The sequence below is a fragment of the Rhodococcus parequi genome, assembly GCF_046042785.1.
Taxonomy (GTDB): Bacteria; Actinomycetota; Actinomycetes; order Mycobacteriales; family Mycobacteriaceae; genus Prescottella; species Prescottella parequi.
In genome coordinates, this window is sequence record NZ_JBDLNV010000003.1 from 1 (window position 1) to 57,002 (window position 57,002).

Below are 57,002 nucleotides of genomic sequence, written 5' to 3' on the forward strand. Positions count from 1 at the left end.
ACACCGCCCGCCACCGCACCCGGTACGGCCGGCCCTCGCCGTACACCACGGCGAACGCGCCGAGCGCCGCCGTCGCGGCCGCGAGGTCGTGGCCGAGCGCGATGCCGAGCAGTCCGGGCAGCACCACGGCGACCGCGGCCCGTGCTGTTCCCGGCCAGCGGCGCCCGTCCCGTGGCACCCGCACCAGCGCAGGCCACGGCCGCGCCGGCGTGGGAATCGGGGGAGGGGCTTCGATCGACACAGATCCTTACGTTACGAAACTGTCGGGGGTGCGAACGAATCAGGCAAACCGGGAATGCCGTCGAACCCGTGTGCGGGTCTCGCCGCCTTCTCGATTCCTCCCCTGGACAGACCGGATCGGAGTTAAATAGATTCGAACAGGCGCAAGGGATTTCGACAGGAGTCAGCACGGCCAGCCCAGTCCACCGCCCGCCCGCTCCGGTCCGTTGCCGCCCGCGGGAGGCAGATCGTTTCGGGGATGCGCGATGAACGAAGCAGCCTTGGGAGTCCACGCGAGCGGTAGCACACCCGCCGTGACTCGACCGGAGCCGTCCGAGCCGATCGACGACGACGCCGGCGGTGGCGGTGACGTGGGTGCCGGGGCCGTCGTCACACTGCCGGCGCTGCTCGCGGTCGTCCGCCTGACGCCGCCACAGGCCGCGCAGCTGGTCGCGGACCTGGTGGGCCAGGTCGAACTCGCGGGCACGCGCCGGGGCCGCCCGGTCTCGCTGCGGGACGACGCCGTCATGGTGTCCGAGGGTGGACGGCTCACGATCGACGGCGTCTCGTCCCGGATCGAGACGGACGACGCGCTCGTCGGCCTGATCCGGAGCGTCGCTGCCAATTGCCGGGGTTCGGGGTTCGGTGACCTCCTGTCCGAATCGGTCTCGGGCGCAACGGATCCGGAAGGACTGATTCGCCGGGTTCGCCGGGTGATCGATCCCGAGCTCGACCCCGTGGGGGAGGCACGGCGGCGGCGCCAGGTCGGCGAACTCGTCCGGGCGGCGACGGGACGGTCGCGGCCGGCGGGCCCGGCGGGCCCGCCGGCAGAGGGTCCGGAGGAACGGCCCGACGGACGGAGCGGTCCGTCCGTGCCGGCCGGGTCGCTGGTGACGAGCACCGGTTGGTATCCGCCGGTGGGCACTCCCTGGCACAGTCGGCGGCGGCGGCCGTCGCGGCGGCAGGGCATCTACGTCGTGCTGGCGATCGTCGTTCTGGCCGGGTCGGCCGCGGCCGCTCCCCGCGCCTGGGATCAGTTGAGCCGCGGCTGGGACGCCCTGGTCCATCCGGTGAACACCTCGTCGGCACAGAACCGCATCGAACCCGTCTCGCCCCCGCCGCCCGCACCGGCGGACCCGGCCGCGGACGGCGGTGTCGCGCCGGCGCCCGTCAGTACCGGTGCCCCGCCTGCTGCGGGTCAGATCACCGGGGTCACAGCAAGTTTCGCCGACGGATCGTGCAGCCCCGGCAAGCCGTGCGCGGTGCGGGTGGACGTGCGTCTCGATCCGTCGGCGGTCGGTGCGATCACCTGGAAGCTCAACGTCTACGACCGGTGCACCGGTGAGGTGCGTGAGGGCGGCGACGTCACCATCCCGGCCGAGCCGGGGCGCGACGGCGTGTACGGGCTGAGCCGGACCACGCTGCCGGACGCTTCCGCCCTGGGCATCGCGGCGGTCACGAGCGCGCCCGCGGTAGCCGCGTCGCAGCCGCTCTACGTGCCCGCCGAGAACGCGGTCTGCCGATGAGCGGGGACGGCGGCCGGGTGCGGGGGCACGATCGCGAGTCCGACCCCTGGATCGTTGCGGCGGCGGTCGTACTAGCGGTCCTCGGCCTGCTCAACCTGGTGTCGATCGGGTTCACGTCGCAGGCGATCCGCCATGCGTTCTTCACCGTGATCGGGCTGGGGCTGATGTGGGTCGTCTCGCGCATGCGGGTGAACAATCTGGCCCGGTTCGGCTGGGTGACCCTCGCGGCTTCGGTGGTGATGCTGGCGGCGGTGCCGCTCGTCGGTGTCGCGGTCAAGGGCGCACAGCGGTGGCTGGACTTCGGCCTGTTCACCGTTCAGCCGTCCGAGATCGCCAAGCTCGGCCTGGTCATGGTGTCGGCGACCATCCTGGCCGGCGGCTACACGCTCGGCCGGTTGACGGCGGCGTTGGCGATCGCGGGCGCCGTGGTCGCACTCGTCGCCCTGCAGCCCGACCTGTCGAGTGCCGTGGTGCTCGTCGCGATCGCGTTGTTGATGCTGGTGTTGGCGCGGGTGCCGGCGGCGCCGCTGATGCCGCTGTTCGCGCTGGGGATCGCCGCGCTGCCCATCGCCGTGCTCTTCCTGCGCCCGTACCAACTCGAACGGATACAGACGTTCATCTCGAGCGATGCCGATCCGAGCGGATCGGGCTGGGCGTCGATGCAGGCCGACATCGCGATAGGCAGCGGCGGTCTGTGGGGGCTGGCGCGAGACCCCGTCTACGACCTGAGAGCCGCCTACCTTCCCGAGGCGGAGCACGACCTCGCGTTCGCGAGCGTCGTGTACGGGTGGGGCCTGTTCGCCGGAATCGCCGTCATCGCGGCCAGCCTGGTGATCACGTGGCGGGCCGCGCTCGCCGCGCGCCGTGCCCGCACCCGGGAAGCCGCGCTCGTGGCTGCCGGCGTCGGTGGGCTGTTCGGGATCCACGCGGTGCTCTCCATCGGGGCGAGCCTGTCGGTGCTGCCCCAGACCGGAATGCCGCTCCCGATGTTCAGTTACGGCGGCACCGTCGCGGTCGTCGGATTCGTCGCCATCGGGCTCGTGCTCGCGGTGCGCCGCGACGGTGTCGGCCGGCCGCTGTGGGCGCAGCCGTCCACCCGGCGGCGACGGCCACGGGGCGTCACGGCCGGGTCGCTCGCCGTCACCGCGCTCCTCGTGGCGATGTCGGTGTTCGCGTGGCAGCTGCAGAGCGATCGCGGTCCGGAGCTGCGCGCGCTGAGCGACACCCAGATGACCCGGTGCATCCGACTACCCGCCGAACGAGGCGAGATCGTCGACCGGAACGGCGTGCCGCTCGCGACCAACGTGCCCGAGTACTCCATCTCGGTGGTCAGTCGAATGTTCGACGAGGACGATTCCGGGGAGCGCACCATGCTCGCCGGGCTGATGGGCGAGCCCGACGCCGAACTGACCAAGACCCTGGGGGACCGCGGCGACGGGGAGATGCAGGCCGTCGTCGGCCAAGTCCCCCCCGATCAGGCGCGTCGGATCATCGACGCGAAGCTCCCCGGCGTGCTGGTCGTGCCCTCCGGGAAGCGGCACTATCCGTACGGACCCTCGCTCGCCTCCGTCCTCGGCTACGTCGGTGTCGGTGATCCGCAGGACATGGAGCGCTGGCCCCAACTCGCCCTCGGATCGCGGGTGGGCAGGGCAGGCCTCGAGAAGCAGTACGACGCGCTGCTCCGCGGCACGGACGGCAGGCAGTGCGTCTACGTCGATCCCGCCGGGAATCTGATCGGGCCCGCCGAGCGGGTGGATCCGGTGCCCGGTCACGATCTGCGGTTGCACCTGGACATCGGTCTGCAGACCCTGGCGACGGATGCACTGGCGCAGGCGGTTCGCAGCAGCGGCGGCGACCTCGGCGCGGCGGTGGTGATGGACGCGCGCACCGGTGGGGTGCTCGCGCTCGCGAGCGTGCCCGGCTACGACAACAACGTCTACGGTCCCCCCGTCGACGCCGTCGCGCTGGCCGCCCAGACCGAGGGAGCCGGGCCCGGCAAGATGCTCAACCACGCCTACCAGACCGCGGCGCCGCCCGGCTCGACCTTCAAGATCGTCGTCGCGTCGGCGAACCAGGAGGATCAGGTCCTGGACCCGGAGCAGGTGATCGAGACCGGCGCCGCCTACAGCTACGGCGGGCACACGTTCGCGAACTGGCAGCCGATGGGACCCAACAAACTGCTGGGCGCGATCCAGTGGTCGGACAACGTGTACTTCTACAAGCTCGGCGAGCTTCTCGGTCCCGAGCGGATGGCGAAGACCGCCTCCGAACTCGGAGTGGGCAGCCGATCCGGGATCGACCTACCCGGCGAGTCCGCGGGTTTCCTGGGCACACCGGAGAACGTCGCCGACATCGGTGGCACCTGGTATCCCGGTTCGACGCTGCTGATGGGCATCGGGCAGGGCACCGTGATCGCGACCCCGATCCAGGTGGCGCGGTGGACGTCCGGCATCGCCACCGGGGCGATCGTCACCCCGCAGCTCGCCGCCGCCGACGCGACCGGAGACGGCGCGCCGATTCCGACGGGGGAGCCGCAGCGACTTCCGTTCGCCGACAAACTGGGGCCCGTCCGCGCCGGGATGCGGGCATCGGCATCGGCCGGCACCGCAGGCCAGCTCGCGACGCTGCCGGTGACCGCCGGTGCCAAGACCGGTACGGCGGAGGACCCGTCGGCGCCGGGCGGCCTCAACGCCTGGTTCTCCGCGGTGGTGCCGTTCGAGCAACCCGAAATCGTTGTGACAGCACTGGTTCGCGGCGGTGGATTCGGATCGGCGACGTCCGGTCCCGTTGTCAAAGCCATCCTCGAGCGCTACCTGGCGGGTCGACCGGCACCGGCACCGGCACCGGCACCCGAGCCGGGCCGGTGATCGACTGCACAGCCTGATCCCCCGCAGCACAGCCCGATCCCCCGCAGCGAACAGGACGCTGCGGGGGATCGGCGTACGAAGAGGTCAGCCGCTGTACGCGGCCACGACCTCGGGGTGATCCAGGCAGGCGGTGGCGCCCTCGGCGACACACGTGAGCGGGCGCTCGGCCGTCTTCACCGGCAGGCCGAACGATTCTTCGAACAGTTGGGACAGCCCCCGGAGCATCGCGCCGCCCCCGATCACCAGGACGCCCTCGGACATCACGTCGCTGATGGCTTGCGGGGGAAGGTCTTCCAGGCAGGCGGTGAGTGTCTGCACGATTCCGGTCGTGGTGGGCCGCAGTGCCTCCACGATCTCGTCGACGTCGAGGGAGATCAGTCGCGCGCGGCCCGTGACGGCGTCGAGCCCCTCCACGACGAGCGACTGCTCGTCGGTGGTGTCGGGTGCGCCCATCTTCGCGCGTTCCGCGGTGAGCTCACCGACGATGATCTGGTGCTCCTCGCGCAGGTAGTGATGCAGCGCCTCGGTGAGTTCCTCGCCCGCCAGTTGGCAACTGCGGTGCGAGATCACGCCGCCGAAGCAGATGGCGGTGACCTCCGATGTGCCGCCGCCGACGCTCACGATGAGATGGGCGCGGGCTTCGAGCGGGTTGACGCCGCACCCGAGGGCCCCCGCCACCGGCCCCGGGATCAGCCCGACCTTGCGAAGGCCGGCCTCGTGCCCCACTTCGAGCAGTGCCCGGCGTTCGAGCGGGGTGGCCCCGGCGGGCGCCGAGATGACCGCCGTCGGCCGTCGACCGTACCGCCGGGTCGGAGCGACCTGCTCGATGACGGCGGTAACGAACGCGCGGGCCGACTCCAGGTCGACGATCACGCCGTCGCGCATCGGGCGAACCTGCGTGATGCCCGCCGGCGTGCGGCCGACAAGATTGCGCGCGTCCTTGCCGATTGCGAGGGCGCGGTGGGGGTCCTTGTTCCGAACCAGCATGAAAGACGGTTCGTTCAGGACGATTCCGCCGTCGAGCGTGCCGACGACAGTGTTCGTAGTTCCGAGATCGATGCCAAGTCCACGCACGTCGGCCTCCCGAAGGGAATCGAACGAGATGGGTTAGATGCTACGCACACCGGGGAGGTTCATGGCCGGTTTCGAGGGCAGCGCTCGAGGCGGTCGGCGTCGTACACGACAGCGCCCGCGGGAGGGGCCTCCCGCGGGCGCTGCATCGATCCTGTGCGGTCGATCCTGTGCGCGTGTCTAGATGGTCCGCGCCAGGCGGTTTGCGAGCATTTTTGCGAAGTGTGCCGGATCTTCCAGCTCGCCGCCCTCGGCGAGAAGTGCGGTGCCGTACAGCAATTCGGCGGTCTCGGCGAGGGCGGGGTCGTCGCCGCGCTCGGCGTGCGCGGCGCGCAGGCCCTCGACCAGTGGGTGCGTGGGGTTGAGTTCGAGGATCCGCTTGAAGTGCGGAACCTCCTGGCCCGACGCCCGGTACATCCGTTCGAGCGACGGCGTCATGCCGAACTCGTCACCGACGATGCAGGCGGGGGAGTCGGTCAGGCGCGTGGACAGTCGCACCTGCTTCACCTGATCCTCGAGGGTGGACGTGAGCCAGCCGAGGACGTCGGCGAACTGCTTGTCCTGCTCCTCACGCTTGGCCTCGGCGTCCTTCTTCTCCTCGTCGGTGTCGAGGTCCACCTCGCCCTTCGCGATCGACTGCAGCGGCTTGCCGTCGAACTCCGGGACGGACGTCACCCACATCTCGTCCACCGGGTCGGTCAGGAGCAGCACCTCGAGGCCGCGGGCGCGGAACGCCTCCATGTGCGGCGACGCCTCGAGCTGCTGGCGGGACTCGCCGGTGAGGTAGTAGATCTGCTCCTGGCCGTCCTTCATCCGCTCGACGTACTGCGCGAGCGTGGTCTGCTCGTCCTCGCTGTGCGTCGACGGGAACGACGAGATCTCGAGCAGCGTGTCGCGGTTGTCGAAGTCCGAGAGCAGACCCTCCTTGAGGACTCGGCCGAACTGCGACCACACGGTCCGGTACTTGTCCCGGCTCGCCTCGTCCTCCGACGAGAGCATGTCCTTGATCGTGGTGAGGACCTTCTTGGTGAGCCGACGCCGGATCGCCCGGATCTGCCGGTCCTGCTGCAGGATCTCGCGAGAGACGTTGAGCGACAGATCCTGCGCGTCCACCACACCCTTGACGAAGCGCAGGTACTCGGGCATGAGTTCCTCGCAGTCGTCCTTGATGAACACCCGCTTGACGTACAGGTGGATGCCGGCGCGGTGCTCGCGGGAGAACAGGTCGAACGGCGCGTGCGACGGGATGAACAGCAGCGCCTGGTACTCGAAGGTGCCCTCGGCCTTCATCGGGATGACCTCGAGCGGGTCGTCCCACGAATGGCTGACGTGCTTGTAGAACTCGTTGTACTCGTCGTCGGTGACCTCGCTGCGCGGCCGGGCCCACAGCGCCTTCATCGAGTTGAGCGTCTCGGTTTCGACGACGGTCTTCGGCTCGGCGTCCTGGTCTTCGGCGGAGGTGTCGTCGGTCTCGGGGGCGGGCCGCTCGACCTGCATCCGGACCGGGTACGCGATGAAATCCGAGTAGCGCTTGACGATCTCGCGGAGCTTGCGCTCGGACGCGTAGTCGTACAGGTGGTCCTCGACGTCCTCGGGCTTGAGATGCAGCGTCACCGACGTGCCCTGCGGGGCGTCGTCGACGGTTTCGATCGTGTAGGTGGCGTCGCCGCTCGACTCCCAGCGCGTACCGTGCTTCTCGCCGGCCTTGCGGGTGAGCAGCGTGACCTTGTCTGCGACCATGAACGTCGAGTAGAAGCCGATGCCGAACTGACCGATCAACTCCTCCGACGCCACCGCGTCCTTCGCCTCGCGCAGCTTGCGGCGCAGCTCGGCGGTGCCCGACTTCGCGAGCGTGCCGATCAGGTCGATCACCTCGTCGCGGGACATGCCGATGCCGTTGTCCCGCACCGTCAGTGTGCGGGTGTCGGCGTCCACGTCGAGCTCGATGTGCAGGTCCGACGTGTCGGCTTCGAGGTCCTTGTCGCGGTACGCCTCCAGCTTGAGCTTGTCGAGCGCGTCGGAGGCATTCGAGACGAGCTCCCGGAGGAAGGTGTCCTTGTTGGAGTACACCGAGTGGATCATCAGATCCAGAATCTGGCGAGTCTCCGTCTGGAACTCGCGCTGTTCGATACCTGTGGTCATTCGTGGTCCCCTTCGACAGCAGAACGGTCGACGCAGATGGTAGCGGCTGGGCGGCTTGCGCACCCCCGCACGAACCGGCTGTTCGCGTGACGCGAACGTTACGCTCGCCCGCTGGTCGGAGTAGCTTTCCGATGGCACCGCGCGACGTATCTTGGAAACGTGCGCGGTGCGGTGCGGACCGACGCGGGGATCGGCAGGGCGAGTCTTCCCGAGGAGCTGGACAGCTTCGTGGGACGGCAGAACGAGGTGGCCGAGGTCCGGCGGCTGCTGTCCGAGTCGCGCCTGGTGACGCTCACCGGCCCCGGCGGGGTGGGCAAGACCCGGCTCGCGCTCCGGGTCGCCCGCGAGTCCCGCAAGGTGTTCACCGGTGGGACGTGGTTCGTCGAGCTCGGCGACCTGCGCGATCCCGACCTGCTGTGGCAGACGGTGACGGACGTCCTCGGTGTGCAGGACTGGTCGGCCCGTCCCGCGGAGACCGTGCTTCTCGAGCACCTGGGGGCCGGCCGGGTTCTGCTGATCCTCGACAACTGCGAGCACCTCGTCGACGCCGTCGCGAACTTCTCCGACACGTTGCTCCGCGCGTGCCCGGGCCTGTCGATGCTCGCGACCAGTCGCGAACCGCTCGGTATCGGCGGGGAGGCCGTCGTCCGGGTGCCGCCGCTGACGGTCGTCGCGGGGACCGGTCCGGGCGACCAGATGTCCGATGCGGTCCTGCTGTTCGAGGAACGGGCGCGTGCCGCAGTGCCCGATTTCCGCGTCACCGACGACAACCGGGCGGTGGTCGAGGAGATCTGTGCGCGGCTCGAGGGCCTGCCACTGCCGATCGAGCTGGCCGCCGCCAGGCTACGGGCGCTGTCGGTGGAGCAGATCCGCGACCGGCTGAGCGATCGTTTCCGGTTGCTGACGCTCGGTGGCCGCACCAGCCCGGGCCGGCAACAGACGCTGCGGATGAGCATCGACTGGAGCTACGACCTGTGCACCGACTCGGAACGGCGGCTGTGGGCTTGCCTGTCGGTGTTCGCGGGTGGCTTCGATCTCGATACGGCCGAGAGCGTGCTGCAGGACGACGCCGGACCGGTGGACGTGCTCGACGTCGTGACCGCGCTGGTGGACAAGTCGATACTGGTGCGCGACGAGGCGGACTCGACGGGGGTTCTCGCCCGATACCGGATGCTCGAGACGATCCGCGAGTACGGACAGGAGAAGCTGGAGGACTTCGGCTGGACGGACATCGTGCGCCGTCGGCACCTCGACTGGTTCGAGCGGTTCGTCCTGCGCGCCAAGAACGACTGGATCGGTCCCCGGCAGGTCCAGTGGGCCGCTGCCGTGGACGTCGAGCAGCCGAACATTCGTGAGGCGATCGAATTCGCACTGGCAGAGCATGATTGGGGCGCCGCGTTGCGGATCACGGCGGCGCTGTACCCGGCGTGGATCGTGCGGGGCCGGTTCAACGAGGGCCGCCTCTGGCTGAGACGGTCGTGGGAGGGGGACGGTGGACCGATCGACGATCGAATCGAGGCGTTGTGCGTGAACGGCATGCTCGCCGCGCTTCAACAGGACATCGTCGCGGCAACGGTGTTGGCGGACAAGGCCCGCCGGCTGGCCGACGAAGGTGGCGACGACGTTTCGGCTGCGCGGGCGACGGCAGCGGTGGCTTACGCCGCGGTCACCCGGGGCGATCTGGAGCCGGCGCAGGCCGATCTGGGGCGGGCGATCACGGTGTTCCGCACCCGGGACGATCTCTACGACCTCGTACCCGCGCTCTACTGGCAGGGGTACGTGATCGACATCCTGGGCGATCCCGCCGAGGCGTCCGCGCACTACGACGAGGCGCTCGCCCTCACCGAGGCCCACGGCGAGATCATGTGGCGCGCGATGATCATGTCCGACTACGGATCGTCGCTCTGGCGGCACGGGCAGCTCGAGCGGGGAATCGAGATGCTCGAGGGGGCGCTTCCGCTCCTGCGTGCGCTGGACAACCAGTACGGTGGGGCCTGGTGTTTCGAACAGCTGGCTTGGGGGGTCGGCGAGCAGGACCCGGAGCGGGCCGCGGTGCTCCTGGGGGCAGCCGACGTGCTGTTCACCGCGACGGGCAGCCCGATCGAGACGTTCCAGCCGCTCGTCGCCTACCACGAACAGTGCGTCCGTCGTGCCCGCGAGGCGCTCGGTGACGGTGCCTTCGACGCGGCGCGGCAGCGCGGTATGGACATGAACACGGAGGAGGCCATCGCGTACGCGCTCCGGGAGCAGCCACTCGATGTCCCGGAACAGGCCACCGACAGCGGGCACAGCCTGACCCGCCGCGAGATGCAGGTGGCGGAGCTCGTTGCCGAGGGCATGACCAACCGGGCGATCGCCGAGCGCCTCGTGATCGCCCCGCGGACCGTCGAGGGCCACGTCGACCACATCCTCGCCAAGCTCGGGTTCACCTCGCGCACGCAGGTCGCCGCGTGGATGGTCGCGCAGCGCGGGGGAGCCCGCTGACCCGCCGGATCAGGGGACGAGGAGCGGCTCGTCGATGCGGCAGAAGCTGTGGCACAGCGCGGTCACGACGCGTTGTCCGCGCTCCGAGTCGAACCAGCGGTCGATGTGCGCCCAGTGGTACGGATGCGTCATGTACGGGCCGGTCAGTCCGTCCAGGTCGGCGTACTCCTGCTCCCACACGTGCGTCCACCGCGCCGAGCCGGACGCATCGTGCACCCGGCTGAGCTGGGACGCGCCGATCGAGGCGATGTAGTCCGGCATTGCCGCGGTCTCGGATTCGAACTGCCGTACCAGCTTCGGATCCGTCGACGGATCGACCGCGACCAGCAGTGTCCGGTAGACGGTCGGCCGCGTGTCGTGCTTCGCAGGCCGCGGCGTCCCGGTGTGGGTGACCGAGTCCACGTGCTCCACCGCGGCCGTCCACAGCCGTCGCTCGACGTCGTTCTGTGCTGCGCGCCAATCGGATTCGGCATCGAAGCGGAACCGGGCGATGACGTCGCCGGCGGCGATCCCACCCGGCAGCGTGGGGCGGATCAGTACGCGGCGGGCGTGCGGTGTCACGTCGGCTGAGAGCTCCGACAGCACTGTCTTCCTGGCGGATGCGTCGACGTCCGCAGCGAACCGGATCAGCTTCGTGACCTCAAACACCGGTCACCGCCGCGAGATCCTCGACAGCGCAGGACGTGCTGCGGTTACGGCTGATCAGCCAGTCCTCGGCGTCCGCCCACCACTGCGCGACGCCCGGATCGCGTCCCGCGGCCCATCTCTGCTGCCACCACGCGTCCACTCCCGGAACGGTCCACGTGACCGTCACCGTGTTCGACTGGTCGTCGAGCCACACCGGCGGGCTGACGAGGGCACGTTCGAGTGTGAGGCCGCGTTCCTCCGCCCCCGGCGCGTACCGCTCGAGATAGGCGGAGAGGAACTCGCGCGCCCTGCCTGGCCGGACCACCATCTCGTCGACGATGTAGACGGTGGCTTCCTCCGTGTGCGTCATCGGGCTCCTCTCACCACACCAACTTCACGCCGACGCTAGGTGTGGTGTGTGTGACATCGCCACGGCCGATTCCATGCAGCGGGAGGTCCGGCACCAGGAAGGCGACCGCGACGCGGTAGCGTTTCGAGAACGGACATGGAGGTGACACCGATGACTCGGGTCTTTCTCGTCGACGATCACGAGATCGTGCGACGCGGGCTGGTGGATCTGCTCGGTAGCGCGCCCGACCTCACCGTGGTCGGCGAGGCCGCGTCGGTCGGCGAGGCGATGGCCCGAATCCCCTCCAGCGGTGCCGACGTCGCGGTTCTCGACGTCCGACTGCCCGACGGCAACGGTGTCGAACTGTGCCGTGACCTACGCAACGTGCTCCCCGACCTGCGGTGCCTCATGCTCACGTCGTTCGCCGACGACGAGGCCCTGTTCGACGCCGTCATGGCCGGCGCGTCGGGCTTCGTGCTCAAGCAGATCCTCGGAACCGACCTGATCTCGGCCGTGCGGACCGTCGGCGCCGGCGGATCGCTGCTCGACAGCCGCGCCACCGCCGCGCTGATGCAGCGCATGCGCTCCGAGCGCACCGCCGACCCGCTCGCCGAACTGTCCGATCAGGAGCGGGCCGTCTTCGACCTCATCGGTCAGGGCCTGACCAACCGCGAGATCGCCGAACGCCTGTTCCTCGCCGAGAAGACCATCAAGAACTACGTGTCCCGCCTGCTCGCCAAGCTCGGCATGCAGCGACGCACCCAGGCCGCGGTGCTGGCGACGGAGTTGCGGAACAAGCGATAGGCGCCTGCGGCGCCCGTGCGCCTTTTTGGTAGCCGGCCCCACCACAAGTGCGCACGGGCGCGGAGCGCCTAACGCAGCGGCACCCGCCACGTCAGTTCGGTGCCGCAGCTGACGCCCGGCAGCAGGGTGAAGGTGCCGCCGCACTGCTCGGCCCGTCGGGTCAGGTTGTCGAGGCCGCTGCGCCGTGTGGTCTCGGGTACTCCGACACCGTCGTCGCAGATCCGGATCGTGAGCCGGTCGGCCGCGTCGATCACGACGTCGATGGTCGTGGCGTCGGCGTGCCGCAGCGCGTTGCTCAGCCCCTCCCTCAGCACCGCCTCGGCGTGCGGGTGGATCCGCGGCGGAACCAGGGTGTCGATCGCGCCGGTGAACTGGACGTTGGGCACCAGCTCGGAGCGGGTCGTCAGGTCGCCGATGGCGTCGAGCAGGCGCCGGCGCAGGCTGGTGCTGGGCTGATCGCCCGTGGTCTGCAGGTCGAAGATCGTGGTGCGGATCTCGTGGATCATCCGGTCGAGCTGGGACACCGACTTCACGATGGTGCCGGACGCGGACTCCGGGAGCGGCGCCGTCGTGTCCAGCAGCAGACTCTGCAGACTCATCCCGGTCGCGAACAACTGCTGGATGACGTTGTCGTGGAGATCGCGCGCAATGCGGTCGCGGTCGGCGAGGACGTCGAGCTGGCGTCGGCGGGTTTGCTGATCGGCGAACTCGACGGCGAGCGCCGCCGAGTCGGCCATCGAACCGAGCCGGGTGATCTCGTCGGCGGCCCAACTCGCGGTGCCCGCGCGCGTCACGACGAGCATTCCGGCGACCCCCGACGTCGTCGACAGCGGCAGCGCCGCGACCCGTACCGGTCCGTCGGCGCCGAACGGGCCGATCCGGTCGTGCTCGCCGAGCAGCGCCGGGCGGTGCCCGCGGACCACGGACATCAGGTCGGTATCCGACAGGTCGATGTGGCTGCCGGGGCGGGGCCCGCCGTCGGACGACGCCGCCTCGATCGTCGCGTCGTCGTCCTGCTCGAAGACCAGCACATAGGCGCCGCTGGCAGCGCACAGGTCGCGGGTGCGGGTCACCAGCAGATCGAGCGCCTCGTCGATGGACCCACCGGACAGCAGTCGCGCGTTCGCGGACCGCAGCGCCGTCACCCAGCGTTCCCGGGTGCGGGACTCCTCGAACAGGTGTGCATTGTCGATCGCGACGCCCGCCGAGGTGGCCAGCGCGTCGAGGATCGTCTCGTCCTCGTCGGTGAACTCGGGACCGGTGCGCTTCTCGGTGAGATAGATGCTGCCGAACACCTGGCCGCGCACGATGATCGGCATGCCCAGGAAGCTGTCCATCGGCGGATGGTTCGGCGGGAAGCCGACCGACGCCGGGTGCGCGCCCAGGTGCGAGACGCGGACGGGCCGGGGGTGCTCCATCAGCAGCCCCAACAGGCCGTGGCCCTCCGGCAGATGACCCATGCGGGCCCGCTGCTCGGAGCTGATGCCCTCGTACACGAACTCCGACAGCCCGCCGTCGGGGTCGCGAACCCCGAGTGCGCCGTAGCGGGCGTCGAGCAGCGTGGTCGCCGCCTGCACGATGCGTTGCAGGATCGAGTCGAGCTCCAGTCCCGCCCCGACGACGAGGACGGCCTCGAGCAGTTCCCGCAGCCGCGCCGGTGTCGCGACGCTGGCGACGAGGCGGCCGCGCATGTCGGCGAGGAGTTCCTCCAGGTTGTCGAACTCCCCGGGGTCCCAGCTGCCGCTCTCCACCATGCACGCAGCATAGGCGCCCGAAATGCATCCCGAAATTCGGTTGCCTCCGGGTGTAACGCGTTGCAGTGGGTGCCCGATGAAGGGGATGAAGTGATCGGGAGCGGGGTCGTGGTGGCCTGCTCCCTCCTTTGACTGTCCGGCGTCGATCCTCGGGGGAGGGGGTCGGCGCCGGACTTCCTGTGCGAGGCCCCTCATCGCCCGCCCTCCGGTTCGAGTGCGCGCTACTTGCGGCTATTGCGCGCCGTCGAGGGCGAACGGCGGCACACCGACACCGGTGACACGGAAGTGCCCCCACGGGTCACGCTCGGTGAGCGTCGCGTCCACGGCGGGGCCCGCTCCGATCCGCAGGGTGGGGACGCCGGCGTCGGGCCGCGTCAGGTGCGCGACGCGTTCGTCGCCGCGCACCTGCCCGTACCAGTGGTAGCGCCCGTCGATGGGATCCAGGTGGCCGGCCAGATGGACGTCGACGTCGAGCGACAGGCCCGCGCCGTCGAGCACGGCCGGCCCGCGGTAGTCCTCCTCGTCGCGTTCCGCTGCCGAGCTGAGATCGAACGCGTCGAGGTCGGGGCGGCGCATCCGACGCCAGTACGACACGCTCGAGCCCGGCCACGCCGCGCGATTGCGTCCGGACCGGTCGAGATACCAGCTGTCGCAGCCGCCCGAGTTCCACACCGAGCCTTCGAGTCTGCGGTGCACCTGACGATTGAAGTCGCGTTGCGTCCCGGCGCGGACCTCGATGCGGGTGGCGCCGCGGGCCTCCATCGCCCGCAGGCAATCGAGGATGTAGCGCGCCTGGGCCTCGATCACGAAGACGATGGACTGGTTCCCGCCGCCGGAGTTGGGCCCCATCATCAGGAAGAAGTTGGGGAACCCGGTCACCGCCACCCCGAGGTACGCCTCCATCCCGTCGCGCCACGCCTCCTGGATGGTCAAGCCGCCGCGCCCGGCGATGTGTTCGTGCTCGAACCGGTCGGCGAGGTCGAAACCCGTGCCGAACACCACCACGTCCGCCGGATGGTCGACGCCGTCGACGGTCCGGATGCCGGACTCGGTGAACTCGGCGATCCCGGCCGTCACCAGATCCACGTTCTCGCGCTGGAGCGCCGGGTAGTAGTTGCTGGACACCAGGATCCGCTTGCAGCCGATCGTGTAGTCCGGCGTGAGCGTCGCGCGCAGGTCCGGATCGGGCACCTGGCGTCGGAGCAGCCCGCGGGCCGCCCGCTCGAGGACCGTCATCAGACGGGGGTGCATGAAGCCGGCGATGAGCGACTCGTGACTCCAGTAGATCGCGCCGCGGTACGCCTTCTGGATGCCCGGCACCGTCCGGAACAGGCGCTTCTCGGTGGGCGTGATCGGGCGGTCCAGCTTGGGCAGGATCCAGTGCGCGGTGCGCTGGAACACGTCGATGTGCGCCGCCTGCTTCGCGACCTCGGGAACGAACTGCACGGCGCTCGCCCCCGTGCCGATCACCGCGACACGGCTGCCGGCCAGGTCGACCGTGTGATCCCACTCCGCCGAATGGAAGGCTCTGCCCGCGAATCGCTCCCGACCGGCGAAGGCCGGAACGCTGGGCTTGTGGAGTGGGCCGGGGCCGGCCACGACGATGCGCGGACGGTAGACGTCGCCGGACGCCGTCCGCACGGTCCACCGGTCGGCCGCCTCGTCGAAGTCGTAGCCGACCACCTCGGAGTCGTAGCGGATCCGCGGGGCCAGTCCGTAGTCGTCGACGATCCGCCGGATGTAGTCGAGGATCTCGGGTTGGCGCGCGTACATCCGCGTCCACCGCCGATTGGGGGCGAAGGAGAACGAGTACATCAACGACATCACGTCGCATCCGCAGCCCGGATACGTGTTCTCGCGCCACGTACCGCCTACCTCCGACGCCTTCTCGAGGACGACGAAGTCGTCGAACCCTGCCTCCTGCAACCGGATCGCCATGCACAGGCCGGAGAATCCGGTGCCGACCACCAGGACGTCCGGGGCGGCGGGGGTGGTCACAGGAAGCCGGCCCGGCGCCACAGCGCTCGCGAGGTACGCCGCATCATCCCGGTGTCCTCGAGGAATGCGGCCAGATCGGCGAATCCGCGGCGCTGGTTCGCACGGAAGTGCGGGTTGGCCCGTGCCTGCCGCCGGGCCTCCCGTGGATCCAGGCCGGCGCGCCTGTACATGACAGGATTCGTGAACAGACGCTCGAGCAGCAGCCCACCGAGCCCCTGGGCGGTGCCGACCCAGATCTTCTCGAAACGATGGGTCTCGGCAATCCTGCGGCGCACGCCGGCACGGGCGAACTGGATGTGGCGGGCCTCCTCGGTCACGTGGATCCGCATCAACCGGGAGACCAGCGGCTGCAACTGCGGATCGTCGACCACCCGCCGCTGGGTGGCGTCGAAGATCTCCTCGCCGATCAGGGCAGCGACCCACAGCATGGTGCCGCGGAAGGTCTTCGGCAGCACGTTCACCGCGGCCGCCTGATACCACCGCAACTGGAAGGGCTTGGCGCCCATCCGCTCGATCGTGCGTCCGAACATCGCCATGTGCCGGCACTCGTCGCCCATCTCGGTGAGCGTGTACCGGGTGTGGAGGGAGCCGGGGTCGTTGTGCAGCAGGTGCCGGAGCAGTGCCTGGTTGAGGATGTTCTCGAACCAGATGCCCACGCTCAGGATATTCGCGGCCTCCTGGCGGGACAGCTCGATTCGCTGCTGCTCGCTCATCGACTCCCACAGCGGGGTGCCGTGGAGCGAGAGCACGTCCGGCGGGAGGAAGTACTTGCCGTCCTCGAGCGGCGCGTCCCAGTCCATGTCGACGACCGGGGCGTACGAGCGTTTGATCGACCCCCGGAGCAGTCTGTCCGCGAACGCTTCCCGATCGGGCGCGCCTACCGAGCGTGTCATGGTCGTCCCTCCTCGGAGGACCCCGCCGGGTGCGGTGGGGATGGGAACGAGCGCCGCGTCACGCGGCGTGGTGTAGCCGGTGTCACATCGAACGTATGCGTGTCCTGCGCGATCGTCAATGGTGTCTGTGAAGCATGGGCACACTTATTCGTGAGAACTGAACCGGCCGGTAGGTGTCGTTCGCACTACAATCCGGCGAATGAGATCCCGCGCCCAAGATTTGAGCCCCGTGGCGATTCGTGAACGAATCCTCGACGCCGCAGAGGCCTGCCTGGTCGAGTCCGGTTACAGCTCCCGGTTGCACGCGGTGATCTCCGAACGTGCCGGCCTGTCGCGGCCGACGGTCTACAAGTACGTGGGCGACCAGTCCGAGATCTTCGAGGCGCTGTTCCAGAGGGAGATCACCCGGTTCTTCACGCGGCTGACGCCGGTGCTGCGAGACAGCGACCGACTGGACACCGGACTCGCCGACTGCGTCGTCTTCGCCGTGGGCTACGCGCGCCGGCACGTGTTGCTGCAGAAGGGGCTTCGCGACGATCCGGCCGTCGTGCTGCCGTGGTTCACGGTGCTGGCCCGGCCGTTCGTCGAGCGCGGCACCGACTATCTCGCACCCCTGTTCGAGCGACTGATGACCGCCGAACAGTCGGCGGCGATCGATTCCCGGGCGGTGTGCGAGTGGGCCTTCCGGTTGGTGGCCTCGCTCATCACGACCGGCGGTGTCGTCGACACGTCCGACGACGCGGCGCTGCGCGAGTTCGTCGCGGGTTTGCTGTCGATCGGTGTCGCGGCCCCCGTCGCCCAGATGGCGTGACTACTTCGCGACGGTGAGGAGGAACGCCACGTCCTCGAGCGCCTCGACGCTGTGCCGCGCCGCGGGAATGATGAGCAGGTCGCCCGTGGACCCCTTCCACGAATCCTCGCCGGAAATGAGCGCGAGCTTGCCGCTGAGCACCAGGAGCGTCGCCTCGCCGGGGCTGTCGTGCTCGGCCAGCGATTTGCCGGCGCTGAGCGCGATGACGGTCTGGCGCAGATGTCGCTGGTGACCGCCGTGCACGGTCTGCGAACTGCGTCCACTCGACGACGTGGCCGCCAGCTTCAACTGCTGGCGGGCGAGCGCGGTCAGCGAGGTCTTGTCCATCAAGTGTCACTCCCGACGACTGCAGGGACGGTGGTCCCCGCAGTATGACCCACCGCGCGTCGAAAGGTCCGGTTATCGGCCTAACGGTTCGGCCACCGTGCGGGGGGCGTCAGCCCCGCACGTAGGTGAGGAACCGGTAGCGCAGCCCGGACTTCTCGGAGATGTGCCAGTCGCCCTCGTCGCCGACCACCCACTCGTCGCCGATCGCGGGGGCGAAGGCGTCGCCCTCGATGTCCGCGTCGATCTCCGTGACCGCCAGCAGGTCCGCGAAGGGCATTGCTGCGGTGTAGATCTGGCTACCGCCCATCACCCAGGCCGTGTCGCCCGCCAGTGAGAACGCCTGCTCGATGCCGCGCGCCGTCTCGACGCCGTCGGCACTCCATCCGTCCTGTCGGGTGACGACGATGTTCCTACGGCCGGGCAGCGGGCGGAACCTCGGCGGCAGCGAGTCCCACGTGAGCCGGCCCATCACCACGGGGTGGCCCATCGTCGTGTCCTTGAAATGCGCCATGTCCTCGGGCACCCGCCACGGGATGGTGTTGTCCCGTCCGATCACGCCCGCGGTGGTCTGACCCCAGATCAGACCGATCATCAGACGGCCACCGGCGCCTTGATCGCCGGATGGTGCCGGTAGTCGACGATCTCGACGTCCTCGAAGGTGTAGTCGAAGATCGAGTCGCGCTTGTTCAGTTTCAGCGTCGGGTAGGGGAGCGGTTCGCGGGACAGCTGCTCGGTGACCTGGTCGACATGGTTGTCGTAGATGTGGCAGTCGCCGCCGGTCCAGACGAAGTCGCCCACCTCGAGCCCGGCCTGCTGCGCCACCATGTGCGTGAGCAGTGCGTAGCTGGCGATGTTGAACGGCACACCCAGGAACAGGTCGGCGCTGCGCTGGTACAGCTGGCAGCTGAGCTTGCCGTCCGCGACGTAGAACTGGAAGAAGGCGTGGCACGGCTGCAGCGCCATGGCGTCGAGGTCGGCCACGTTCCACGCCGAGACGATGATCCGCCGCGAGTCCGGGTTGGTCTTGAGCGTCTCGATGACCTTGGTGATCTGGTCGATGTGCTCGCCCGACGGCGTCGGCCACGACCGCCACTGCACGCCGTAGACCGGGCCCAGCTCGCCGTCCGCGTCGGCCCACTCGTCCCAGATCGTGACGCCGTGCTCCTGCAGCCACTCGACGTTGGACTCGCCGCGCAGGAACCACAGCAGCTCGTAGACGATGGACTTGAGGTGCACCTTCTTGGTGGTGATCAGCGGAAAGCCCTCGGCGAGATCCCAGCGCATCTGGTGCCCGAAGACACTGCGCGTCCCGGTGCCGGTGCGGTCCGCCTTGGCGGTTCCGGTGTCCATGACCAGGCGGAGCAGATCTTCATAGGGCGAGTGCACGGGCCACAGTCTAGGCGGCTGCGCCACCCGTGCGCCTTTCCGGTGGCGGCTGCTACCGAAAAGGCGCACGGGCGATAGCCTGCGCCCATGCGTGAGCTTCTCGTGATCGGCATCGGTGCCGGCGACCCCGATCAGGTGACGATCCAGGCCGTCAAGGCCATGAACCGGGCCGATGTGTTCTTCGTCATCGGCAAGGGCGACGAGAAGCAGGAACTGGTGGATCTGCGGACCACCATCCTGTCCGAGCACATGGACCGCGACTACCGCATCGTCGACATCCTCGACCCGCCACGGGACCGGACGAACGTGCCTTCTGTTCGCTCCGCGGGCTCCGCTCAGCCCGACTACGGCACCGTCGTCGACGACTGGCACGACCGGCGCGCGCAGGTCTTCGAGGAGAAGTTCGCGGCCGAGGACGGCGTCGGCGCGATCCTGGTGTGGGGCGATCCGTCGCTCTACGACAGCACGCTGCGGATCGTCGAGCGCGTCCTCGCCCGCGGCAACGTCGTGTTCGACTACACGGTGATCCCCGGCGTCACCAGCATCCAGTCGCTCGCGGCGCAGCACCGGATCGTGCTCAACCGCATCGGCGAGCCCGTCCACGTCACCACCGGGCGCAGGTTGCGCGAGGGCCTGCCCGACGGTGTCGGCACCGCCGTCGTGATGCTCGACGCCGAGTGCAGCTTCACCCACGTCCCGGACAAGGACACGGAAATCTGGTGGGGCGCCTACCTCGGCCTGCCCGACGAGGTGCTCATCTCCGGCAAGCTCCGCGCGGTGGAGGACGAGATCGTCCGCGTGCGCGCCGAACTGCGCAAGCGCAAGGGCTGGATCATGGACATCTACCTGATCAGGCGCTGACGCGCCTGTGCGCCTTTCTGGTGGGCGGAGCTACCAAAAAGGCGCACGGGTGCCGGAGGCGCCTTACGCTGACCCCATGCCCGAACTGCCCGAGGTGGAGGCCCTGGCACAGTTCCTGCGCGACCACGCGGTCGGCGCGGTGGTCGGACGCGTCGACGTGGCCGCGTTGAGCGTGCTCAAGACCTTCGATCCGCCGATCACCGTGCTGCAGGGTCGGAACGTGACCGGGGCGCGCCGCTTCGGTAAGCACCTTGCGGTGGACTGTGACGGGCTGTGGCTGATCACGCACCTGTCGCGGGGCGGCTGGCTGCGCTGGATCGACAATCCCAGCCCCGCACCGCCCAAGCCGGGCAAGGGTCCGCTGGCGCTGCGGGTGCACTTCTTCACCCCCGACGGGGAAACGCCCGCGTTCGATCTGACCGAGGCCGGGACCAAGAAGCGCCTCGCGGTGTGGGTGGTCGGTGATCCGCGGGAGGTGCCGGGCGTCGCGCGACTCGGGCCGGACGCGCTCGAGGTGACCCGTCCGCAGTTCGGCGAGATTCTCTCCGCGACCACCGCGCGGATCAAGACCGTGCTGGTGGACCAGTCGCTGCTCGCCGGGATCGGCAACGCGTACTCCGACGAGATTCTGCACGCGGCCCGGTTGTCGCCGTTCGCGACGACGTCCAAGCTGACGCCCGACGAGGTGGATCGGCTGTACGACGCGATGCGCGCCGAGTTGTCCGACGCCGTCGAACGTTCGGTGGGGCAGGAGGCCGCCCGGCTCAAGGGGGAGAAGCGGGCCGGGATGACCGTGCACGCGCGGACCGGGATGCCGTGCCCGGTGTGCGGCGACACGGTGCGGGAGGTGGCGTACGCCGAGCGGTCGTTCCAGTACTGCCCGACGTGTCAGACCGGCGGCAAGATCCTCGCCGACCGGCGGATGTCACGGCTGCTGAAGTAGCGGCTCCCGGCGGCCGAACACCCAGCCGCGGAGGGCGACGAACCGCAGCCCCCCGACCACCCCACTGACCGCGATCACGAGCGCGATCGACACCAGGTCGGTGGCGTCGGGCAGGAAGAAGTGCAGGGCGGCCAGCACCAGCGAGCTGATCACGAGTCCGAGCAGCGCGAGCGCGCCGCCCTCCCACTGCGCGGCGAACCACGGCACCCGGTCCGCGGCACGGAAGGTGCGGCGGCGGTGCAGTTCGTTGGCGAGCACCGTGCTCGTGGCGACGCCGACGGCGTTCGCCAGGAACGTTCCGTAGGCATCGAGGACCACGAACGACAGCGCGTACAGGACGTTGCTCGATCCGCCGACGAGTGCGAAACGAGTGAGCTGTGCGGCCCAGCCGTCACCGCCCAGACGCAGTTCGCGCATCGCCATCGAGGTCTCCCACAGCCTGAAAATTGGTTGCGACTCGCAACGGTAACCCACGCGACTCCTAATGCCGGTGCCGGTATCCGCGCCACGCCTCCCGGCGGTGCCGCAGCGGGTCCGTTTCCACCCGGCAGAACTCGTCGATGATCAAGGTGTCGCGGCGGTCCGACGAGTACCGCGGCCACGTCTCGCGGGGCCGTCCGTCGCGGGCGAACGCGAGCCAGTGCGACTGCATCGTGTCGGTCACCGCGCGCAGTCCGCGGCGACCACCGAACGCCGTCAACGTGCGGACGCCGGCTCCCCGCCGGCCGAAGACCGCGAACAGCTCGGTCGCGTGCGTCGCGCCCAGCCCGGCCAGGCGCAGCAGGCGCGGGGCGAAGTCGTAGCGGTACATGTAGGTCGGGGAGTGCTCGGTGTGCGCGTGCGCGCAGCGCAGCGACGGCTCCCAGAACACGACGTCCCCGCCGAGATCCGCGGCCGCCCGCCGCCGCGGGTAGCCGGGATAGGCGGCGATCACGCGCGCCGCGATCGCCGGGTCCGTGCCCTCGAACATCTTCTCGATCCGGGTGCGGTCGGTCGGCAGGATATCGAGCATCCGCGGAAAGATCCGGCCCTCCTCGGCGTTGGTGCCGATGATCAGCGGAACCCGGTGTTCGGTGCCTTTCTCGAACGCGTCGAGCGGATGGGTGGGCAGCAGTTCGCCGTCGGTGACCGGCGCGAATGGGCGCACACCGGGAACTTCGTCGGCGCCGCGGGCGCTGAGCGTCACGGCGGTGCGCACGAGAGCGTGGGGTGCCGCGGACGTCAGGTACTGCGCGGCGTCCGTCCGGGAGACGCCCGCGAGATCCAGGAACTCGCGCGCCCACAGCCGGGCCAGTTCGGTGCCGTTGGACGTCGCGGGCGGCGGACTCTGGGCGATCGCGCGGGCGAACAGCCCCTGCGCCGCCGGGGTGCACATCAGCGTCACGACGGCGTCCGCGCCGGCCGACTCACCGAACAGCGTCACGTTCGACGGGTCTCCACCGAAACTCGCGATGTTCCGCTGCACCCACTCGAGTGCCGCGATCTGGTCGCGCAGACCGAGATTGACGTCGAAGGGGCGGTCCGGCGTGGAGAATTCACGGAAGTCGAGGTAGCCGAGCGCGCCGAGGCGGTAGCCCAGCGACACGAACACGACGTCGCCGCGGCGGACGAGGGAGGCGCCGCTGTACATGGGGTCCGCGGACGTCCCGGCCGTGTGCGCCCCGCCGTGGATGTAGACCATGACCGGACGCGCGGTGGCGCTCGATTCGGCCTGCCGAAGGACGTTGAGCGTCAGGCAGTCCTCGCTGCCACGGCGGCGCTGCTGGGGAGCCGGCGGGCCGAATGCGGTGGCATCACGGATCCCGGTCCACGGCGTGACCGGCCGGGGAGCCCGCAACCGCAGGGGCCCGGTCGGCGGCGCGGCGTAGGGAATTCCGCGCCACGACAGCAGGTCCCCGAGTCGTCGGCCACGGACGGTTCCGTCCGCACACGTGACGGCCGCATCGACGTCGCTCACGAAAGCCGTTCGGCTTCGGTGTTGCCCTCGCCGAGGTAGCCGCGGTAGCCGGACCAGGCGATGCGCCGGTCCCGGTTCGGGTCCCGCTCGACGCGTGTGGGCACGTCGAACACCAGGGTGCGCCGATTCTCGGCATCGTAGCGAGGCCACCAGGGTTCCGGAAGTCCGTTGCGGGCGAACGAGATCCAATTCTCCTGTACGCGTTCGGTGACCGCACGCAGACCGCGCCGACCGCCGTAGGCCGTGAGCGCCCGCCCGGCGGCGGACTCGCCGTATCCGAACACCGCGAACAGCTCGAACGCGTGAGTGGCGCCGAGGCCGAGCCGGTGCAGCAGCCGTGGCGCGTAGTCGAACCGGTAGCTGTAGGTGGGGGCGTGGACGGAGTGCGCGTCGGCGATGTCGACCGACGGCTTCCAGAACGTGAGGTCGCCGCCCAGGTCGATCGCCGCCGCCACCTCCGGATAGCCGCGGTACGCGGCGACGACACGATCGCGGGCATCGGGATCGGTGAGCGCGAACATCGCGTCGATGCGGGCCGCGTCGGTGGGCAGACCGTCCATCACCCTGGGAAACAGGGTGCCCTCGCGGGCGTTGGTGCCGATGATCAACGGCACCCGGTGCGCGGTGCCTCCGGCGAACGCCTGCAGCGGAGCGAGCGGCAGGAAGTCGCCGTCCACGACGGGCCCGAACGGATGCAGGCCCGGCGTCTCGGCGAGCACCTTCGCGCTCAGCCGGGAACCCGCCCTGCCGAGTTCGGCCGGAGTGGCGGCGTCGAGTGCGCGCGTCGCGTCGGCCGGGTCGTCACAGCCGAGCAGCGGCAGGAACTGTCGGGCCCACTCCCGCGCCCGCGCGGCGTCGCCCACCAGGGTCGGTGCGGAGCTCTCGGCGATGGCGCGGGCGAACAGACCGCGCGCCGCAGGTGTCGCCAGCAGTGTGGTCACCGAGGTGCCGCCCGCGGACTCGCCGAACACCGTGACATTGTCCGGGTCGCCGCCGAACGCCGCGATGTTGCGCTGGACCCATTCCAGCGCGGCCACCTGGTCGCGCAGGCCGAGGTTGGCGTCGAACGGCCGCTCGGGTGCCGAGAACTCGGTGAAATCGAGGTAGCCGAGAGGGCCGAGGCGGTAGTTCACCGACACGTAGACGAGGTCGCCGCGGCGGGCCAGACGATCACCCCGGTAGATGCCCATCGCCGTGGTCCCGAGGACGAACGCGCCGCCGTGCACGAACACCATCACCGGCCGGGGCTCGGTGCTCGGTGCGGCAGGCGCGACGACGTTGAGCGTGAGGCAGTCCTCCGAGATCGGCTGGTATTTTCCCGGCCGCAGGGTGGTGCCCATCCGGGACTGCGGGGCGGCGTTGCCGAAGGCGGTGGCGTCGCGGATGCCGGTCCACGGCTGCACCGGTTGCGGTGCCCGCAGCCGCAACGGTCCCACCGGCGGAGCGGCGAACGGAATTCCACGCCAGGTCAGCAGGTCGCCCATCCGCAGGCCCCGGACGCTGCCGTCGGAGGTGGTCACGTCGAGACTCGGCCTCATGTTCGCGACTATACGGCGGCAGGACGACGCAGCCGGGCGGGTCGCGAGCGGTGTCGCTAGGCGAGTGCGCAGCGCTCCGGCCCGCCACGGGTCAGTGGGATCCCGGTCGTCGTGACCACGTCGTACGCCGCCTGCCCGATGCGACCAGCAGCCGTGATGCGCCCGTCCGGACCGACGAGCCTCGCCGGACGCGTGGTCGAGCGCACCGCCGCCCACACGGTGTCGGCCTGCTCGGAGAGGAGCCGATGCCCCTCCGGGCCTACCTCGGGCTCGGACCAGCGCACCGCGAGCCGCCCGGACCGGAAGGCGCTCCCGTGTCCCTCGGGCTGCCCCCACTCGTCGTCCACGCGCCGGGAACGCAGGAGTTGCACGAGCGCCCGCCCGGTCAGCGCCGGCGTGATCTCGACGTCGGCGTCCGGATGGACATCGCCGGGCGGCTCGGCTCCGAACGGCAGGAGTAGGAACGCCTGAACGGTCCCACACTCGAACGCCTGCTCGACATGTCGGTGCAGGTGCACCGGGTGCCGTCCGGCCGGGCCCGGCGGGCTGCAGATCCAGGCGGCGCGGGGCGCCGCATCCGCGATCGCGCGGCCGACGCGCGCCTCGTCCTCGGGCGCCAACCAGATCGCGGTCGTCTTGGTGCGAGATCCCTTGTAGGCCATGAGGGCAGCATTTCACCGCATACGGGGAGGTGTCGAAGGCCCGGCGCCTGTCGGTGCCCGACCTTAGGCTCGGCACGCGAGCAAACATCCGTAGCGAGAAGGAGTCCGGTATGGGGACATGGGGTTCGGGACCGTTCGAGAACGACGGAGCGGGCGATCTGCTCGCCGGGCTGCGGGCGGGTGACTTCGCCGTCGACGACTTCACGAGTCACGTCGACGAGGGGTACCTCGAGGCAGACGATGCGCAGGCGGCGATCGCCTACGCCGAGGTCGTGGCGGTGGGCCACGGAATCGAGCCGGCGTCCCCGCATCTCGACGGCATCGACGCCGCCGCCTTCAGCGCGTCCCTGACGCCGGAGCAGCGCGCGTGGATTCTCACCACCCTCGAACGTGCGATCGCGGACAGCGACACCTCGGAGCTGCACGAGCTGTGGGCCGAGAACGGCCCCGAGGATCTCGAGGAGTGGCGTGCACCGGTCGCGCGCAGGCTGGAGAGCCTCAGGGCACTGGGCTGAGCTCCCCGGCAGGTCGCGACCCGCGTGTCACCGGGCCCGCAGGAACTGCCCGGTCCGCCGAGTACCCAGGGACTCGGCGGGCCGTCCGTTCCCGAAGACGTATTCGCCGCCGACGAACACTGCGGTGACGGCGTCGTCGTTGCGGTTCACCATCCGGGACAGGTTGTCGAACTCCGCGATCGGAGCCTCGGCGTACGCGTCGAGCGAGTCGTCGAGGTGCTCGGGATCGACGACCACCAGGTCGGCGCGGTCACCCTCGCGCAGGTGCCCGGCGTCCAGTCCGTACCAGTCGGCGAGTTCGCCGGTGAGACGGTGCACCGCGTGCTCGACCGTCGTGAACGGTCTGCCGTCGCGTTCGGCGTCGCGGACGCGGCGCAGGAACCGCAGCCCGAAGTTGTAGAACGCCATGTTCCGCAGGTGTGCGCCGGCGTCGGAGAAGCCCAGCTGCACACCGGGATCGGTGGCGAACACGTTGAGCACCTCGGGCCGGTGGTTGGAGATCGTGGTGCGCCAGCGCACCTTGGTGCCGTGCTCGACGACCAGATCGAGGAACGCGTCGACGGGGTGCAGTCCGCCGCGATCCACCCCGACCTGACCGAACGTCTTGCCGACCACGGATTCGTCCGGGCACTCGACGATCTCGGCGTCGAAGAAGTCGCGGTGCCACACCCGCGGGCCGTACTTCTTGTCGTAGTCTTTGCGGAACCGGCGACGGTAGTCGGTGTCGGCGAGCAGCGCGCGGCGCTCGTCGAGCTGATTCGACAGGTGCAGCGCCGCCGCGCCCGAGCCGAACTCCTCGAACACCGGTAGATCGATGCCGTCCGAGTACACCTCGAACGGTACCGGCAGGTGCTGCCACCGGAAGTCGCCGCCGAGCCGGTTGATCACCCGCGCCATGACCGGGAAGATGTGCGCCACAGCCGGAATCGCCTTGACGTCGGCGGCCGACAGCAGGCTCACCTTCAACCGCTCACGGTCGATGCCGAGGCTGCTGAGCGCCATCGTGACCAGACTCTGCGGGCGGGCCACGTCCGGTCCGCCCTGCAGGGCCCGGCCACGGCGCCGCAGGATCGCGTTGAGCCGTCGCCGTTCCCGCGTCGTCGCGTAGGTCGACGGGAGGGTGCGTGAGCGACACACCTCGCCGTCGAGCTTGTCGAACATCAGCTGCTGCGACGACATCCCGACGAAACCGGCGTCGAGCGCCTCGGTCAGTTGGGCCTCCATCACCGCGAGTTCGGCCGTGGTCGGACGCACCTTTTTGCGGGTGGCGCGGTCCAGGCCCATGAGGGCGGCTCGCATGTCGGAGTGCCCGACGAACGCCGCGACGTTCGGCCCCAGCGGCAGCGACTCGAGCGCGCCGACGTACTCACGCGCCGAACCCCACGTCTTGTGCGCGGCGAGCCCCTCGACGACGTGGCGGCGCGGGATCGCCTCCACCCGACCGAACAGGTCACCGGCGTCGGACGGCGTGACGTGCACCGTGGACAGTGAGCAGGAACCGATGAACACCGTCGTGATCCCGTGGCGGACCGACTCGTCGAGCGCGGGCCGCACCAGGATCTCGACGTCGTAGTGGGTGTGGATGTCGAGCATGCCCGGCATCACCCACTTGCCGGCCGCGTCGATCACCCGCGGACAGCCGGACTCGTCGAGCGGTTCGCGCGACACGGAGGCGACCCGTCCGTTGCGGATGCCGAGATTCCGTGTCGCCGAACCCGCTCCGGTCCCGTCGAACCACCGCCCGTTCTTGACGATCGCGTCGTAGTTCATCGGGACCCCTTCGCTCAGATGACGATCTGCTTGCGCATGGTCTTGCCGGTCGCATTGCGCGGCAACGGTTCCCCGGAGATCCGCCAGCGCGTGGGCACCTTGAAGTAGGAGAGGCGCTCGGCCGCGAACTCCCGGAGTTCGTCCTCGGTGGTGGATGCGCCGGGTCGCAGCACCACCACGGCGGCGACCTCCTGTCCGAGGTCGGGGTGGTCGACGCCGATCACCGCGCACTCGGCGACGTCCGGATGCTCGTCGAGGCACTGCTCGATCTCCACCGGATACACGTTCTCGCCGCCGCGCAGGATCAGGTCGGAGCGCCGGCCGGTGAGTCGGACCATGCCGTTCTCGATGACGCCGAAGTCTCCGGTGTGCAGCCAGCGGTCCTTCCGGATGGCGTCGGACGTCGCGGCGTCGTTCTCCCAGTAGCCGAGCATCACGTACGGGCTGCGCACACAGATCTCGCCCTCGGTGCCGTCGGGGACGGGGTCGCCGAACGGGTCCCGCACCTCGACGGTGACGCCGAGGATCGGGCGGCCCAGGGTGCCCGGGAAGGCCTGCAGGTCCATGGGCGTCGCGACCGAGATCGCGGTGCTGCACTCGGTGAGGCCGTAGCTGTCGACGAGTGCGTTGGCCGCGAACGGCAACTTCTCGCGCAGACGCTGCTGGAAGCCGGGGGACGACGGCGCCGACGCGAGCGCGAAGGCGGTGAGCGACGACGTGTCGTAGCGCGAGACGTCCTCGTGCTCGAGCAGGCGACCCGCCATGGTGGGCACCGCACCCCAGTTGGTGACCTTCTCCCGCTCGATGAGACGCAGCACGCGGTCCGCGTCGAACGAGCCCTGGTAGAGCACGACCGCGCTGCCGGTCGCGAGACGCGGGACGACGAGGTTGTGCAGGCTCGCGATGTGGAACAGCGGCGAGGTCAGCAGGTACCGGAGGTCGCTGGGACCGTCGCTCGGGGCCGCCCCCGAGAACGCCGCGAGCAGCGCGTCGCTGTACCGGTGGTAGTCGATGACGGCCAGCAGGTTCCGCTGCGAGTGCACCGCGCCCTTCGGCCGGCCGCTGGTGCCGGACGTGTAGAGGATCACCGCCGGATCGTCCTCGGCGACAGCGGTGTTCGGCAGCTCGGCACCGGCGAACTCGGCGATGAGACGGGGAAGATCGTCCTCCATCGTCAGGACCGGGACGTCGAGGTCGAGGCTGTCGAGCAGGGCGGCGCGCTTGGCATCGACGATGAGGACCGTCGGGCGGGTGTGCTCCACGCCGTACTCGATCTCCCGCGGCACCCACCACGCGTTGAACCCGACCGCGATCGCGCCGAGCGCCTGCGCGGCCCAGAACGATTCGACCCACTCGGGGGTGTTGGCGGCGAGGAGGCCGACGCGGTCGCCCTTGCCGACGCCGTAGCGCTCGCGCAGCGCGGTCGCGAGCGCGGCCACGTCGCGCACGTGGTCGGCGTAGCTGATCCGGCGGTCCTCGGTGACCAGGTAGTCGCGGTCGCCGTACGCGGCGGACGCGGCCAGGACGTCGCCCAGGGCCTTGTCGCGGTTCTTCATCACCGGCATGGTCGTGCCGAGGACTTCCTCCGGGGCGAACTCGAACCGGCCGCCCGGGCCGGTCAGCCCGGCCATGACCGAAGCGATGTAGGCCTGGGGGTCGACAGACTGGGTCACGGATGGATCCTTTCGACGAACGACTCTCGAGTGACGTGCGTCATAGTCAGGGGTGTCCGATTTCCTGTCAAGAGCGGTCTCGGTGAGTGGGGTCGGGATCGGGGACGCCCTCGACCAGGGCGGGGGCCGACCGCGCGCCGCTGGTCGACGACACCCCGCGAGTGTGGCACGCGAGCGCCCTGCCGCGGGGCGGATCAGGGTGCGAGGGCTGCGTTGTGGGCGGTGAGCAGTGCCCCGAGGAGGTAGTGCCCGTCCGTCGAATCGAGTGGGACGACACCACCGACCGCCGTGACCGCGGGGTGCTCGGTGGCGGTCGGGGCGGCGGCGAACATCCACGCGAGATTGTTCTCGTCGTGCCGCGGCCGGTACTGCAATCCGTCGATGCCGGGGTTCGCGGCGAGGACGGCTGCGGCCCAGCGCCGGGTCGCGAGGTAGCCGGACGGGTCGCACTTGGTGAGCCACACATCGGCGTTGAGCCGCGCCGCGCCGGTGCCGGTCAGGTCGGCGACGCGCACCGGCCGGGTCGTACGCAGCTCGCTCAGCACGCGGCCGCGGATCTGGATGCGCGGAATCAGCCGGGGGGACTGGTCGACCGGAAGGTTGCGGCACAGCGTCTCCGCGACTGCCGCTGCCGGGCTGTCGCCGAGGTAGAGGTACGCGTACGAGCCGTCGAGGCTGTCGAAGCGGCCCCCGATGCGCACACGCGGGCGCGGTGTCGGGTTGAGGTCCGCGGCACCACGGGTGGCGCTGTGGATGCGCCACACCGACGTGTCGGCGGGGACGGTCGTGATCAGCGCGGGCGGCAGTACGGCGGGCGGGTCCGGGTACTCCACCGGTCAGTCCGCGATCAGGTCGTCTGCCATGTCCCGCAAGTCCTGGTCGTGTCCGCCGGCGACGGCGAGCATGGCGGGGGAGCGGGGGTCGTCGGCGAACGCCGTCGGGTTCAGCCACCACGACGCCGCGCCCCACGGATCGTCCTTGGCGCCGATGACGCGGTTGATCTCGGCGACGATGGGCCGCACCTCGCGTCGCTCGGGATCGAACTGGAAGGCCGGAAAGAGTTTGTGCCCGGCTGCGGGCAGCGCGACGACGGCGCCTGCGGACGCCAGGCGGCTTGCCGTGTTCCGGCTGGTGGCCGACCTCCCGAGGGCGCGGCTGACGGCGGTGGAGTCGAGCATCTGGTGCTCGTCGACGAGCGAGCGCAGTGCCGACGACACGATGCGGGTGCGGGCGACCGCGGCGGCGGCCGGGTTGGCGACGGCGCGTTCGTGCTGCAGCGCCAGTGCCGGTCCCATCGCCAGCAGTGCGGTCACGTCGTCACGCACCGGCCGCAGATTGGGACGGCGGGCGAACTCCTCGGACAGCAGCTCCACCAGGTCCTCATCGGACAGGGCGTGGATCGAGTCTCGGGCACGGTCGCGGTCGGCGAGCATGGGCACACCTCCAGATGTGCCACCATCGTACCGCGTACCAACTGTGTCAGCCAGGGAGCCGGGAGGGACCGGGCGTCCCCGCGGCGGGTCGCTCCCTCCTCGAGTCTCCGGCCGGGTGATGATCGAGGGCATGGAGCACACGGGCGCCCGAACAGGCGACATCGTCGGAGAGGCGTACTCGGGCCGATCCGGGGAGTACATCGATCTCTTCGGCGTGATGACGTCGACGCACCCGTCCGATCGGGCGCTGGTGGGCAGCTGGGCGGAAACGCTCAGCGGCCCCGTGCTCGATGCCGGCTGCGGGCCGGGACAGTGGACCGACTTTTTGACCGGGTGCGGATCGGCGGCCGAAGGCATCGACCTCGTTCCGGAGTTCGTCGACCGCGCCCGTGCGGAGTATCCGCACCTCTCGTTCGCCCGCGGCAGCTTCGACGCCCTCGACGCCGCAGACGACTCGCTGGGCGGTGTCCTCGCCTGGTACTCGCTGATCCACCACCGACCGCAGGACATCCGGATCCCTCTCGCGGAGTTCGCGCGCGTGATCCGGCCGGGCGGAGGGTTGCTGGTGGGCTTCTTCGAAGGGCACGTGGTGGAACCCTTCGACCACGCCGTCGCCACTGCCTATCGGTGGCCGGTGGCCGAACTGGGCCGGGAGCTGACCGCGGCCGGCTTCACGGTGATCGAGACCCACACGCGGACGTCGAGCGACCAACGGCCGCACGGCGCCATCACCGCCCGGCGGTAGGCCGCGCCTCCAGCAGTCGCAGCCACACCTCACTCACCGTCGGGTACGAGGGAACCGCGTGCCACAGGCTCTCGAGGGGCACTTTGCCCACGACCGCGACGGTCGCGGCGTGCACCAGTTCGGCGACACCCGAGCCGACGAACGTGGCGCCGACGATCGTGTCGCTCGCGCGATCGATCACCAGTGACGCGCGGCCGGAGTAGTCGTCGCGGGACAGTGCGGCGCCCGCGACGTCGATGTCCACAGCGACCACGTCGACGTCCACTCCGTCTGCGCGAGCTTGGCTTTCGGTGAGTCCGACGGCCGCGACCTCGGGTGTCGTGAACACCACTTGCGGCACCTGACCGTGGTCGGCCGACGCGACGAAGCGGGATCCGTCCAGCGGCCGGCCCTCCGCGCGGGCCGCGATCACGTCGCCGCACACCCGGGCCTGGTACTTGCCCATGTGGGTCAGCAGCGCCCGGCCGTTGACGTCGCCCACCGCGTACAGCCAGTCGCCGTCCACCCCGGTGACCGTCAGGTGATCGTCGACCGTGACGTAGCCGTGGTCGGGAAGCCCGACCTGATCGAGGCCCAGGCCCGCGGTGGCCGGCGTGCGCCCGGCCGCGACCAGGACCTCGTCGACCGTCAACTCCGGATCGGACCCGTCGCCGCTCACACTCAGCGTCACGGGGCCGCCGTGGACCCGGCCGACACCGGTGTCGGCGACGTCGGGTCGAGCGGCCGACTGCAATGACGCGCCGAACCGGATGTTCACGCCGTGCTTGCGCAGCTTCTCGGCGACCATCTCGCCCGCGAACGGTTCGGTCCGCTCGAGCAGCGCCGACCCGCGGACCAGGAGCGTCACTTCGTCGGCGCCGAGTTCGTGCAGCCACGTCGCGGCCTCGCACGCGACGACGCCACCGCCTACCACCGCGAGACGTTTCGGTACCTCCCGGACGTTCGTGGCGTCGCGCGACGTCCACGGCAGCGCGGCCCGTAGACCGGGTAGATCGGGCACGCTCGCCGTGGTGCCGGTCGCGAGGACCACCGCATGCCGGGCGCGCAGCACGCGCTCTCCCACCGTGACCTCGCGGACTCCGGTGATCCGGGCACTGCCGCGGATCACGTCGATGCCGACCGAATCCGCCCACAACACCTGCGACGAGTCGTCGAGGTTGTGGGTGAACTCGTCGCGGCGCGCCAGGACGGCCTCGGTGTCGAGGCCGTACGCGTTGACCTTCTCCTCCACACCCGGCATGTGCCGGGCAGTGCCCAGTACCTCGACGGGTCTGAGCAGCGCCTTCGACGGCATGCACGCCCAATACGAACACTCGCCGCCCACCAACTGGTGTTCGACGAGTGCCGCGGTGCGGTTACTGCCGGCGATGGCGTAGGCCGCCGCGTTCTCCCCGGCCGGCCCGCCTCCGATCACGATGACGTCGAACTCTTCGGAAGCCATGGATCCACGGTAAGCCGGGGAGAACGGTTTCGCGCTGGTTCCGGTCCGCCTCAGCGCGGAGAACGATGCTCGAACAGGCGCTTCGCCCAGACGTACCCGAACAGGCCGATTCCGACGATCCATGCTGCCGCGAGTGCCGCGTTCGCGCCGATCGGAGCGCCGAGGAGCAGGCCGCGCAGGGTTTCGATGACCGGGCTGAACGGCTGGTACTCGGCGAACCAACGCACCGCGGTGGGCATCGAATCGGTGGGGACGAACCCGCTGCCCAGGAACGGCAGCAGGATCAGGAACATCGGCAGATTGCTCGCCGTCTCGACGCTCTGCGAGACCAGCCCGAGCGCGACCGACAGCCACGTGATCGCCAGTGTGAAGGCCGCGAGCAGACCGATCGCGGCGAACCACTCCACCGGCCCGGCGGTGGGCCGGAAGCCGACGAGAACCGCGACGCCGGTCACCACCGCGAGGCTGAACATCGTCTGGATCATGCTGCCGACGACGTGTCCGGTGAGGACCGATGCGCGCGATATCGCCATCGTGCGGAAGCGCGCGATGATGCCCTCGGTCATGTCGGTCGCGACCGAGATCGCCGTTCCCTGAGCCGAACTCGCCACGGTCATCAGCAGGATGCCGGGCGTGACGTAGTCGACGTACGTGCCGCGACCGCCCGCGGGATCGCCGAGTCCCGCACCGAGTGTGCCGCCGAAGACGTAGACGAACAGCAGCAGGAGCACGACGGGCATCCCGATGAGCATGACCGTCATCGAGGGATACCGGAGCATGTGCCGCAGGTTGCGCCGCAGCATCGTCGCCGAATCGGTCACGGCGTAGGAGAGGGTGGTCATCGTGAAGCCTCCTTCGGGGAGTCGGACCGGGCGGTGAGAGCGAAGAACACGTCGTCGAGATCGGGTGTGTGAATCGAGAGGTCGGTGACCTCGATCGCATCGGCGTCGAGTCTGTCGAGGATCGACCGCAGCGACGGGACGCTGCCGTCGCCGGGGACCTGCAGGGTGAGTGTCTCGTCGTCGCGGGTGGAGTCGGCGAGAGACCGTGCAGCCGAGGACAGCTCGTCGATGTCCGCGAACCGCAGGCGGACGTGGCCGCCCGGTACGAGTTGCTTGAGGTCGGCCGGAGTGCCGTCGGCGACCAATCGGCCCCCGTCGAGCACCGCGATCCGGTCCGCCAGCTGATCGGCCTCGTCGAGGTACTGCGTGGTGAGGAAGATGGTGACGCCGTCGGCGACCAGCTCGCGCACGATGTCCCACATGGTCCGGCGACTGCGCGGGTCGAGTCCCGTCGTCGGTTCGTCCAGGAAGATGATGCGAGGGCGTCCCACGAGCGTCATCGCGAGGTCGAGTCGGCGCCGCATGCCGCCCGAGTAGCTCGCCGCCGGCTTCGACGCCGCGTCCGACAGGTCGAATCGTTCGAGTAGTTCGGCGGTGCGGCGGCGCTCGTCGCGCCGACCGAGATGGTGGAGATCGGCCATCAGCGTGAGGTTCTCGGCGCCGGTGAGCAGACCGTCCACCGCCGAGAACTGGCCGGTGACGCCGATCGCGGACCGGACCGCGTCGGGATCCCGGGCCAGGTCGTGACCCGCCACCCGGACCTCGCCGGCGTCGGGCCGGACGAGCGTGGAGAGGATGTTCACCACCGTGGTCTTTCCGGCACCGTTGGGGCCGAGCAAAGAGAAGATGCTGCCCTCGGTGATGTCGAGATCGATGCCGTCGAGGACCACTTTGTCCCCGAACGACTTCCGGAGGGAGCGAACTCGAACTGCCGATGCTGTGGAGACTGTTGCCGTCATGGTTGCGCCTTTCGAGTCGGGATCCGCTCGGGCTGGGAGCGGCGAACGATGATGTCGCCGAAGCTCGTACGCGCTCGCAACTCGACGCGTTCCTCGGTCGTTGCGGGGCCGGAGGTTTCGGAGAGAAGGTTGTGGACCTTGCCGAACGAGGTGTGCGCGTCGACGCGTGCCGCAGTTCCCTCGCGGATACCAGTCTCGACCTCGCCGTTTCCGGTACGGAGCGAGACGACGCCGCGCGTCACCTCGCCGATCCGGACGTCGCCGTTGGCGGTCGCGGCGTCGACGTCGCCACCGGTGCTACCGACGACGATGTCGCCGTTCGCGGTCTTGACCCGTAGGTCCCCGGTGACGGATCCGATTCGATTGTGGCCGTTGGAGTTCTCGACGAGTGCGTTGCCGCCGACGTGCCGGACCTCGATTCGGCCGGATCCCGTCGACAGATCGGCGTCACCACCGACGGTCTCGACGGTGATCGCGCCGGCGCCGGTGTTCACGGTCAGATCGCGAGTGCCGTCGAGGCGGACGTCTCCCGTCGCCGTCTTCACGCGGCAGTTGCCGAGCCGGCCGTCGGCGCGGACCGCGCCGACAGAGGCATCCGCCTCGACTGCGGAATCGATCGGTAGTTCGACGGTGATGTCGACCGATCCGACCTTGCCCCATACGCCGAGCACTCGGGGTCGGGGTGCCTTGACGACGAGTCGGCCCGACGCGAACTCGACGCGGGTCTGTTCGGCCGCGCGCACGTCCAGTTCGCGATGCGGATCGCTGGGGCGGATCTCCACGACCGTGTCGTCCCGGTCGGTGGCGGTGAGGGTGGCATCGCCGACGGCGAAGGAGAGGGTGGCCGAAATCGGTTCGGGGGTGCTGAATGTGGGCATCGTGATCCTCGGTGTGTGATGTTCGGGGTGTCGGGCGCAGGGGGTTCAGCGAACCCAGCCGGTGAAACGGTCGCCGCCCGTCGGGGCGCGACGGTCGGGGCGTCGGGTGCCTCCGCTCTCGTCCAGCGCTGTCGTGGCGGACCGGACGAGCCAGGCGTTGACCGACATACCGGCGCCGCGGGCGGCGTCCTCGACGCGATCCTTGAGGTCCTGGGGCAGACGGAGATTGATCCGGGTCATGGGGCCCTCGTCGACCTCGGCGACGCGGGAGGTGGATTCGGGGCTCGGGGGTTCCTCGGTGTCGCGCGCGGGTTCGCCGGGCGGGCGAGTGACGACGAAGCTCGGCTCGCGACCCCGCAGGCGCAGATCGACCGATCCCGGCGCGAGATCGCGGGTGATCTCACCGGCGGCTGCCGACAGCGCGTCGAGCAGGGCCAGACGCACCGCCGAGTCGAGGGGTGCGGTCAGGCGCTCCGCGAGCGCCCGGGCGTCGGGACCGCCCGCCTCGGCCGCCACCGCGAGGTCGTGCTGAAGGGCGCTGACGTATGGTTCCAAGTTCATGGCACCACTATGGCATCACTATGGTGCCATGTAAATGGGTTTCACGAAATTGATGGTGCCAAACTGGCGCCGCGTGGTGCCATCGGTCACCACGGACGGGCTGCGAGCCCCCGTTTCGCCAGCTCGGCGACGGCCAGGTCGCGCAGTCGACCAGGGTCCCCGAAGTGTTGTGGATCGACGCCGACCAGCGACAGCGTGTAGATGTCGTCGGTCGAGCACAGGTACCCGGACAGTCGTGTGGTGGTCGAGGCGGGTCGGTCCGCCGACAGCCCGGGATGCATCGCCCGGGTCGCGACACCGGTGGTCCGGTAGGGGCCGAGTGATGTCAGGGAGCGGGGCAGCCGGCCGATGTTCGAGCACAGGGCGTCGCGTTCCCCGGCCCCGACGGTCAGGCGGTTCGCGATGCCGTCGGGCAGGATCTGCGCGATCTCCTCGGGAAAGCCGGACGGGGCACCCATCGGTGGCCGGGCGAACGCCTCCCGGCTCAGCCGGCGTATGTCGGACAGTGAATCATCTGGTGATGCAACGACTTCGGTGATGACCATCGCGTTGTCGACGGTGTGGGAGGCGCGGGTGTCGACCGGCACGCTGATGTGCAGCGGCATCGGAACGCCGGCGGCATCGGCGACAGCGGTGACGAGTGAGATGAACAGGCTGTTCGCGGTGCCACCGCCGGCCGCGGCCGTCGCGTCCCACGCGGCGGTATCGACGTCGAGGATCGCGGAGACGGTGCCGGTCGTGACGTGCGTGCTATCCGGCCGACGATCCGCGGCCGCGGCCTCGCGGAACTCGCGCAGCTCGCGACGCCGGTGCGCGCTGAACACCAGGCCCAGCGAGGCTGTCGTTCCGTCGATCAGGACCCCGCCGACGGTCCGGGCCGCGTCCGAGACGTCCGACGTCCGTGCCGGGGCGGGGGCCGGTGACTCGCCGGTGAGCGCGGCGGCCGCCGCCGACACGAGCCCGCGGGCGTCGGCGACGACGTGCGAGCACACCAGCGAGATGGCGGTGCCGCCGTCGGGCGTGGGCGCCGCGGACAGCGCCCACGCGGGCCCGTACTCCGGGTCGACATCGACGTCGGCACGCGCATCGGCCCACGTCACCACGTCCTCGACCGGGTGCGTCTCGTAACGCAGCGGATGGGTGGCGGTGCTCGCCTCCCAGCGCATGCGGGCCCCGGGTACCCGGGGCCGAACGACGCGACGCCCGAGCGCGCCCCGCGAGAGCGCCTCGTGAACGGCCTCGAGCACCCGGACGTCCACCGCGTCGGCGCTGCGCCACAGGCCCTGCATCACGATCGGCAGCCCGTAACCGTGATGCCTGCGCAGGAAGATCTCGTCCACCATCGAAAGCCGGTCCATGAGGGCGGACGTTACCGTCAGACGTCGTCGAAGCTGCCGTGCCGGCCCTCGCCCGCCGTGAAGCGCGCCGCACCCGAGAGCGCGTCGACCGTCACGGCCACCATGCCGTGCCGGAACTCACCGGCCAACGCGTCCTGTTCGGAGAGGCCCTCCTGCTCGAGCAGCGACATGCGGTCCTCCCGCAGGCAGGTCTGCGGGAAGGCCGCCAGTTCCGCGGCCAGTTCCTCGGCGGCGGCCCGGGCACGGCCGGGTGGCACCACACGGTTCACCAGGCCGATCGCGAGGGCCTCCTCGGCGTCGACGGCCCGCCCGGTGAGCACGAGGTCCATCGCTCGGCCGGCGCCGACGATCCGCGGCAACCGGACGGTGCCGCCGTCGATGAGCGGCACACCCCAGCGTCGGCAGAACACGCCGAAGACGCTGTCGGCCTCCGCGACTCGCAGGTCGGCCCACAGCGCCAGTTCGAGACCGCCCGCCACCGCGTGGCCGGACACGGCAGCGATCACGGGCTTGGACAGGCACATCCGGGTCGGCCCCATCGGGCCGTCACCGTCCGGGGTGACGTGATTCGATCGTTCGGTCCCGAGCGCCTTGAGATCGGCCCCGGCGCAGAACGTGCCGCCCTCACCCCACAACACCGCGACCGCGGCGTCCGGATCGTCGTCGAACTCGCGGAAGGCAGCTGCCAGCGCCGCGGCGGTGGGACCGTCCACGGCGTTGCGGACCTCGGGTCGGGACAGCACGATCGTCGTGACTGCCCCGGCCTTCTCACTGCGTACCGGCATGATCCGACGCTACTCGCGGTCGTCCGGCCGGCTGGGCCGAATCCGCGAGTTCGACGACGAAACCGGTTCGCGGCGGACCCGAGCGCATAATTGGAGGGGATGAACCCGTTCGTCCGCACCGGTGCGAGACCGGTTCGCACGGAGTCACGGAGCACGTCATGTTGGTCGATACGCGATGGAGCGCCTGGGGCGAGGAGATCGAGGTCCAGGTCACGGAGGGGGCGGCCCTCGGCCCCGCGGTGGCGCTCGCGGGATCCCTGATCGCCGAGGCGGAGGCCGCCTGCAGCCTGCAACGAGGCGACGCCGAGATTCATGCCGTCAATCTGGCTCAGGGGCTGCCGGTCCGGGTGAGTGTCCGTCTGGCCAGGCTGCTGCGCTCGGCGCTGTGGGTGGCGCGGATGACCGACGGGGCGGTCAGTCCGCTCGCAGTCGAGGACTCGCCGGCCGAAGTGCCCTCGATCCATCCGATCCCGACCTTCACGGACGTCCAGATCGACGACGACACGGTCCTCGCGCCGTGGGGCGCATCGTTCGACATCGCGGGCGTGGCGAAGGCGGACACCGTCGATCGCGCATCGGCGCTCGTGGCCCACGAACTCGAATGTGGGGTGCTGGTGCGGATCGGCTTCGACGTCGCCACCGCGGGGCACTGCCCGGCCGGTGGCTGGCAGGTGCCGGTGCCCGGCGACGGCGTGATCGAACTTCCCACGGAGACCGCGCTCGCCACCGCCGGCACGGACGTCACGTTCGCCGGCCACGAGCCGGTCGGCGGGGAGTGGGAGCAGGTGTCGGTGCTGGCGGAGGACGCGTTGTGGGCCCACGGCGCAGCAGCGGCGGCGCGTCGGCGCGGCGTCGGCGCGGTCACCTGGCTCGAACAGCAGGAGCTGGCCGCCCGGCTGGTGGACCGTGACGGGCGCGTCTACACGACGTACGGATGGAGCCACCCGCACGCCGCGTGAGCTCAGACCGCGCGTCCGCGCCGGCTCCGGTACCAGCGGACGAGGGCGTCGGTCGACGAATCGTCCTGTCGCGGGGGTGCTTCCGCCGACGTCAGCACCGGTCCCAGCTCGAGGGCCTGGGCCTTGCCGAGTTCCACGCCCCACTGGTCGAACGAGTCGATGCCCCAGATGACGCCGGCGACGAACACCTGGTGCTCGTACAGCGCGATGAGCTGACCGATCACCGACGGCGTCAGGCGCGGAGCCAGGATCGTGGTAGTGGGACGGTTGCCCGGCATCACCTTGTGCGGCACCAGTTCCGGGGGCGTGCCCTCGGCGGCGATCTCCTCGGCAGTCTTGCCGAACGCGAGCACCTTGGTCTGTGCGAACAGATTGCTCATGAGCAGGTCGTGCATGCTGCCGGTGCCGTCGGACGTCGGCAGGTCGTCGGTGGGCTCGGCGAACCCGATGAAGTCGGCGGGCACCAGGCGGGTGCCCTGGTGCAGCAGCTGATAGAAGGCGTGCTGGCCGTTGGTGCCCGGCTCGCCCCAGAAGATCTCGCCCGTCTTGGTGGTGACCGGGGAGCCGTCGGCGCGCACCGACTTGCCGTTCGACTCCATCGTGAGCTGCTGCAGATACGCGGCGAAGCGTGCCAGATCGTTCGAATACGGAAGCACGGCACGGGATTCGGCGTCGAAGAAGCTCGAGTACCAGACCCCGATCAGGCCCAGTAGTACCGGCGCGTTCTGCTCGAGCGGCGCCGTCCGGAAGTGCTCGTCGACGGCGTGGAAGCCCTCGAGGAACTCCGCGAACCGCTCCTTGCCGATCACCGCCATCACCGACAGCCCGATCGCCGAGTCCACCGAGTAGCGTCCGCCGACCCAGTCCCAGAAGCCGAACATGTTGGCGGTGTCGATGCCGAATTCCGCGACCCGCTGCGCGTGGGTGGAGACCGCGACGAAGTGCTTGGGAACCGCGTCCCCACCGAGTTCGTCGACCAGCCACCGTCGTGCCGCGGACGCGTTCGTCAGGGTCTCGAGCGTCGAGAACGTCTTGGAGGCGACGACGAACAGCGTCGTGGCCGGGTCCAGATCGGCGAGCGTGCCCACCAGATCGGCGGGATCGACATTGGAGACGAATCGCGCCGAGATGCCGGCGTCGGCGTAGTGCCGCAGCGCGCCGCACACCATCACCGGACCCAGATCCGAACCTCCGATGCCGATGTTGACGACGGTGCGGATCCGCTCGCCCGTCGCGCCGCGCCACTGCCCGGACCGCAACCGGTCGGCGAACTCGCCCATCCGGCGCAGAACGTCGTGCACGTCGGTGACGACGTCCTGTCCGTCGACGGTGAGTTGCGCGTCCGCGGGCAGGCGCAGTGCGGTGTGCAGCACCGCGCGGTCCTCGGACGTGTTGATGTGCGCGCCCGCGAACATGTCGTCGCGGCGCTGCTCGACGTGCGCGGAGCGCGCCAGATCCACGAGCAGATCGAGGGTTTCGCGGGTGACGCGATGCTTGCTGTAGTCGACGTACAGGTCGCCCGCCGTCACCGTCAGGTCGGTGCCGCGGGTGGGATCCTGCGCGAACAGGTCTCGCAGATGGGCAGATTCGATCACTCGATGATGCGCATCCAGGTTCTTCCAGGCTGCGGTACCGGTGATGTCTGTGCTCATGGAGGAAGCTTATCGGCAGAGCCGCCGAACATCCTGCCGACTCTCGTTGAGCGACACACGCCGCGCTGATCCGGCGCATGATGGAGGTCATGAACCCAGCCGAACTGATTCGTGCCGTTCCTACCAAGCTGTGGATCGGGGGCACCGCCGTGGACGCCGAGAACGGTGCCACATTCCCCGTGTACGACCCCGCGACCGGCGACGTCCTCACCGAGGTCGCCGACGCCAGTCCTGCCGACGCCGTCAAGGCGCTCGACGCCGCTGCCGCCGCGCAGGCCGACTGGGCCGCGACCTCCGCACGCGAGCGCGGCGAGCTGCTGCGCTCGGTGTTCGACAAGATCACGACGCGGGCGGAGACGTTCGCACAACTGATGACCCTCGAGATGGGCAAGGCGCTGCCGGAGAGCCGCGCGGAGGTGACGTACGGCGCCGAGTTCTTCCGGTGGTTCGCCGAGGAGGCGGTCCGGACGGAGGGCCGCTACCAGGCCGCCCCGGCCGGGAACGGCCGCATCCTCGTCACCAAGCAGCCGGTGGGGCCGTGCCTGGCGATCACCCCGTGGAACTTCCCGCTCGCGATGGGCACCCGCAAGATCGGCCCTGCGCTGGCCGCCGGCTGCACCATGATCGTCAAGCCCGCGTCGGAGACGCCGCTGACGATGCTCGCGCTCGCCGAACTGTTCGTCGAGGCGGGGCTGCCGCCGGGCGTGTTGTCGGTGCTGCCGACGTCGCACTCGAGCGCGGTCACCGAGCCGCTGCTCGACGACCCGCGGCTGCGCAAGCTCACCTTCACCGGGTCCACCGGTGTCGGCCGGCTGCTGGTCGAGAAGTCGGCCAAGGGGTTGCTGCGCACGTCGATGGAACTCGGCGGCAACGCGCCGTTCGTCGTGTTCGACGACGCCGATGTCGATGCCGCGGTGGACGGCGCGATGCTCGCCAAGCTCCGCAACGGCGGCGAGGCGTGCACGGCCGCGAACCGTTTTCACGTCGCGAACGCCGTCCGCGAGGAGTTCACCACGAAACTCACCGAACGGATGGCAGCATCGAAGATGGGCCCCGGCATCGACCCGGAGACGACGCTGGGCCCGCTGATCAATCGCGATCAGCTCGCCACCGTCACCGAACTCGTCGACGACGCCGTGAAGGCGGGGGCGACGGTGGTGCTCGGCGGCGAGGCGCCCGGTGGGCCGGGCTGGTTCTATCCCGCCACCGTCCTGGCCGACGTGCCCGCGTCCGCGCGGATCCTGCGCGAGGAGGTGTTCGGTCCGGTCGCCGCGATCACCGGCTTCGACACCGAGGAGGAGGCCGTCGCCGCCGCCAACGACACCGAGTTCGGTCTGGCCGCGTACATCTACACCCGCGACCTCGACCGGGCCCTGCGCGTCTCCGACGCCCTCGAGACCGGCATGGTCGGCGTCAACCGCGGCGTCATCTCCGACACCGCGGCGCCGTTCGGTGGCGTCAAGGCCTCCGGGTTCGGGCGCGAGGGCGGTAGCGAGGGGATCGCCGAGTACCTCGAGACCAAGTACATCGCCCTCACCTGAGCCCCCGGACAACGACGAACGCCCGGTCCGTGGACCGGGCGTTCGTCGAGTTCACGCCGAGAAGGTGCGAGTGCAGGAGCGGTCAGTGCCCCAGGCGGCCGCGTCCGAGACGCAGCAGCAGCATCGCGAGGGTGTGGCCCTCCTGGCCGAGCTCACTGAAGCGCTCCAGAACCTTCATCTCCCGGCTGTGCACCAGACGGGGACCCCCGGACGCCATGCGGGTGCGGCCGATGATCTGTGACACCTCGCTGCGCCGCTTGACGGCGGCGAGGATCTCGGCGTCGAGCCGGTCGATCTCCTTGCGGAGCTCGGCGATCTCGGCCTCGCTCGCGGGCAGCGGCGATTCGGATGAAGAAGTGGTGGTGGGGCTGCTCATAGTCTGCTCCTCGTGTCGGAACTAGGTTCGTTCGGTTCCCTCGAGTCGTTACGAATCCGGGTCCTGCTCACAAGAATGCCCCGGGATCCGTGTGGACCTCGGGGCACGCGGGGGATCAGGCCGCGGGCACCGTCGGTCGGTACCCGCTGGGAAATCGCCAGTGCAGACGGCACTCGCGCCATCGTGCACCGGAAGCTCGCGTCGTTGCGGCCATGATCACCACTCCAGTTTGCCACGCGTACAAGTCCAACCCAAGCAAGGGTGACTGCCTTCACGACCAGCGGGATCGGGCACCTGCCGCGGTGTCGGACTTCGCCGGTAGCGTGGACAGACGATGAATACGATCTCCGGTTCCACGCTCGGTACTCCCGGCAGTTCCCAGGGCGGATCTCGCGGCCCCGCCGACACGCTGCTCGAGGGGCTCAACCCGCAACAGCGCGAGGCAGTGCTGCACGCGGGATCGCCGCTGCTCATCGTCGCGGGCGCCGGATCGGGCAAGACCGCGGTCCTCACCCGTCGGATCGCGTACCTGCTGGCCGAGCGCGGCGTCATGCCCGGCCAGATCCTCGCGATCACCTTCACGAACAAGGCTGCCGCGGAGATGCGCGAGCGCGTCGCCCAGCTCGTGGGGCCCCGCGCGAACAGCATGTGGGTGTCCACGTTCCACTCGAGCTGCGTGCGAATCCTGCGGGCGCAGGCGGGCCTGCTGCAGGGGCTGAACTCGAACTTCTCGATCTACGACGCCGACGACTCGCGCCGCCTGCTCACGATGATCTCCAAGGATCTGGAGATCGACACCAAGCGCTACTCGGCGCGGCTGCTGGCGACCAAGATCTCGAACCTCAAGAACGAGCTGATCGACCCGGAGGAGGCCGCGGCGGACGCCGACCGGGACTCCAACGACCTCGACAAGCTCGTCGCCCGGGTCTACGGGCACTACCAGCAGCGGCTACGGTCCGCGAACGCTCTCGACTTCGACGACCTGATCGGCGAGACGGTGGCACTGCTGCAGGCGAACCCGCAGGTCGCCGAGTACTACCGGCGCCGCTTCCGGCACGTGCTGGTCGACGAGTACCAGGACACCAACCACGCCCAGTACGTCCTGGTGCGCGAGCTCGTGGGCGAGGAGTCGGACGACCCCTACGCCGTGCCTCCGGGCGAACTGTGCGTCGTCGGTGACGCGGACCAGTCGATCTACGCATTCCGCGGCGCGACGATCCGCAACATCGAGGAGTTCGAGCGCGACTACCCGGACGCCCGGACCATCCTGCTCGAGCAGAACTACCGGTCGACGCAGAACATCCTGTCCGCTGCGAACTCGGTCATCTCCCGGAACACCGGTCGGCGCGAGAAGCGGTTGTGGACCGATTCCGGCGAGGGCGAGCTGATCACCGGATACGTCGCCGACAACGAGCACGACGAGGCGCAGTTCGTGGCATCGGAGATCGACCGCCTGGTCGACGCGGGCGACGCGAAGTTCGGTGACGTCGCGGTCTTCTACCGGACCAACAACTCCTCCCGCGCGCTGGAGGAGATCTTCATCCGGCTCGGTATCCCGTACAAGGTGGTCGGCGGCACGCGCTTCTACGAGCGCAAGGAGGTGCGCGACATCGTCGCGTACCTGCGCGTGCTGGCGAACGAGGACGACACGGTGAGCCTGCGCCGGATCCTCAACACTCCGCGCCGCGGAATCGGGGACCGCGCCGAGGCGTGTGTGTCGGTGTACGCCGAGCAGAAGGGCGTCGGGTTCGCTCAGGCGTTGCGGGCCGGCGCCGAGGGCTCGGTGCCGCTGCTCAACACCCGCTCCCAGAAGGCGATCGCGTCGTTCCTCGAGCTGCTCGACGGACTGCGTGCCCTGATGGCGAGCACCGACGGCGACGGCAACGATCTCAGCGACATCGGCGAGATCGTCGAGGGCGTGCTCGACCGCACCGGCTACCGCCGCGAGCTCGAGGCCAGCAGCGATCCGCAGGACGGCGCACGCCTCGACAACCTCAACGAATTGGTCAGCGTTGCACGGGAGTTCAGCTCCGACGCGCGCAATGCTGCCGCCTTCGCGGAGGAGAACGCGACCGAGGACGACGTCGTGGAGGACGAGGGGCAGCCCGATCCAGGTTCGCTCGCCGCGTTCCTCGAGCGGGTGTCCCTGGTCGCGGACTCGGACCAGGTGCCGGACGAGGGCGAGGGCGTGGTGACGCTCATGACCCTGCACACCGCGAAGGGGCTCGAGTTCCCGGTCGTGTTCGTCACCGGCTGGGAGGACGGGCAGTTCCCGCACATGCGGGCGCTCGGTGATCCGGCGGAACTCTCCGAGGAGCGACGCCTGGCGTACGTCGGGATCACCCGTGCGCGACACCGGCTGTACCTCACCCGCGCCATCGTGCGGTCGGCCTGGGGGCAGCCGGTAACCAACCCGGAATCCCGCTTCCTGCAGGAGATTCCGGCTGATCTCGTGAGCTGGCGCCGCGAGGATCCCGGTGTTCTCGGCACCGGCGGAGCGATCGGTGGGGGCCGCCCGCGCGGTCAGGGGTACGGCGGTTCGGGCTTCGGCGGCGGTTCGGGATTCGGTTCGGCGGGCCGGTCGGGCGGCGCGTCGCCGAGCTTCGGGGCGCCCCGCGGACGCAACAACAATCTCGTGCTCGCGGTAGGCGACCGGGTCAGCCACGACAAGTACGGTCTCGGCAAGGTGCTCGAGACCAAGGGGAGCGGTCCCACCGCGACGGTCACGATCGATTTCGGTTCGGCCGGCAAGGTGCGGCTGATGCTGATCGGCGGCGTGCCGATGGTCAAACTCTGACAGTCGCCGGGCGTGCGAAAACGCCTCCGGCCCAAGCGAAATGCTCGGGCCGGAGGCGTTTTTCGGTTCTGGGTGGTCAGCCGGTCAGGGCTGCTCGACGCCGAGGCTGATGCCGCGGGTCGCGAGCCACGGCAGCGGATCGATCTTGTTCTCGCCGGCCAGGTGGACCTCGAAGTGCAGGTGCGGTCCGGTGGAGAAGCCGCGGTTGCCCATCGTGGCGATCTGATCGCCGGCCATGACCTTCTGACCGACCGTCACGAGCGTCTCATTGATGTGGCCGTAGACGGTGATGGTGCCGTCCGCGTGCTGGAGGCGGACCCACATGCCGAAGCCGGAGGCCGGGCCCGAGTCGATGACCGTGCCGTCGGCCACTGCATAGATCGGGGTGCCGATCGCGTTGGCGATGTCGACGCCGGCGTGCAGCGTGCCCCAGCGGGAGCCGAAGGACGAGGTGTACGTGCCCTTGGCGGGCAGGACGAACAGCGGGCGGCGGGCGGCGGCCTCACGGGCGGCCCGCTCCTCGCTGAAACGCTGGCCCTTGGCCAGGAGGTTCGAGAACTGGTTCAGATCCGTCGGATTCGCGAGCGCGAGCACCTGCGGCGCGGAACTGGTGGAGGTTGTCTGGGCGACGTTGCTGAACTGTGCGGCCTGGGGAGTCGCGGTGCTGGCGACCGAACCGGCCTCGTCGAGGGCGACCTCGGAATGATCGGAGTTCTGGGACGGCCCGCTGGTCGCGGCCTGTCCGGCGGCGACGACTGCGCCGGCTGCCACTGCGATGACCGCTGCGCGGCCTTTGAGGGCGGTGGGAGGGGTGGGGAGGCGGTGGCGACCGCCACGTCCGGAGGGAGTCACGTCGGCGATCGTGGCGACGCCGGTGATCTCGGTGGGGGCCTCGCCGGTGCCGGGGGCATCCTCGCGGGCGGTGGGAACTTCGGTGCTGTGGAGCATGACGCTGTGAATCTCGGTTCTTTCCGCCCCGGAGCCAGTGGCTTCCGGACCTGCCGCGGGCGGGAATGCCCGGGTGGGCTCCGCATCGGCGTGCTGTTTCACGAATCGGCTGGCGGTGAACTGAGTGCGGTGGTGCATGTGCCCTGCCGTCCTCCTGCTCGTGACCTGCCTGTGACTTAGACCCTGGCGACGGTAACGAAACGGTTGCGGCGGGGCAACCTGTTCCGCGCACGCAACATGGAGATGTGACCGGTGTCACATCGTGAGCTGGGGGGATGCCGAACATCCCAAATGGTCTCGTTCATATATCGGGACGGCGCTTCTTTGTTACAGCCCAATCTCGGCACCACTCGGGACGGTCGCGGTGGCGTTCCGGGGTGGGGGCTCGAGGGCTTTTCGGGTGGACCGATCGCGACGGGCTCCGGGGCACCTGCAATCCTTGAGGGGCGCCTTCTGGCGCGGCCGCACCGAGTGCGCACCCGGATCGAGTCGTGGTGCCGCCGCTCCTTCGACGTGGCGGCCGCGACGGAGTGCCGCCTTCGACTGGAGCGCGTGATATATGCCACATGGCGCATAGGCGAGCGATAGTCGATTGATTGAACTAGTTAAAGTCCGACACGGACCCGCTCCTACCCCGAGCGGGCGTCAACGCAGACGAGACGGTGAGCAGATGGATCTCTTCGAATACCAGGCGAAGGAACTCTTCGCCAAGCATGACGTGCCGACGTCGGCCGGCCGTGTTACCGACACGGTTGCCGGTGCCCGCGAGATCGCGGAGGAAATCGGCAAGCCGGTCATGGTCAAGGCGCAGGTCAAGGTCGGCGGCCGCGGCAAGGCCGGTGGCGTGAAGTACTCGCCCGACGCGGACGCCGCGCAGGCGAACGCCGAGGCGATCCTGGGCCTCGACATCAAGGGCCACGTCGTCAAGAAGCTGCTGGTCGCAGAGGCGAGTGACATCGCTGAGGAGTACTACATCTCCTTCCTGCTCGACCGCACCAACCGCACGTACCTGGCCATGTGCTCGGTCGAGGGTGGCGTCGAGATCGAGGTCACCGCCGAGGAGAACCCCGACGCTCTCGCGAAGATCCCCGTTGACGCCGTCAAGGGTGTCGACCTCGCGTTCGCGCGCAGCATCGCCGAGGCCGGCAAGCTGCCCGCCGAGGTGCTCGATGCCGCGGCCAACACGATCCAGAAGCTGTGGGAGGTCTTCATCAAGGAAGACGCTCTCCTGGTCGAGGTCAACCCGCTCGTCCGCACGCCCGACGACCAGATCCTGGCCCTCGACGGCAAGGTGACGCTGGACGAGAACGCTGCGTTCCGTCAGCCCGGCCACGAGGCCTTCGAGGATCGTGACGCCACCGATCCCCTCGAGCTCAAGGCCAAGGAGAACGACCTCAACTACGTCAAGCTCGACGGCGAGGTCGGCATCATCGGCAACGGCGCCGGTCTGGTCATGTCGACCCTGGACGTCGTCGCCTACGCGGGCGAGAAGCACGGCAACGTGAAGCCCGCCAACTTCCTCGACATCGGCGGCGGCGCCTCGGCTGCCGTCATGGCTGCCGGCCTGGACGTCATCCTGAACGACGAGCAGGTCAAGAGCGTCTTCGTCAACGTCTTCGGTGGCATCACTGCGTGTGACGCCGTCGCCAACGGCATCGTCGGTGCGCTGGAGACCCTGGGCGACGAGGCCAACAAGCCGCTCGTCGTGCGCCTGGACGGCAACAACGTCGAAGAGGGTCGTCGCATCCTCGCCGAGGCCAACCACCCGCTGGTGACGGTCGTCGCAACCATGGACGAGGCTGCCGACAAGGCTGCCGAGCTCGCCTTCGCAGCGAAGTAAGGGACACAGACAACAATGGCTATCTTCCTGACCAAGGACTCCAAGGTCATCGTCCAGGGCATCACCGGCGGCGAGGGCACCAAGCACACCGCGCTGATGCTCAAGGCCGGCACCCAGGTCGTCGGTGGCGTCAACGCCCGCAAGGCCGGCACCACGGTCTCGCACACCGACAAGGATGGCAACGCCGTCGAGCTGCCGGTCTTCGCGACCGTCGCCGAGGCCATGAAGGAGACCGGCGCGGACGTCTCGATCGCGTTCGTTCCCCCGGCCTTCTCGAAGGACGCCATCGTCGAGGCCATCGACGCGGAGATCCCGCTGCTCGTGGTCATCACCGAGGGCATCCCGGTGCAGGACTCCGCTTACGCGTGGGCCTACAACGTGGAGAAGGGCAACAAGACCCGCATCATCGGCCCCAACTGCCCCGGCATCATCACCCCGGGTGAGGCGCTCGTCGGCATCACCCCGGCGAACATCGCGGGCAAGGGCCCGGTCGGCCTGGTCTCCAAGTCCGGCACCCTGACCTACCAGATGATGTTCGAGCTGCGTGAGTACGGCTTCTCGACCGCCATCGGCATCGGCGGCGACCCGGTCATCGGCACCACCCACATCGACGCCATCGAGGCGTTCGAGAAGGACCCCGAGACCAAGATCATCGTGATGATCGGTGAGATCGGTGGCGACGCCGAGGAGCGTGCCGCCGATTACATCAAGGCCAACGTCACCAAGCCGGTCGTCGGCTACGTGGCGGGCTTCACCGCTCCCGAGGGCAAGACCATGGGCCACGCCGGCGCCATCGTCTCCGGTTCCTCGGGCACCGCGCAGGCCAAGAAGGACGCCCTCGAGGCTGCCGGTGTCAAGGTCGGCAAGACGCCGTCCGAGACCGCGGCTCTCGCTCGGGAGATCCTGAAGAGCCTCTGATCCGCTTCGCGGTGGGCGCCCTCGGTGCCCACCCGGCGATCTCGCGAACGGCGCTCGCGGCCAGGACGTTTCGTCCGGCCGCGGGCGCCGTTCGGCGTCTCACACGTCCACCCAGCGGATGCCTGCGGGCTCGAGTTCGCCTGCGCCCGCCGTGAGTTCGGCAACGACCGCAGCCAGGTGGGCGGGATCCTTCGTGGCCAGCGTGAAGGTGACCTCGGCGCCGTAGGCGGTGTCGACGATCGGGATTCCGCGGCCGCGCAGCTCTGCCTCGATCCGGCCTGCGGTGTCGTGCCCGACGTCGAGCGTCAGCAGATCCAGGCGCTCACGGCCGAGCATGCGCGGCTGGGCCTCGTCGACAACCGCCGCGACCGCGCCGGAGTAGGCGCGTACCAGGCCGCCCGCCCCGAGTTTGATTCCACCGAAGTAGCGGGTCACCACCGCGGCGACGTCCACCAGGTCACGTGCCCGCAGCACCTGCAGCATGGGCACACCGGCGGTGCCGCCGGGCTCCCCGTCGTCGCCCGAGCGTTCGGCCCGTTCGGACGGCTCGTTGCCCGTCACGTACGCCCAGCAGTGGTGGCGCGCGTCCGGGTACAGCCGACGCTGCTCGTCGAGGAACGCCTGTGCGTCGGCCGGGGTGTCGACCCGCCGCAGGGCCGCGACGAACCGGGAATGCTTGACCTCCGTCTCCACGACGACGTCGGAACCGGCGGGCAACGTGACAGGCATGATGTCATCTTCCCTTTCCCGCCCCAGGGCGCCGTCGCGGGGAGACAATGGTGCTGTCCCCACGCGAGCGAGGCACGATGTCAGATGTCGCCGAGTCTTCGATCCGGACCGACCGCGCCGACCGTGGCGCGGCGGCCCGACCCCACGTGCCGTTCGAGGCGCTGGCAGATCTCGCGGAGAGCGCCCGGGATCCGGTCGAGATTCTGAAAAGGCAAGACCTGCAGAGAATTCCGGAACTCCTGCCCATCCGGTACGGGCGCATGGCCGCGACGCCGTTCGCGTTCTACCGCGGCGCTGCCGCGTTGATGGCCGACGATTTGTCCCGGACGCCGAACTCGGGGCTGCGCACCCAGCTCTGCGGGGATGCGCACCTGAGCAACTTCGGGATCTTCGCGACTCCGGAACGGCGGCTGGCCTTCGACGTCAACGATTTCGACGAGACGTACCCGGGACCGTTCGAATGGGACGTCAAACGGCTCGTCGCCAGCGTCGAGGTCGCGGCGCGGGGCCTGTCGTTCGGCGGCAAGCGACGCCACCGCATCGCCATGGCGTGCGCCGCCGCCTACCGCGAGACGATGCGGGAGCAGGCGCGACGAGGCAACCTGGCGGTCTGGTATTCGCACGTCGAGGCCGAGCAGGAACTCGCCGACCTCCGGGAGACTCTCGACGCGGCCAGCCGCCGGAGTTCACAGAAGCTGGTCGAGAAGTCCCGGCGCCGCGACAGTCTCCAGGCGCTCGGCAAACTGACGACGGTGACCGAGGGGCGCCGCCGGATCGTCTCCCGGCCACCGCTGCTGGTTCCGATCGAGGAGGTGTTCGAGACCGCGGACGCGCGCTCGCTGTACCGGGAGCTGTCCCAGCGACTGGTCGAGTACCGCGCGACGCTGCGCCCCGATCACCGTGTGCCCTTCGATCGGTACAGCTTCGTCCAGGCCGCCCGGAAGGTCGTCGGTGTCGGCAGCGTGGGAACCCGGAGCTGGATCCTGCTGCTGCTCGGCGCCGACGACGGCGACCCGCTGTTCCTCCAGGCGAAAGAGGCGGGGCCCGCGGTCCTCGCACCCTGTCTGGACGGCCCGGAGTACCCGAACGAGGGACAGCGCGTGGTGGAGGGGCAGCGGATCATGCAGGCCGCGAGCGACATCTTCCTCGGCTGGCAGCAGGGCGTCGGCTACGACGGTGTTCGGCGCGACTACTACGTCCGGCAACTGCGCGACGCGAAGGGGTCGGCGACGGTCGAAACGATGACCCCGACCGGAATGGAACAGTATGCGAGGCTGTGCGGCCGTGTGCTCGGCTACGCGCACGCCCGTGGGGGCGACCGGTTCGCGATCGCCGAGTACCTCGGTCCCGGCACCGGATTCGACGAGGCGATGGCCGGCTTCGCGCGGGCCTACGCGGACCGCACCGAACGGGACCATGCCGTGCTGACCGCGGCCGCCGAGGAGGGCCGGATCCCGGTGGGCACGCCGATGTGACACCGTCGCGCGGCGCTCTCTTCGGATGAGAGCCGTCCCTGAGCGGGGTAGCGTTCATGGGGGTTTCGACACATCGACGAGGAGCAGAGATGACTTACAGCGATGCAGGGTCCGGCTACGGCCAGCCCTCGCCGACGTCGGGAGAGTCCGGTTCGCGAGGACTCTCCTTCTACCTCGGACTCGGGGTCGCGGCGCTGGGTGTCGTGAACTTCCTCCTCGGATTCGCGCCGTACCTCGACTCCCCGGGCTCCGCGATGATGTACGGGGTGACGCTCAACGCGTTCGAACCTCTCAGCAACGGGGCGGTGCCCCTGGTGTTCCTGCTCCTCGGTGGGCTGCTGTCGGGGATTTCGCTGCTGCCGAAGCAGCACTACGAGGGGCCGGCTGCGGCGGCCGCGGCGGCGGGCTTCTTCGCGGCGTTCGCGATCATGCTCAATCTCCCCGGCAACAGCCAACTCGCAGGCGGCGGGATCGCGGTCCTCGTGCTGGGCTTCGTCCAGACGGTTCTCGCGGTCGCCGTGTTCCTGTTCGCCGCCGGAATCGTGAACGAGCCGACATCGCGACCGAGTCGCACCCACGCCCACCCTGCCGCCTACGGCCACCCGCAGGGGTATGCGCCGCAGCAGGGCTACGGTGCGCCCCAGGGCTACGGTTCGTCGCAGGGTTACGCGCCGCCGCAGGGCTACGGACAGCAGGGCTACCCGCAGGCGCCCGGGTACCCGCAGCCGCAGCAGCAGTACGGCTACCCGCAGTCGCAGGCTCCCCAGCCGACGGCCGGCTACGGACAGTTCCAGGCCGGGCAGCCGTATCAGGCCCAGCAGCCGACGCAGCAGATGTCGCAACAGCAGGCATCGCAGCCGCGGCAGCCGGAGGCCACCGAGTCCACCCCCTCGACCCACTCCGCGCCGTCCACCCACTCCGACTCCACGCCGGACGACGCGGCGGGCGCGCCCACGCAGGCGTTCGGTGCCCGGAGCGACGATCGCGACGACGACAAGTGACTCGGTGAGGGCGGACCGGGCGGCGGGCCAGTGGGGAACACCACGTCCCGGCGCGCCTGATCGGCCCCGCCGCGCCAGGGTGCGACCCTCGAACCGATGACTTCTCTGCTTGGCCGCGGCACCCGCCGCGACACCCCCACTCGTCCCGACCCGACTCCCGGCGATGCCCGCGCCCTCGTCGGCGTTGCGCTGCGTCCGACCGGCACCGCGATCGTGCTGCTGTCCGCAGTCGTGCTCGTCACCCTCGTGTCGTCGAACAGCGACCTGACGGGGGCACTCGGCGCGATCGCCGCGAGCTGGCTCGCGCTGCACCAGGTTTCGCTGACGATCACCGACGCGCCGCTCGGCGTCCTCCCGCTGTTGCCGACCGCGGTGCTGATGTGGGTGGTGGCGCGGGGCTGCGCTCGGGCGGTCGACCCGGAAACGGACCTGCGTGAGGGTGCGAAGGTCGTCGGTGCCGCCGTCGCCGGGCCGATCGTCGCGACGCTCATCGCCCTCGCAGTGGTGACCGACGCGTCGGCCGTCACGCCGATCGACGTCCCGAACGCCGCGGCCGCGCTCGCCTGGGTGGTTGCGATCCACGTCCTGGCTGCCGGTGCCGGCGTCGTATCGGTCGTCGGGCGCGCCCAGTGTGCCGCTCTCGGTGCCCCCGCGTGGCTGCCGTCGATCGTGCGGCCCGCGGTGCGAGGCGCCGTGCTGCTGTTCGCGGCCGGCAGCGTGATCGCGCTGGCGTCCCTCCTGTGGTCCTGGTCCGACGTCGGCGATCTGCTCGGCGAGGGCGGCGGCGTCGTCGGCGTGCTGGGTCTGACGCTGGTGTCGGTGCTGTATCTGCCCAACGTCGCCGTCGGCGGCGTGGCGGTGCTCCTCGGCGGGACGGCGAGCGCCGGCGGAACGTCGTTGAGTGTCTTCGAGATCGTCCCCGGTCCGGTGCCGCCGGTGCCCGTCCTCGGCGGGGTTCCGACGGAGCTGACCGGTGCGGTGTGGCCGGTCCTGCTCCTCGTGCCGGTGGCCGTCGGCGCCCTCCTCGGCCGGGACTGTGCGCGGCTCCGGTTCGGTGTACAGGACACCGCGTACACGGTGCTCGCGGCGGCGGCTGTCGCCGGCGTGCTCGCCGCCGCCGTGGGCTTTGCCGCGGGTGGCGAGCTGGGTGCCTACGGATTCGTCGGAGTGGAGCCGTGGGCGCTGGGTCTGCTGACGTTCGGCTGGCTCGTGTTGCCGGGACTGGCCGTCGCGACCGTGCTGGCGCGACGGAACGGCGGCGACGAGACGGACGCCGAACCTGCCGAGCCCGCCGAGAGGGTTGCGGCGGTGCCGCAGGACGAGTCAGGCGAGCCGGGTGCGACCGAGGAACTCGGCTTCGAGGTGAAGCGTCTCGAGCTGCCGGCGATGCGCTACCGCTCGGCTCCCGCGCCGGACACCGAGTCCGCGGACGGCGCGGAGGCTCCGGACCCGAACGTCGACGATGCCCTCGACGCCGAGGTCGTCGACGACGACACACCCGAGCCGCAGCCCGCGGCCGGTGAGGCGGCCGACGACGCGCTCGACGTCGTCGAGGTGGAGGTCGCCGACGAGCCGGTCGATTCGACGGAGAGCACGTCGGAGGCGAAGGACGAGGCGGAGCGCCCCACGGACGCGGAAGGCGACCTGCCGGACGGTCCGCTGACCCCCAGAGACTAGGCTTGGGGCGGCCCGTGACGCGGCCGGATCGTCTCGAAAACCAGGAGTAGTGCGCTGACTGCCACGCGTGACCAGCTGCGGCCCACGGTGCCCGCTCGGATTGTCGTACTCGCGTCGGGGACGGGCAGCCTACTGCAGGCGCTCATCGAGGCCACGCGCACCGACGGCTACCCCGCGACGATCGTCGCGGTCGGCGTCGACCGGGACTGCGGCGCCACCGAGCATGCCGCCGAGGCGGGCGTCGCGCACTTCACGGTCGCGCTGCGCGATCACGCCGACCGTTCCGCCTGGGACGTCGCGCTCACCGAGTCCGTGGCCGCGCACCGACCCGACCTGGTGATCAGCGCAGGGTTCATGAAGATCTTCGGCCCCGCGTTCATGGAACGCTTCGCCGGCCGCATCATCAACACGCATCCCGCGCTGCTGCCGTCGTTCCCCGGCGCGCACGCGGTCCGTGACGCACTCGCGTACGGCGTCCGGGTGACCGGGTCGACCGTGCACCTGGTCGATTCCGGTGTCGACACGGGCCCGATCCTGGCCCAGGAGCCGGTCGAGGTCCGCGTCGACGACGACGAGGCCGCGCTGCACGAGCGCATCAAGATTGTCGAGCGGCGACTGCTGGCCGAGGTCGTGGCCGCCGTCGCCCTCCGAGGTGTTGTTTCCGACGGACGAAAGGCCGTGATCCCCAGTGAGTGAACGCAAGGCTGTGCGCCGCGCACTTGTCAGCGTCTACGACAAGACCGGACTGGTCGAACTGGCCACCGGCCTGCACCAGGCCGGGGTCGAGCTGGTGTCCACCGGCTCCACCGCAGCCAAGATCGCCGACGCCGGTATCCCGGTCACCAAGGTCGAGGACCTGACCGGATTCCCCGAGTGCCTCGAGGGCCGCGTCAAGACGCTGCACCCGCGCGTGCACGCCGGCGTCCTCGCCGACACCCGCAAGCCCGAGCACCTCGCGCAGCTCGAGGAGCTGGGCATCGAGGCGTTCCAGCTGGTGATCGTGAACCTGTACCCGTTCACGCAGACCGTCGCGTCGGGTGCCACCCCGGACGAGTGCGTCGAGCAGATCGACATCGGCGGCCCGTCTATGGTCCGCGCCGCGGCCAAGAACCACCCGTCCGTCGCGGTCGTCGTCGACCCCGCGAAGTACGAGGGTGTCCTCGCCGCGGTGGAGGCCGGTGGCTTCAACCTCTTCGAGCGCACCGCGCTGGCGGCGCAGGCATTCCAGCACACCGCGTCGTACGACGTCGCGGTCGCCACCTGGATGACCGAGAGCCTGATCGAGACCGTCGCCCCGAGCGACGCGGCGGAAGACACTGCCGAGTCCAAGTTCCCGCGCTGGGTCGGTGCCACCTGGAACCGCTCCGCGGTGCTGCGCTACGGCGAGAACCCGCACCAGGCGGCGGCACTGTACGACAGCCCGTCCGGCCCGGCGGGCCTCGCGCAGGCGAAGCAGTTCCACGGCAAGGAGATGTCGTACAACAACTACACCGACGGTGACGCCGCGTGGCGTGCCGCGTACGACCACGCCGAGCCCGCCGTCGCGATCATCAAGCACGCCAATCCGTGCGGCATCGCGGTCGGCGCCGACATCGCCGAGGCGCATCGCAAGGCGCACGCGTGCGATCCGGTCTCGGCGTTCGGTGGCGTCATCGCCGCCAACCGTGAGGTGACCGTCGAGATGGCCGAGCAGGTCGCCGACATCTTCACCGAGGTGGTCATCGCCCCGTCGTACGCGCCGGGCGCCGTCGAGGTGCTGGCCCGCAAGAAGAACGTCCGCGTTCTCGAGGCGGCCGCTCCCACCGAGACCGGTATCGAGCTCCGCCCGATCTCCGGCGGAACGCTGCTGCAGGAGCGGGACGTTCTCGACGCCGACGGCGACAACTCCGCCAACTGGACGTTGGTCGTCGGTGAGGCCGCGGACGCGAAGACCCTCGCGGACCTCGAGTTCGCGTGGCGCGCCTGCCGCGCCGTGAAGTCCAACGCGATCCTTCTCGCGAACGACGGTGCCTCGGTGGGCGTCGGCATGGGCCAGGTCAACCGTGTCGACTCCGCGCACCTGGCCGTGCAGCGTGCGGGTGACCGCGCCAAGGGTTCGGTGGCCGCGTCCGACGCGTTCTTCCCGTTCCCCGACGGACTGCAGGTCCTGCTCGACGCCGGTGTCCGCGCTGTCGTCCAGCCGGGTGGCTCGGTCCGCGACAACGAGGTCATCGAGGCCGCCCGCGAGGCCGGCGTCACCCTCTACCTGACCGGGGCGCGCCACTTCGCGCACTGATCGACACCTCCCGCAGCGCTCCCTCGCCCGGAGTTCGCGAGCCTCAGGCCGCGAGCTCGGACGGGGGAGCGTTGTGCTGTGCGGATTCGAGCAGCGTGCGGGCATGCGCGGCGTCGGTGCCCTCGACGACGAGACGGGCCGCGCCGCGGGCGATCAGTTCGCTGAGCAGTGCCGCCGCGCCGGCGTCCTGGCCGGGTTCGACGTACCGCAGGTCGATGGTGACGACCTGGCCGGTGAGATCGCCGGGCAGATCCAGGGCGGTGGTGCCGCCGGCACCGTGTCTGGTGGCGCCACCGGCGCCGAGGCGAAGCTTCATGTGATTTCTCCTGACTGGAAGTAGGTAAAAGAAAAGGCACCCGAGGCGGTGTGCCTTCGGGTGCCCGAGAGAGGTTCCGGTTACGGGGAACTCGTCTCTCGGGGCCACCTGAAGAAGGCTGCGTGGCGGTGCCACGCGGGTACGGCGAAATATGCGTGCTCGGAGATGTGCTTCGAAAGATGCTTGGTGCCTACGTGCTTCAAGGCGTTTGCCGAGCTCATCGACTGCATCGCGACCGTACCTTTCTCGTGTGTGCCCGTTGGTTAACGGAGAACCATACAGCAGTGACGGCCCGGCGACATCTCGGTTTCTGCGTCGA

At 69.9% G+C, this 57,002-nt stretch carries 49 protein-coding genes and 1 pseudogene; 19 read left to right on the forward strand and 31 right to left on the reverse strand.

Features of this window, described 5'->3' with window-relative positions; translation table 11 throughout:
• Positions 1-241, reverse strand: a pseudogene (locus tag ABEU20_RS08215) (FUSC family protein); the annotation flags it as partial.
• A 292-nt stretch (positions 242-533) separates the two neighbouring features.
• Between ABEU20_RS08215 and ABEU20_RS08220 the strand changes: the two are divergent.
• On the forward strand, positions 534-1,745 hold the full coding sequence (locus ABEU20_RS08220) for a hypothetical protein (RefSeq protein ID WP_420163931.1): 1,212 nt from the start codon (positions 534-536) through the stop codon (positions 1,743-1,745).
• Complete coding sequence (locus tag ABEU20_RS08225) at positions 1,742-4,612, forward strand: FtsW/RodA/SpoVE family cell cycle protein (RefSeq protein ID WP_420163932.1); 2,871 nt, start codon at positions 1,742-1,744, stop codon at positions 4,610-4,612. The genes ABEU20_RS08220 and ABEU20_RS08225 overlap by 4 nt, the downstream gene beginning before the upstream one ends.
• 84 nt (positions 4,613-4,696) lie before the next feature.
• Here ABEU20_RS08225 and mreB read toward each other — a convergent pair whose 3' ends face one another.
• Complete coding sequence (mreB, locus tag ABEU20_RS08230) at positions 4,697-5,686, reverse strand: rod shape-determining protein (RefSeq protein WP_420163933.1); 990 nt, start codon at positions 5,684-5,686, stop codon at positions 4,697-4,699.
• A gap of 177 nt (positions 5,687-5,863) precedes the next feature.
• Positions 5,864-7,825, reverse strand: coding sequence for a molecular chaperone HtpG (gene htpG / locus ABEU20_RS08235; protein ID WP_420163934.1), 1,962 nt, complete (start codon positions 7,823-7,825; stop codon positions 5,864-5,866).
• A 159-nt stretch (positions 7,826-7,984) separates the two neighbouring features.
• On the opposite strand from htpG, the gene ABEU20_RS08240 reads away from it, so the two are divergent.
• Positions 7,985-10,309: an ATP-binding protein gene (locus ABEU20_RS08240; RefSeq protein WP_420163935.1), complete on the forward strand. Its 2,325-nt coding sequence runs from the start codon at positions 7,985-7,987 to the stop codon at positions 10,307-10,309.
• A 9-nt stretch (positions 10,310-10,318) separates the two neighbouring features.
• Here the strand turns inward: ABEU20_RS08240 and ABEU20_RS08245 are convergent, their stop codons facing one another.
• Both ABEU20_RS08245 and ABEU20_RS08250 read right to left on the reverse strand, forming a co-directional pair.
• Positions 10,319-10,957 carry a Dabb family protein gene (locus ABEU20_RS08245; RefSeq protein ID WP_420163936.1) on the reverse strand — a complete coding sequence of 213 codons (639 nt, stop codon included), beginning with the start codon at positions 10,955-10,957 and terminating at the stop codon, positions 10,319-10,321.
• A complete protein-coding gene (locus ABEU20_RS08250) occupies positions 10,950-11,306 on the reverse strand; it encodes a hypothetical protein (protein ID WP_420163937.1) in 357 nt (118 codons plus the stop codon). Before ABEU20_RS08250 ends, ABEU20_RS08245 begins: the two co-directional genes overlap by 8 nt.
• A gap of 150 nt (positions 11,307-11,456) precedes the next feature.
• Here ABEU20_RS08250 and ABEU20_RS08255 point away from each other — a divergent pair, with 150 nt between their 5' ends.
• Positions 11,457-12,089: a response regulator gene (locus tag ABEU20_RS08255; protein ID WP_420163938.1), complete on the forward strand. Its 633-nt coding sequence runs from the start codon at positions 11,457-11,459 to the stop codon at positions 12,087-12,089.
• A 68-nt stretch (positions 12,090-12,157) separates the two neighbouring features.
• Here the strand turns inward: ABEU20_RS08255 and ABEU20_RS08260 are convergent, their stop codons facing one another.
• The 3 genes from ABEU20_RS08260 to ABEU20_RS08270 form a co-directional block, all read right to left on the reverse strand.
• Positions 12,158-13,843 (reverse strand): sensor histidine kinase, encoded by a 1,686-nt coding sequence (locus ABEU20_RS08260; protein WP_420163939.1) that lies wholly within the window; start codon positions 13,841-13,843, stop codon positions 12,158-12,160.
• Between the two features lie 231 nt (positions 13,844-14,074).
• Positions 14,075-15,781 (reverse strand): DUF4873 domain-containing protein, encoded by a 1,707-nt coding sequence (locus ABEU20_RS08265; protein ID WP_420164558.1) that lies wholly within the window; start codon positions 15,779-15,781, stop codon positions 14,075-14,077.
• Between the two features lie 56 nt (positions 15,782-15,837).
• Positions 15,838-16,734: an AurF N-oxygenase family protein gene (locus ABEU20_RS08270; RefSeq protein WP_420163940.1), complete on the reverse strand. Its 897-nt coding sequence runs from the start codon at positions 16,732-16,734 to the stop codon at positions 15,838-15,840.
• 199 nt (positions 16,735-16,933) lie between these two features.
• On the opposite strand from ABEU20_RS08270, the gene ABEU20_RS08275 reads away from it, so the two are divergent.
• Positions 16,934-17,545: a TetR/AcrR family transcriptional regulator gene (locus tag ABEU20_RS08275; protein ID WP_420163941.1), complete on the forward strand. Its 612-nt coding sequence runs from the start codon at positions 16,934-16,936 to the stop codon at positions 17,543-17,545.
• Here the strand turns inward: ABEU20_RS08275 and ABEU20_RS08280 are convergent, their stop codons facing one another.
• From ABEU20_RS08280 to ABEU20_RS08290, 3 genes are all read right to left on the reverse strand, one after another.
• Positions 17,546-17,872, reverse strand: coding sequence for a cupin domain-containing protein (locus ABEU20_RS08280; RefSeq protein WP_420163942.1), 327 nt, complete (start codon positions 17,870-17,872; stop codon positions 17,546-17,548). It lies immediately after the preceding gene.
• 109 nt (positions 17,873-17,981) lie between these two features.
• Positions 17,982-18,464, reverse strand: a complete 483-nt coding sequence (locus ABEU20_RS08285; protein ID WP_420163943.1) for a dihydrofolate reductase — start codon at positions 18,462-18,464, stop codon at positions 17,982-17,984.
• Positions 18,464-19,222: a thymidylate synthase gene (locus ABEU20_RS08290; protein WP_420164559.1), complete on the reverse strand. Its 759-nt coding sequence runs from the start codon at positions 19,220-19,222 to the stop codon at positions 18,464-18,466. The genes ABEU20_RS08285 and ABEU20_RS08290 overlap by 1 nt, the downstream gene beginning before the upstream one ends.
• 123 nt (positions 19,223-19,345) lie before the next feature.
• Between ABEU20_RS08290 and cobF the strand changes: the two genes are divergently transcribed.
• Together cobF and ABEU20_RS08300 are read left to right on the forward strand one after the other, a co-directional pair.
• Positions 19,346-20,119, forward strand: coding sequence for a precorrin-6A synthase (deacetylating) (gene cobF, locus ABEU20_RS08295; protein ID WP_420163944.1), 774 nt, complete (start codon positions 19,346-19,348; stop codon positions 20,117-20,119).
• Positions 20,120-20,195: 76 nt separating this feature from the next.
• On the forward strand, positions 20,196-21,062 hold the full coding sequence (locus tag ABEU20_RS08300) for an Fpg/Nei family DNA glycosylase (RefSeq protein WP_420163945.1): 867 nt from the start codon (positions 20,196-20,198) through the stop codon (positions 21,060-21,062).
• On the opposite strand, the gene ABEU20_RS08305 is transcribed toward ABEU20_RS08300, so the two are convergent.
• The 4 genes from ABEU20_RS08305 to ABEU20_RS08320 are packed head-to-tail and all read right to left on the reverse strand — an operon-like array spanning position 21,045 to position 25,219.
• The gene (locus ABEU20_RS08305; protein WP_420163946.1) at positions 21,045-21,485 is read right to left on the reverse strand and encodes a GtrA family protein; all 441 of its coding nucleotides are present in this window, start codon (positions 21,483-21,485) and stop codon (positions 21,045-21,047) included. The genes ABEU20_RS08300 and ABEU20_RS08305 overlap by 18 nt on opposite strands.
• Before the next feature lie 58 nt (positions 21,486-21,543).
• Positions 21,544-23,019, reverse strand: a complete 1,476-nt coding sequence (locus ABEU20_RS08310; RefSeq protein WP_420163947.1) for a carboxylesterase/lipase family protein — start codon at positions 23,017-23,019, stop codon at positions 21,544-21,546.
• Positions 23,016-24,557, reverse strand: coding sequence for a carboxylesterase/lipase family protein (locus tag ABEU20_RS08315; RefSeq protein WP_420163948.1), 1,542 nt, complete (start codon positions 24,555-24,557; stop codon positions 23,016-23,018). The genes ABEU20_RS08310 and ABEU20_RS08315 overlap by 4 nt, the downstream gene beginning before the upstream one ends.
• 56 nt (positions 24,558-24,613) lie before the next feature.
• Positions 24,614-25,219, reverse strand: a complete 606-nt coding sequence (locus ABEU20_RS08320; RefSeq protein ID WP_420163949.1) for a hypothetical protein — start codon at positions 25,217-25,219, stop codon at positions 24,614-24,616.
• Between the two features lie 110 nt (positions 25,220-25,329).
• Here ABEU20_RS08320 and ABEU20_RS08325 point away from each other — a divergent pair, with 110 nt between their 5' ends.
• Positions 25,330-25,734 carry a DUF4259 domain-containing protein gene (locus ABEU20_RS08325; RefSeq protein ID WP_420163950.1) on the forward strand — a complete coding sequence of 135 codons (405 nt, stop codon included), beginning with the start codon at positions 25,330-25,332 and terminating at the stop codon, positions 25,732-25,734.
• A 27-nt stretch (positions 25,735-25,761) separates the two neighbouring features.
• Here ABEU20_RS08325 and ABEU20_RS08330 read toward each other — a convergent pair whose 3' ends face one another.
• From ABEU20_RS08330 to ABEU20_RS08345, 4 genes are all read right to left on the reverse strand, one after another.
• The gene (locus ABEU20_RS08330) at positions 25,762-27,504 is read right to left on the reverse strand and encodes an N-acyl-D-amino-acid deacylase family protein (RefSeq protein ID WP_420163951.1); all 1,743 of its coding nucleotides are present in this window, start codon (positions 27,502-27,504) and stop codon (positions 25,762-25,764) included.
• Between the two features lie 14 nt (positions 27,505-27,518).
• Positions 27,519-29,177 carry a class I adenylate-forming enzyme family protein gene (locus tag ABEU20_RS08335; protein ID WP_420163952.1) on the reverse strand — a complete coding sequence of 553 codons (1,659 nt, stop codon included), beginning with the start codon at positions 29,175-29,177 and terminating at the stop codon, positions 27,519-27,521.
• Between the two features lie 194 nt (positions 29,178-29,371).
• Positions 29,372-30,010, reverse strand: a complete 639-nt coding sequence (locus ABEU20_RS08340) for an RES family NAD+ phosphorylase (RefSeq protein WP_420163953.1) — start codon at positions 30,008-30,010, stop codon at positions 29,372-29,374.
• A 3-nt stretch (positions 30,011-30,013) separates the two neighbouring features.
• Complete coding sequence (locus ABEU20_RS08345; protein WP_420163954.1) at positions 30,014-30,610, reverse strand: hypothetical protein; 597 nt, start codon at positions 30,608-30,610, stop codon at positions 30,014-30,016.
• Between the two features lie 130 nt (positions 30,611-30,740).
• Here ABEU20_RS08345 and ABEU20_RS08350 point away from each other — a divergent pair, with 130 nt between their 5' ends.
• On the forward strand, positions 30,741-31,355 hold the full coding sequence (locus ABEU20_RS08350; protein WP_420163955.1) for a class I SAM-dependent methyltransferase: 615 nt from the start codon (positions 30,741-30,743) through the stop codon (positions 31,353-31,355).
• On the opposite strand, the gene ABEU20_RS08355 is transcribed toward ABEU20_RS08350, so the two are convergent.
• From ABEU20_RS08355 to ABEU20_RS08385, 7 genes are all read right to left on the reverse strand, one after another.
• On the reverse strand, positions 31,339-32,796 hold the full coding sequence (locus ABEU20_RS08355; protein ID WP_420163956.1) for a dihydrolipoyl dehydrogenase family protein: 1,458 nt from the start codon (positions 32,794-32,796) through the stop codon (positions 31,339-31,341). The genes ABEU20_RS08350 and ABEU20_RS08355 overlap by 17 nt on opposite strands.
• Positions 32,797-32,846: 50 nt before the next feature.
• Positions 32,847-33,638 carry an ABC transporter permease gene (locus ABEU20_RS08360; RefSeq protein WP_420163957.1) on the reverse strand — a complete coding sequence of 264 codons (792 nt, stop codon included), beginning with the start codon at positions 33,636-33,638 and terminating at the stop codon, positions 32,847-32,849.
• Positions 33,635-34,597: an ATP-binding cassette domain-containing protein gene (locus ABEU20_RS08365; protein ID WP_420163958.1), complete on the reverse strand. Its 963-nt coding sequence runs from the start codon at positions 34,595-34,597 to the stop codon at positions 33,635-33,637. The genes ABEU20_RS08360 and ABEU20_RS08365 overlap by 4 nt, the downstream gene beginning before the upstream one ends.
• Positions 34,594-35,475 (reverse strand): DUF4097 family beta strand repeat-containing protein, encoded by an 882-nt coding sequence (locus ABEU20_RS08370; protein ID WP_420163959.1) that lies wholly within the window; start codon positions 35,473-35,475, stop codon positions 34,594-34,596. The genes ABEU20_RS08365 and ABEU20_RS08370 overlap by 4 nt, the downstream gene beginning before the upstream one ends.
• Before the next feature lie 45 nt (positions 35,476-35,520).
• On the reverse strand, positions 35,521-36,036 hold the full coding sequence (locus ABEU20_RS08375; protein ID WP_420163960.1) for a hypothetical protein: 516 nt from the start codon (positions 36,034-36,036) through the stop codon (positions 35,521-35,523).
• A gap of 86 nt (positions 36,037-36,122) precedes the next feature.
• Entirely contained in the window at positions 36,123-37,394 is a 1,272-nt protein-coding gene (locus tag ABEU20_RS08380) for a hypothetical protein (RefSeq protein WP_420163961.1), read from the reverse strand.
• Positions 37,395-37,411: 17 nt separating this feature from the next.
• Positions 37,412-38,179, reverse strand: a complete 768-nt coding sequence (locus tag ABEU20_RS08385) for a crotonase/enoyl-CoA hydratase family protein (RefSeq protein ID WP_420163962.1) — start codon at positions 38,177-38,179, stop codon at positions 37,412-37,414.
• 158 nt (positions 38,180-38,337) lie between these two features.
• On the opposite strand from ABEU20_RS08385, the gene ABEU20_RS08390 reads away from it, so the two are divergent.
• Positions 38,338-39,138, forward strand: coding sequence for an FAD:protein FMN transferase (locus ABEU20_RS08390; RefSeq protein ID WP_420163963.1), 801 nt, complete (start codon positions 38,338-38,340; stop codon positions 39,136-39,138).
• 2 nt (positions 39,139-39,140) lie between these two features.
• On the opposite strand, the gene pgi is transcribed toward ABEU20_RS08390, so the two are convergent.
• A complete protein-coding gene (gene pgi / locus ABEU20_RS08395) occupies positions 39,141-40,790 on the reverse strand; it encodes a glucose-6-phosphate isomerase (RefSeq protein WP_420163964.1) in 1,650 nt (549 codons plus the stop codon).
• A gap of 89 nt (positions 40,791-40,879) precedes the next feature.
• On the opposite strand from pgi, the gene ABEU20_RS08400 reads away from it, so the two are divergent.
• Positions 40,880-42,331: an NAD-dependent succinate-semialdehyde dehydrogenase gene (locus ABEU20_RS08400; protein WP_420163965.1), complete on the forward strand. Its 1,452-nt coding sequence runs from the start codon at positions 40,880-40,882 to the stop codon at positions 42,329-42,331.
• Positions 42,332-42,413: 82 nt separating this feature from the next.
• Here the strand turns inward: ABEU20_RS08400 and ABEU20_RS08405 are convergent, their stop codons facing one another.
• Positions 42,414-42,707 (reverse strand): chorismate mutase, encoded by a 294-nt coding sequence (locus ABEU20_RS08405; RefSeq protein ID WP_420163966.1) that lies wholly within the window; start codon positions 42,705-42,707, stop codon positions 42,414-42,416.
• A gap of 334 nt (positions 42,708-43,041) precedes the next feature.
• Here ABEU20_RS08405 and pcrA point away from each other — a divergent pair, with 334 nt between their 5' ends.
• Positions 43,042-45,504: a DNA helicase PcrA gene (pcrA, locus tag ABEU20_RS08410; RefSeq protein WP_420163967.1), complete on the forward strand. Its 2,463-nt coding sequence runs from the start codon at positions 43,042-43,044 to the stop codon at positions 45,502-45,504.
• 84 nt (positions 45,505-45,588) lie between these two features.
• Here the strand turns inward: pcrA and ABEU20_RS08415 are convergent, their stop codons facing one another.
• The gene (locus ABEU20_RS08415; RefSeq protein WP_420163968.1) at positions 45,589-46,590 is read right to left on the reverse strand and encodes a M23 family metallopeptidase; all 1,002 of its coding nucleotides are present in this window, start codon (positions 46,588-46,590) and stop codon (positions 45,589-45,591) included.
• A gap of 532 nt (positions 46,591-47,122) precedes the next feature.
• Here ABEU20_RS08415 and sucC point away from each other — a divergent pair.
• Both sucC and sucD read left to right on the forward strand, forming a co-directional pair.
• Positions 47,123-48,292 (forward strand): ADP-forming succinate--CoA ligase subunit beta, encoded by a 1,170-nt coding sequence (gene sucC, locus ABEU20_RS08420; protein WP_420163969.1) that lies wholly within the window; start codon positions 47,123-47,125, stop codon positions 48,290-48,292.
• Positions 48,293-48,307: 15 nt separating this feature from the next.
• On the forward strand, positions 48,308-49,210 hold the full coding sequence (sucD, locus tag ABEU20_RS08425; RefSeq protein WP_420163970.1) for a succinate--CoA ligase subunit alpha: 903 nt from the start codon (positions 48,308-48,310) through the stop codon (positions 49,208-49,210).
• Between the two features lie 99 nt (positions 49,211-49,309).
• Here sucD and ABEU20_RS08430 read toward each other — a convergent pair whose 3' ends face one another.
• On the reverse strand, positions 49,310-49,939 hold the full coding sequence (locus ABEU20_RS08430; RefSeq protein WP_420163971.1) for an IMPACT family protein: 630 nt from the start codon (positions 49,937-49,939) through the stop codon (positions 49,310-49,312).
• Positions 49,940-50,016: 77 nt separating this feature from the next.
• Between ABEU20_RS08430 and ABEU20_RS08435 the strand changes: the two genes are divergently transcribed.
• The 5 genes from ABEU20_RS08435 to purH all read left to right on the forward strand — a co-directional run bounded on the left by ABEU20_RS08435 (position 50,017) and on the right by purH (position 56,367).
• On the forward strand, positions 50,017-51,414 hold the full coding sequence (locus ABEU20_RS08435) for a DUF2252 domain-containing protein (RefSeq protein WP_420163972.1): 1,398 nt from the start codon (positions 50,017-50,019) through the stop codon (positions 51,412-51,414).
• An 89-nt stretch (positions 51,415-51,503) separates the two neighbouring features.
• Positions 51,504-52,415 (forward strand): DUF5336 domain-containing protein, encoded by a 912-nt coding sequence (locus tag ABEU20_RS08440; RefSeq protein ID WP_420163973.1) that lies wholly within the window; start codon positions 51,504-51,506, stop codon positions 52,413-52,415.
• Positions 52,416-52,511: 96 nt separating this feature from the next.
• Positions 52,512-54,092, forward strand: coding sequence for a cell division protein PerM (locus ABEU20_RS08445; protein WP_420163974.1), 1,581 nt, complete (start codon positions 52,512-52,514; stop codon positions 54,090-54,092).
• 87 nt (positions 54,093-54,179) lie between these two features.
• Positions 54,180-54,788, forward strand: a complete 609-nt coding sequence (gene purN, locus ABEU20_RS08450) for a phosphoribosylglycinamide formyltransferase (RefSeq protein ID WP_420163975.1) — start codon at positions 54,180-54,182, stop codon at positions 54,786-54,788.
• Complete coding sequence (gene purH / locus ABEU20_RS08455; protein WP_420163976.1) at positions 54,781-56,367, forward strand: bifunctional phosphoribosylaminoimidazolecarboxamide formyltransferase/IMP cyclohydrolase; 1,587 nt, start codon at positions 54,781-54,783, stop codon at positions 56,365-56,367. The genes purN and purH overlap by 8 nt, the downstream gene beginning before the upstream one ends.
• A gap of 43 nt (positions 56,368-56,410) precedes the next feature.
• Here purH and ABEU20_RS08460 read toward each other — a convergent pair whose 3' ends face one another.
• Positions 56,411-56,683: a hypothetical protein gene (locus tag ABEU20_RS08460; protein WP_420163977.1), complete on the reverse strand. Its 273-nt coding sequence runs from the start codon at positions 56,681-56,683 to the stop codon at positions 56,411-56,413.
• Between the last annotated feature and the right edge of the window lie 319 nt (positions 56,684-57,002).

Coding starts and splice junctions, on each gene's coding strand:
- ABEU20_RS08270 (WP_420163940.1), bottom strand. CDS start 16,734: ATGACACGCTCGGTAGGCGCGCCCGATCGGGAAGCGTTCGCGGACAGA.
- ABEU20_RS08440 (WP_420163973.1), top strand. CDS start 51,504: ATGACTTACAGCGATGCAGGGTCCGGCTACGGCCAGCCCTCGCCGACG.
- ABEU20_RS08460 (WP_420163977.1), bottom strand. CDS start 56,683: ATGAAGCTTCGCCTCGGCGCCGGTGGCGCCACCAGACACGGTGCCGGC.
- ABEU20_RS08350 (WP_420163955.1), top strand. CDS start 30,741: ATGGAGCACACGGGCGCCCGAACAGGCGACATCGTCGGAGAGGCGTAC.
- cobF (WP_420163944.1), top strand. CDS start 19,346: ATGCGTGAGCTTCTCGTGATCGGCATCGGTGCCGGCGACCCCGATCAG.
- ABEU20_RS08360 (WP_420163957.1), bottom strand. CDS start 33,638: ATGACCACCCTCTCCTACGCCGTGACCGATTCGGCGACGATGCTGCGG.
- ABEU20_RS08275 (WP_420163941.1), top strand. CDS start 16,934: ATGAGATCCCGCGCCCAAGATTTGAGCCCCGTGGCGATTCGTGAACGA.
- ABEU20_RS08400 (WP_420163965.1), top strand. CDS start 40,880: ATGAACCCAGCCGAACTGATTCGTGCCGTTCCTACCAAGCTGTGGATC.
- ABEU20_RS08265 (WP_420164558.1), bottom strand. CDS start 15,781: ATGGCGATCCGGTTGCAGGAGGCAGGGTTCGACGACTTCGTCGTCCTC.
- ABEU20_RS08405 (WP_420163966.1), bottom strand. CDS start 42,707: ATGAGCAGCCCCACCACCACTTCTTCATCCGAATCGCCGCTGCCCGCG.
- ABEU20_RS08285 (WP_420163943.1), bottom strand. CDS start 18,464: ATGATCGGTCTGATCTGGGGTCAGACCACCGCGGGCGTGATCGGACGG.
- ABEU20_RS08375 (WP_420163960.1), bottom strand. CDS start 36,036: ATGAACTTGGAACCATACGTCAGCGCCCTTCAGCACGACCTCGCGGTG.
- ABEU20_RS08365 (WP_420163958.1), bottom strand. CDS start 34,597: ATGACGGCAACAGTCTCCACAGCATCGGCAGTTCGAGTTCGCTCCCTC.
- ABEU20_RS08255 (WP_420163938.1), top strand. CDS start 11,457: ATGACTCGGGTCTTTCTCGTCGACGATCACGAGATCGTGCGACGCGGG.
- ABEU20_RS08430 (WP_420163971.1), bottom strand. CDS start 49,939: ATGCCTGTCACGTTGCCCGCCGGTTCCGACGTCGTCGTGGAGACGGAG.
- ABEU20_RS08250 (WP_420163937.1), bottom strand. CDS start 11,306: ATGACGCACACGGAGGAAGCCACCGTCTACATCGTCGACGAGATGGTG.
- sucD (WP_420163970.1), top strand. CDS start 48,308: ATGGCTATCTTCCTGACCAAGGACTCCAAGGTCATCGTCCAGGGCATC.
- ABEU20_RS08380 (WP_420163961.1), bottom strand. CDS start 37,394: ATGGACCGGCTTTCGATGGTGGACGAGATCTTCCTGCGCAGGCATCAC.
- ABEU20_RS08280 (WP_420163942.1), bottom strand. CDS start 17,872: ATGGACAAGACCTCGCTGACCGCGCTCGCCCGCCAGCAGTTGAAGCTG.
- ABEU20_RS08320 (WP_420163949.1), bottom strand. CDS start 25,219: ATGGCCTACAAGGGATCTCGCACCAAGACGACCGCGATCTGGTTGGCG.
- ABEU20_RS08260 (WP_420163939.1), bottom strand. CDS start 13,843: ATGGTGGAGAGCGGCAGCTGGGACCCCGGGGAGTTCGACAACCTGGAG.
- ABEU20_RS08225 (WP_420163932.1), top strand. CDS start 1,742: ATGAGCGGGGACGGCGGCCGGGTGCGGGGGCACGATCGCGAGTCCGAC.
- ABEU20_RS08355 (WP_420163956.1), bottom strand. CDS start 32,796: ATGGCTTCCGAAGAGTTCGACGTCATCGTGATCGGAGGCGGGCCGGCC.
- ABEU20_RS08445 (WP_420163974.1), top strand. CDS start 52,512: ATGACTTCTCTGCTTGGCCGCGGCACCCGCCGCGACACCCCCACTCGT.
- ABEU20_RS08330 (WP_420163951.1), bottom strand. CDS start 27,504: ATGAACTACGACGCGATCGTCAAGAACGGGCGGTGGTTCGACGGGACC.
- ABEU20_RS08435 (WP_420163972.1), top strand. CDS start 50,017: ATGTCAGATGTCGCCGAGTCTTCGATCCGGACCGACCGCGCCGACCGT.
- ABEU20_RS08315 (WP_420163948.1), bottom strand. CDS start 24,557: ATGAGGCCGAGTCTCGACGTGACCACCTCCGACGGCAGCGTCCGGGGC.
- pcrA (WP_420163967.1), top strand. CDS start 43,042: ATGAATACGATCTCCGGTTCCACGCTCGGTACTCCCGGCAGTTCCCAG.
- htpG (WP_420163934.1), bottom strand. CDS start 7,825: ATGACCACAGGTATCGAACAGCGCGAGTTCCAGACGGAGACTCGCCAG.
- ABEU20_RS08345 (WP_420163954.1), bottom strand. CDS start 30,610: ATGCTCGCCGACCGCGACCGTGCCCGAGACTCGATCCACGCCCTGTCC.
- ABEU20_RS08325 (WP_420163950.1), top strand. CDS start 25,330: ATGGGGACATGGGGTTCGGGACCGTTCGAGAACGACGGAGCGGGCGAT.
- pgi (WP_420163964.1), bottom strand. CDS start 40,790: ATGAGCACAGACATCACCGGTACCGCAGCCTGGAAGAACCTGGATGCG.
- ABEU20_RS08415 (WP_420163968.1), bottom strand. CDS start 46,590: ATGCACCACCGCACTCAGTTCACCGCCAGCCGATTCGTGAAACAGCAC.
- ABEU20_RS08300 (WP_420163945.1), top strand. CDS start 20,196: ATGCCCGAACTGCCCGAGGTGGAGGCCCTGGCACAGTTCCTGCGCGAC.
- ABEU20_RS08370 (WP_420163959.1), bottom strand. CDS start 35,475: ATGCCCACATTCAGCACCCCCGAACCGATTTCGGCCACCCTCTCCTTC.
- ABEU20_RS08385 (WP_420163962.1), bottom strand. CDS start 38,179: ATGCCGGTACGCAGTGAGAAGGCCGGGGCAGTCACGACGATCGTGCTG.
- sucC (WP_420163969.1), top strand. CDS start 47,123: ATGGATCTCTTCGAATACCAGGCGAAGGAACTCTTCGCCAAGCATGAC.
- ABEU20_RS08305 (WP_420163946.1), bottom strand. CDS start 21,485: ATGGCGATGCGCGAACTGCGTCTGGGCGGTGACGGCTGGGCCGCACAG.
- ABEU20_RS08290 (WP_420164559.1), bottom strand. CDS start 19,222: ATGGACACCGGAACCGCCAAGGCGGACCGCACCGGCACCGGGACGCGC.
- ABEU20_RS08390 (WP_420163963.1), top strand. CDS start 38,338: ATGTTGGTCGATACGCGATGGAGCGCCTGGGGCGAGGAGATCGAGGTC.